We start from the raw sequence: 57,671 nt of genomic DNA, 5'->3' as shown, positions 1-57,671 counted from the left end.
GCCGCGCGCTGATCCCCCATCCCCAGCGATCCCACGAGAGAGGACAGTTCAATGGCTAATATCAAAGCCGTCACCGATGCAAGCTTCGAGGAGGATGTGCTCAAGGCCGATAAGCCAGTTCTTGTCGACTTTTGGGCCGAGTGGTGCGGACCCTGCCGGGCTTTGGGCCCTGAGCTGGAAAAACTGGCTGACGAGCACTCCGGACAGATCGAGGTCGTCAAGCTCAATGTGGATGAGAATCCCGGTACGGCCGCGAAGTACGGCATCACGTCCATCCCAGCCGTCTTCGCCTTCAGCGGCGGGGAGAAGGTGCACGCCTCAATCGGCGCTAAGCCAAAGCCCGCGCTGGAGCAGGAATTCGCTCAATGGCTGAAATAGTCACCGGCGCCGTCTGAGCCCGTGCGCATGAATTGGCCCCCTGTCCTTCTGGAGAGGGGGCCAATTCATTTCGTGTGTCCATTACTCTGTATGTCGATTACTCAGCGACCTATCGCTGGACGTAGGCACCCATGTGTTCCAGGATTCGCTCGAGGTCCTCCACAGAAGCAAAATCGATAGCGATGCGTCCTTTGCGCGCCCCCATGCTGATCTTCACCTGAGTGTCCAATTTGTCGGTCAGGGCTTCTGCATATTCGTCGAGTTCCTGCACGCGGGTCGTGCTGGGCAGTCGACGCGTTTCACGTGAAACGTTGTCCTCGGCTTTGTCGGTTTTGACCACCAGGGCCTGCTCCTCTGCACTGCGCACTGAGAGACCCTCCGAGACAATACGCCGCGCCAGCTCGTCCATCTGGTCAGGGTCCTCAAGACTGAGCAGCGCCCGAGCATGTCCCGAGGACAACACCCCTGCAGCCACACGGCGCTGAACGGCCGCCGGAAGTTTCATCAGACGCAGCGTATTGGAGATCTGAGGACGGGAGCGGCCGATTCGCCGGGAAAGCTCCTCCTGACTGATGCCAAAATCGTCCAATAGCTGTCGGTAGGCAGCTGCTTCCTCCAGCGGATTCAACTGAGAGCGGTGAATATTCTCCAGGAGCGCATCCCGCAGCAGATCCTCGTCCGCCGTCTTCCGGATGAGTGCGGGTACGGTTGTCCTACCCGCTTGAATAGAGGCACGCCAGCGTCGCTCTCCCATGATGAGCTCATATCGGCCGTCCTCAACGGGGCGGACTACCACCGGCTGCAGCACGCCAATCTCCCGGACAGAGTGCACCAATTCAGCCATATCCGTCTCATCGAAGACCTCTCGGGGCTGACGGGGATTGGGCTGCACCAGATTCACATCGATGTCACGAAATACTGCGTCGTCGTCCTGGCTGGGCGTCGTTTCACGTGAAACGCCAGCGTGATCTCCACCTGGCGAAAATCCTCCGGTATCCTGCTCGGTTTTCCGTGCCCCAAGGACGTCAGGCATTTCGACGCGCCCCACGCCGTTCTTTCTGCGCGGTGACGTCTCGCGAGACCCGTAAGCGCGGGAAGAACCAGCTTCTTGGTGCGTTTCACGTGAAACACGTTGCGTCTGCAGGTGAGACTTAGCGGAAAAGAAGACATCAATCGGCCGTTCGGCGCCACCGGCTGCCACGTCGTCCGACGGAGCCGGGTCCAATGGCTCTGGGGCAAGTTTAGGCTCCATAGTCGGAACCGCGTTCACGGCCCCTGACGGGCCCGTCCCATTGCCGCCGTCACTGTTGATCAGCGCGCCGAGCCCTCGGCCAAGGCCTCGTTTCTTTCGTTCCGCCACGTCGTCCTCCCGGTCTGAGTGTCAATCCCCTCAATTCTAGAGGTGAAGAACGTGTTCGGGAGACGACAGGCCGTTTCACGTGAAACACAGATCGCTACGCCAGTTACTGACCCCGTTCGACTATTTCCGCCGCGGCCTCCAAATAAGCCAGTGCACCGGTAGAGGCCCGATCATAGGTAATGACGGACTGTTGGTAACTGGGAGCCTCCGCAATGCGCACACTGCGGGGAATCTTTGCCGAAAGCACTTCGTCAGCAAAGTGTTCCTTGACTTCACTGACAACTTGGGACGCCAAGTTTGTTCGCCCGTCATACATGGTCAGCAGAATCGTAGAGACCGCCAGCACCGGATTGAGATGCTTCTGGATCATCTGGATGTTGTTCAGCAGCTGACTCAGTCCTTCCAGCGCATAGTACTCACACTGGATCGGGATCAGCACTTCTTGAGCAGCCACGCAGGCGTTTACCGTCAGGAGACCCAGGCTTGGCGGGCAGTCAATAAACACGTAGTCCAGCCGCTCTTGCCCGTCGTTCTCCCGACTCTGAAAGTACTCCTGCAAAGCGCGCTGCAGGCGCTGCTCACGGGCGACCAACGAGACCAACTCAATTTCAGCCCCGGCAAGGTGAATGGTCGCAGGGACAACCCACAGTCTGTCCATATCCGGGCATTCGGTCACGACATCCGCCAGTGCAAGATCGTCAATCAGCACATCGTAGACAGAATCCGTATCCGCCGAGTGGGGGATTCCCAGCGCAGTCGACGCATTGCCCTGGGGGTCAATATCAATGACCAGTACGTTGAAGCCGTGGTCAGCCAGGGCTGCCGCCAGATTAACAGTCGTGGTCGTCTTTCCGACTCCGCCCTTCTGGTTGGAGACGGTCAGAATCCGGGTGTTTTCCGGCCGTTGAAGCGTTCGTCCCAACAGCCTCTTGCGGCGGTCCTGTTCATCTTTCAACTGTGCAGCCAGCGGGGAGTGGGACAACGATTCTGTCATAAGGTCAAGACTATCGTCTGGGGCAGGCCGCTGAGCGCACGGAAAACACCGATCTCGCTCAGCGACGCCGAGTCCGTACTACGGTTGTCGGTTCTTCCAGCACATCCGTCCCAACCAGGTGAATCTCCGGTGCCTGAAGTCGATACCGGCTGAGGACCTTCCGCGCCGAATCGATTTCTGCCTGCACCGTCCGTCCCTTCAGGAACAGCAGCTCCCCATGATCATCCAGAAGCGGCACAGTCAGGGGTATCAGATTCTTCAAAGCTGACACAGCACGCGCCGTGACCACATCCGCCATCACTTCATCTGAGACGTCTTCGGCACGAGCACGAATGATCTGGACGTTCGTCAGCTCGAGATCACCGGTGACCATATCCAACCAGTCCACCCGGCGTTCCATAGGTTCGATAAGTATGAAGTCCAGGTCCGGCCGCGCCAACGCCAAGGCGATCCCCGGCAGGCCCGCCCCCGACCCCACATCCGCCACCGTGCCTGATTCCGGAAGTTCGCTTCCCACCACCGCGCAGTTCAGTACATGCCTGCCCCACATCCTGGGAACTTCCCTGGGTCCCAGAAGACCGTGGGTGATACCAGTGGTGCAGAGGTGCTCCACGTACTTCTCAGCACCAGGGAGCTGCTGTCCGAAAATCTGGCGCGCGGCGTCGAGCTCAGATCCTTCAAGAACCGGCAGAGGCTGCTGCTCCGGGTCCTCCGCAAGAGGGTCGCTCATCGGAATACGCGTATCCTACTCAGCGGTAACGACGACGTGCCGGCGTTTGCCCTCGCCTTCGGACTCAGAAACCAGCCCTGCCTCAGCAATGAAGTCGTGCACGATCTTCCGCTCATAGGCACTCATGGGCGGCAGATGCGCTGGTGCGGAACCTGCATTGACTTCGTCCACGGCATCCTGCGCGAGCTGTCTGAGTTCCTCACCGCGAGCTGCACGGTGGCCATTGATGTCGAGGATCAAGCGCGACCGATTCCCCGTGGCAGTTAGCACAGCCAAGCGGGTGAGCTCCTGGAGCGCATCGAGCGTCTCGCCCTGATGACCCACCAGGTCCTGGAGCTGCTCTGCGCCCTCATCGGCCTGGATCGAAATGAACGTGCGCTCTCCCCGGATTTCGATCTCGATGTCGCCGTCGAGGTCCACAATGTCCAACAGCTCTTCAAGATAGTCAGCAGCGACGTCACCCTCATCGGCTCCGGAATCCGCCGCGGCGGAATCTGGCTGGTCGTCGGACTCGTCCAGGAGCGTGTCTTGGGTATTCTGTTCGGTCATCGCTGTCCCTTTTTCTTCTTCTTTTTCTTCTTCTTGGGCTGGGCGGTGGCGCCCTTGTGCTGGCCTTTGGGCTTCTCGGCATCCTCACGTGCCTTCCGGGCCTCTTCTCCGACGGGCGGCAGACCCCGGGCTGCTCGGCGCAGGTTGAGCTCCTTCTCCGCCAAGGATCCCGGGGTGGGGTTGTTGCGGATGACCCACCACTGTTGGCCCATGGTCCAGAAGTTGGTGGCCGTCCAGTAAATCAGCACGCCCACCGGGAAGTACACGCCGCCGAAGATGAACACCAGAGGCAGCGCATACAGCATGATCTTCTGGGTCTGGGCGAACTGGCCCTGAAGTGCAGCTTCGGACATGTTCTTCGACATCAGCTGCTTCTGCGTGAAGAACTGCGTGCTGACCATCATGATGATCATCACCGTGGTCAGCGCGATAACTGCCACGGTGCCGCCCATCAGCGACGGATCCCCCTGCACTGCTCCCAGAAAAGTATCGGGCATGCCGACGTCGAAAATTCTCGAATTGGCAAAGCTGGTGACCTCGCTGCTGGAGAGGGCATAGTAGCCCTCCTCCTGATAATCGACATCCCCGGTGCCCATGCGCCCGGAACCGCCGATGCGGTTCAGCGTCCAGAACAGCGCCAGGAAGATCGGCATCTGAGCCAGAATCGGCAGGCAGGTCATAAAGGGGTTGACCTTGTGGCGCTTGAACAGCGCCTGCTGTTCAGCAACCTGAGCCTGCCGGGAGACGGGATCCTTCTTGCCCTTGTACTTTGCCTGGAGTTTCTGAAGCTCCGGCTGGATGATCTGCATCCCGCGCTGGGACTTGATTTGCCGCACAAACAGCGGAATCAGGATGATGCGAATCACCAGCACCAGCAGCAGGATGGACAGTGCCCAGTTCCAACCTGAACCTTCTGGCATGCCAAGCATGGTCAGAAGACTGTGCCAGGCACTGAGGATGAAGGACACTGCCCAGCTGAAGGGCCACATAATCGTGTCTAGGAAAGCCATTACTCTCTCAGGGTGTCAGGTCCGGCGGAAGCACTGTTGTGAGCCGGACACGCGGAGTGCGAGAAAATCAACCTTCAGGGTACTTGATCAGTCTGGATCTCGGGGAATTGGCGGATGGTTTAACCGAACGATTTCAGGAACCTGCTCCTCAGGCCAGACACGCTGCGAGACAGGCACATGGTCTACTCCTCCACCCGTGAAGGGGTTGCACCGCAGCACCCGCCACGCGGTCAGTACCGAGCCTTTGAGCAGTCCGTGTACCGTGACGGCCTCAAGCCCATAGGCAGAACAGCTGGGATAGAAACTGCACACTTGGCCGTAGAGGGGCGAGACCACTTTTCGCCAGAGGTAGATGAACGCTAGGAGCGGAGCTGCAGCGGCTCGGCGCCACCACGGCCACCACAAGCGCAGAATCTCTTCCTCGGTGACACCAGTCCCCGGCCCATGCGGCGTCTCCGAGTCGACTCGACCTTCAAAGTTTTCTGCTGGGGTCGAATGCTCCTCGTCATAGAAGTCAGCATGGCGGACCCAGGTCACGGCATTCTTGCCTTGTTCAGTGCTCTGCGCAGGCACGAATCCAAGTCTGCACGGAGCTGCCTGTGCTCCGCGCCAGCGGCTTCCGCCAAAGCTCGTACAGCAATATCAACAGCCATACCTTCCGGCAGGGAAAGTCCCTGCTGCGGCATCAGCTCCGCCATCAGGTGCCGCAGACGGCGGGTGGTGCGATGCCTGACCACGGCGTTGCCGACAGCTTTTGAGACGATAAACCCACACCGCCAACTAGGTGACGCTGGGCGATCATGCAATCGCGCGGTGACCACCACAGTTCTGCTGCCCGCACGGCGTCCATGGCGCATCACTGCGGCAAAATCACCGGAGGAGGTCAGCCGGTGCGGGGCGGGAAGCATGGATCTACGGTACCTGCACCGGCATGACAAAGGCCCACCCGCAGATGCGTAGTGGGCCTTGGCCTTGTAGTGCTGCTGGGCTTATGCCGAGAGCTTCTGGCGTCCGCTCCGGCGGCGGGCCGAAATGATCGAACGGCCGGCGCGGGTCCGCATACGGGACCGGAAGCCGTGCTTACGGCTGCGACGGCGGTTGCTCGGCTGGAATGTCCGCTTGCTCACTGTGTACTCCCATGGTGATGGACGTGAAGTCTTGGTGTCCTGAAACACCCGTGCCAGGGCACGCAAGTATTCCAGGGTGATCTGTCAACAATAGGTGAGCACGTTTCTTTCCGTCAAATACTGGTCTCCGACACGCTCGCTCACTCGACGTCGATGCTGCCTGTCCCCAGATTTCCCGACTTTTTCCACAGTAGTTGTGGAATACTGACAGCAATAAGATTGCCCGGCCCCACGTCAGTTATGAGGGAGCAGCTTGCCCGCCGACTCCAATTCCTCCGTCTCTTCCCAATGGCAGCAGGTTCTGACTGAGCTGCGTGAGAATCACGGCATCACTGGCTTGAAGCTCGCCGACGTCGCCCGCGCCGTACCCCAATCCGATCACCTCATCGGGGACACGCTGCTTCTCGCCGTCCCGCACGAGCGGGTCCGCCAACTACTGCACACCACCCTGCAGACTGAGCTCTCACACGCCCTGCACACCGTGTTTGGACGCGACATCCTCTGCGCCTATGTCATAGATCCGGAGTTAGCCCGGGCCCAGAGCGAGCGGGATGAGACCACCGCGGCTCCGGCCACACCCCAGGCGCCGGCACCCTCCTCGGCAGCGGGCCAGGATGGGGCCGCTGCTCCCTTTGAGCCTGCTTCGCCGGTCCGGCCCCCGTCACCGACTGCCGCAGCACCGACCAACGTCGGTTCCGAGACTTCACGGCTGAATCCTCGCTACATCTTCGACACCTTTGTCATCGGCTCATCGAATCGGTTCGCCCATGCTGCTGCCAATGCCGTGGCTGAAGCACCAGCGAAGGCCTACAATCCCCTATTCATCTATGGAGACTCAGGGTTGGGCAAGACCCACCTGCTCCATGCAATCGGGCACTACGCCCAACGTCTCTACTCCGGCATCCGAGTGCGGTACGTGAACTCAGAGGAGTTCACCAATGACTTCATCAACTCAATCCGCGATGATGAGGGTGCCAGTTTCAAGCACCTGTACAGGAACGTGGACATCCTGCTCTTGGACGACATCCAATTCCTGGCAGACAAAGAACGCACGGTGGAAGAGTTCTTCCACACGTTCAACACCCTGTACAACAACAATAAGCAGGTGGTCATCACCTCTGATGAGCCGCCCAAGAAGCTCTCCGGGTTCGAGGAACGGCTGCGCTCCCGGTTCGAATGGGGCCTGATCACCGACATTCAGCCCCCAGACTTGGAGACCCGGATCGCGATTCTGCGCAAGAAGGCCAACGCAGAGAACTTTTCCTGTCCGGATGACGTGCTCGAATACATCGGGTCCAAGATCTCCACCAATATTCGTGAACTTGAGGGAGCGCTGATTCGCGTCACCGCCTACTCGGCTCTCAATAAGCAGGAGGTGGATCTCTCCTTGGCGGAACAGGTGATGCGGGACTTGATCTCCGATGATCACGCCAAAGAGATCACCGCCCAGCAGATCATCAACGCCACTGCGGAGTACTACGCGTTCACCGTTGAGGACCTGATGTCCAAGTCTCGCAGCCGGAATCTGGTCACCGCGCGGCAGATCGCCATGTATCTGCTGCGCGAACTGACGGAGATGTCACTGCCGAAGATAGGACAGGAACTCGGCGGCCGGGACCACACCACCGTGATCTACGCAGAGCGAAAGATTCGAGAGTTGATGGCCGAACGCCGGGCTGTGTTCAATCAGGTGACCGAGCTGACCAACAAGATCAAGCATGGCCGCTGACCTGCAACTTTGGTGACTTTTCCGGAAGAATCACACTGTGAACTGCCAACTCATACACATCTCACACGGATGTAGTTCCGCGGAATGAGCGCGTGGCGCACTAGTTGACAGATGGGTATTCCACAGTTTTCCTCACATATCCACAGGTCGAGGTGAAGTTTGAGGGACGTCCCTGCTCTGGATTGTGGAAAAACCCTGAACTATTCGTGCGATAGTCACCAAATCTGTGGATAACTGCCCCTGCCCTGGGGATTTCCTGTTTTCCCTGTGAAAATCCTCCCCGTGTAGTTCACATCTCGACCCGAGGATCACCACGGAAAATTACACAGAGGGATCCCGTCACTGGCGCCCGACCCGGCACTTATCCACAGAATCCACAACAGTTACTACCACCTCTGATCTTTTAAATTCCATCTCTATGCATAAGCAACTGTTCTGCTCAAGGCCCAGATGTTGTGCTGGAATCCCAGACTTTCGGCATATCTGGGGAAGACTGTAAGCTCATGCCTCAGACACACCTGGCCGAATGCTTGACTATGAGGGAGCCCTCCGTGCAGTTCACCGTAGACCGAGACGTCCTGTCCGAGGCTGTGTCGTGGGCTGCACGCTCTCTGTCACCCCGACCGCCGGCTCCGGTGCTTTCCGGTCTCCTCATCACAGCGGAGAACCAGCAAGTGGTCATCTCCAGCTTTGACTATGAGGTCTCGGCCCAGCTCAGCATCGATGCCGAGATCGCTCACGAAGGAACCGTGCTGGTCTCAGGACGGCTGCTCAATGACATTGTGAAGTCCTTGCCGCATGCCCCGGTCACTGTCTCCTTGGAGGAGACCAAAGTGATTCTGACGTGTAAGTCCTCCACGTTCACCTTGACGACAATGCCGGTGGATGAGTATCCCGATCTGCCGGCTCAGCCCGACGTGGCAGGTGTGGTTGACGGCACGGCATTCGCTCGCGCGGTCTCCCAAGTCATCACTGCCGCAGCCCGGGACGACACCCTGCCGCTGCTGACCGCAGTGAAACTCGAGATCGAAGGCGACACGATTACGTTCTTCGCCACTGACCGGTACCGGCTGGCAATGCGGGAGATCACGTGGCGGCCGACAGACCCGTCGATCTCTACCTCGCTGCAGATCAAGGCAAAAACGCTCAGCGAAGTGGCGAAGTCCCTCGCCGGTGCTGGCGATTTGGCACTAGCAATTTCCGACGACGACGCGCTGGTGGGCTTTTCCTCCGGAGGCCGGCGAACCACCAGCACACTCGTCGACGGTGATTATCCGAAGATTCGTCAGCTTTTTCCCGAAGAGACGCCCATTCACGCAGTGGTCAACACTGCTGAGCTGATTGAAGCCGCCCGCCGCGTCTCCCTCGTCTCAGAACGCAACGGCTACATCCGGCTGCAGTTCACCGACGATGACCGGGTGACTCTGGACGCTGGCGTGGATGACAATGCCTCCGCCTCGGAAGCAGTCGGAGCGCAGCTGAGTGGAGAACCGATCACGGTGGGATTCAACCCGAGCTACCTCAATGAAGGACTCAGCGTCTTCGACACCGAATATCTGCGATTCAGCTTCGTCTCCGCGCCCAAACCTGCCATGATTACAGGCCAGCAGGAAGGCGAGGGAGAGAATTCCACAGATTTCCGGTACTTGCTGATGCCGGTGCGGCTGCAGGATCGCTGAGAGTTGAGTCGCTGATACGCGGTGCGGCTTTCTCGGCTGATTCTGCAGGATTTTCGCAGTTACGCGGAAACTGATCTCTCCCTGCGTCCGGGACCGAATGTGTTCCTGGGATACAACGGTGTGGGGAAGACCAACATCGCTGAGGCGGTGGCCTACCTGGCGACTCTCTCTTCACATCGGGTTACCCACGACGCCCCGCTGATCCGCCACGGAGAATCCCAGGCGATTATCCGCGCCCAGGCACATCGCGGCGCGCGCGAGGCATATCTCGAAGTGGAGATCAATCCGGGGAAGACCAATCGGGCCCGAATCAACCGGGGATCCGCGGTCCGCGCCACTGAGGCACTGGGTATCCTGCGCACTGTGCTCTTCGCCCCCGAAGACCTTGAACTGGTCAAAGGAGCGCCCACGGTGCGTCGGCGCCTGTTCGACTCCCTGGCCGTGCAGCTTCAGCCAACATTGGGCCAGCTCTCTCAGGACTACGGCAAAGTGCTGCGCCAACGCAACGCCCTGCTGAAGTCAATCCGCCACCAGGGGTTCACTCCCACTCATGAATCCACCCTTGAGGTATGGGACGCTCAATTGGCGCAGGTGGGAGGCAGAGTATTGCGCGCCAGGCTGGACGTTCTTGCAGCGCTGCGCCCGCACTTGAGTGAGGCCTACCAGGATCTCTCCCACTCCGTCCGTACCGCACGGATGCGCTATTTGTCTTCGCTGACCGGCCATGATGAGGACGGTGAAGACCTCAGCGGGCCGACCGTTGAGGATCCAGCCGGAGACGTTTCCCCGTTGGAGGGGGCCTCAGCTGCGGAACTGGTCTCCGAGTTGCAGGCCGCGCTGCGTTCTGTGCGCCGCCGCGAGCGCGAGCGCGGTGTGACGCTGGTCGGTCCGCACCGCGACGATATTCACTTCAGCCTGGACTCCACCCCCGTGAAGGGCTACGCCTCCCACGGCGAGACGTGGTCCTTCGCTTTGGGACTGCGGCTGGCGAGCTACCGGGTGATGCTCGATGACGACCCGGAGCCGGGAGCGGAGCCCATCTTGATCTTGGACGATGTCTTCGCTGAGCTCGATGCACGGCGCCGAAGCCGATTGGCAGACCTCTCCACCGGGGCTGAACAGCTGATTGTCACCGCTGCGGTGGATGATGATGTGCCGGAAGCGTTGTTGAGCAACGCCTACCGCGTGGAGTCGGCCAACCAGCTGAGCACTGCGACCGCGGCCGGTCCCCTCCGGGGGCACGATGAATGAGGAGGTGGAGCTGCCAGATGCTGCCACAGTCCTGTTCAATCGCTTCCGCAAAGCCGCCGAGGACAGGGGACAGCAGCGCCTGCGCCGACCGCCCAAGAACGTTTCCCTGAACTCTGACCCCAGGAATGTCTCACAGAGCGCCCCCCGCGAGGGAGCGGGTGCTGCCGCAGGGCAGCAAGGGGACCTGCGTGACCCCAAGCTCCTCGGCGAGGCGCTGCAGACGTTGGTACGCACCAGAGGGTGGAAGGCACCAGTAGCGGTCGGATCTGTCATCAGCAGATGGGACCAGCTGGTGGGTGAGGCCATCGCACAACACTGCCGGCCCGAAACCTTCGAAGACGGCACGGTGGTGGTGGGTTGTGACTCCACCGCTTGGGCGACCAACCTCAAACTGATGAAGCCCAAGATCCTTGACGTCTTCGAAAAAGAACTGGGCCAAGGGATCGTGACCGAGATTGAGATTCGTGGACCTCAGGCGCCGAGCTGGAAGAAAGGCCGGTATTCCGTGCGCGGACGCGGGCCTCGTGACACCTACGGATAAACCTCCCCGACTGCGCTCGAGCTGGGGGGACCACAGTGGTCAATTCAGCATTGACATGGATCGCCGTGATTGACGATATGCCGCATTTGAGCCCTGGAGACGACCACAGACCCGTGCGAGCATCTGGCCATCGGTTCCAGCGGCCCTCGAGAGTCTCCTGCGGGCATAACAGGGCCGCGAAACCCGTCCAGAAATGCGGGAATCGGTCTTTATCGCGGTAGAATGTCGCAAGTGAGTGAACAGGACATCCCCGACGGGAATTACGGCGCATCTGACATCACTGTCCTGGAAGGGCTCGAGGCTGTTCGCAAACGGCCGGGGATGTACATCGGCTCCACGGGAGAGCGCGGTCTCCACCACCTGGTCTACGAGGTGGTGGACAACTCCGTCGATGAGGCGTTGGCCGGCTACTGTTCCCATATTCAGGTGACCCTGCAGCAGGACGGCGGGGTGCGTGTGGAAGATGATGGCCGCGGTATTCCGGTGGACATGCATCCCACCGAGGGGAAGCCGACCGTGGAAGTGGTCATGACCGTACTGCACGCCGGAGGGAAATTCGGCGGCAGCGGCTATGCGGTTTCCGGAGGGCTGCACGGGGTCGGAATCTCTGTGGTCAACGCACTGTCATCACGCGTGGAGACTACTGTCCGGCGCCAAGGATACGAATGGTCCATTGCCTTCGCCGATGGTGGGGAGACCATCCGTCCGCTGACCCAGCATGGCGAGGCTTCCTCCACCGGCACCACCCAGGTCTTCTACCCGGATGCCAGCATCTTCGAAAGCGTGGAGTTCAGCTTCGAGACTCTTCGGGCGCGATTCCAGCAGATGGCTTTCCTCAATAAGGGCCTGCGCATCACCCTGCGCGATGAGCGCGACATCGAAGACAACGTGATCGTGGTCGATGAAATCGTCGAATCGCACCATGAGGCAGAGGAGCCGCTGCCTGAGGGGGAGGAGCCCTCCGCGGCCGAACCGGGAGAGCACGAGGAAGCTTTCGCCGAGTCCTCCAAGGGCCGGGTGGTGGTGTATCAGTACGACGACGGCCTCCTCGACTACGTCAAACACCTCAACTCAGCGAAGAAGACCGAACCCGTCCACGACGACGTCATCGCTTTCGACTCTGAGGACACCGAACGTGGGATCGCCGCCGAAATCGCGATGCAGTGGACGCTGACCTACTCCGAATCAGTGCACACCTACGCGAACACCATCAACACTCATGAGGGCGGCACCCATGAAGAGGGTTTCCGCTCCGCGATGACTGCGCTGGTGAATCGGTACGCCCGGGAGAAGAACTATCTCAAGGACAAGGAAGACAACCTCACCGGTGAGGACATCCGTGAAGGGCTCACTGCGGTGATCTCGGTGAAACTCTCTGAACCGCAGTTCGAGGGCCAGACGAAGACCAAACTCGGCAACTCGGAGGCTCGCGGATTCGTCCAGGGTATGGTGCATACCCAGCTGGGGGACTGGCTGGAGCGCAACCCCGGTCCCGCCCGGGAGATCATCCGCAAGGCCCAATCCGCCGCCCAGGCCCGCATGGCGGCACGCAAGGCCCGCGAACAGGCCCGGCGGAAATCTCCGCTGGAAACCTTCGGCATGCCCGGAAAGCTGGCCGACTGCTCCTCGAAGGACCCCAGCGAGTCCGAGGTCTACCTGGTGGAGGGTGACTCCGCCGGCGGCTCTGCCAAGCGCGGCCGCAACCCGCGCACCCAGGCGATCCTTCCACTGCGCGGCAAGATCCTCAACGTGGAGCGCGCCCGGCTGGACAAAGCACTCTCCAACCAAGAGGTGCAGTCCATGATCACAGCCTTCGGAACCAATATCGGTGAAGAGTTCGACATCACCAAGCTGCGGTACCACAAGATCGTGCTGATGGCCGATGCCGACGTGGACGGACAGCACATCACCACCCTGATGCTGACCCTGCTCTTCCGCTATATGCGGCCCCTGATCGAACACGGCTATGTGTTCCTGGCTCAGCCGCCGCTGTATAAGATCAAATGGACCGGCGGCGACCCGGACTACGTGTTCACCGACCATGAGCGGGACCAGGCCCTGGCGGCCGGCCGGGCGGCAGGGCGCAAGCTGCCCAAAGAGCTGGGCATCCAGCGCTACAAGGGGCTCGGTGAGATGGACTACTCCGAGCTGTGGGAAACCACCATGGACCCCGAGAACCGCACTCTGCTCCAGGTGTCGATGGAAGACGCCGCAGCGGCCGATGAGATCTTCTCCATCCTGATGGGTGAGGATGTCGAGTCTCGGCGCAGCTTCATCCAGCAGAACGCCAAAGACGTCCGTTTCCTCGATATCTGATGGCCCGCCCTGCGGCTTGCCCAGGCGTCGTCGTCAGCTGTTGAGACCTCGAAGGAAGAGAATACGTGAGCGATAACATTCCAGAGAACCCGGATGTGCCGGCGCCGCTGAGCGGTGTAGAAGTGGGCCGGGTCCGGCAGGTGGACCTGCAGACAGAGATGAAGCGGTCCTATCTGGACTACGCGATGGCAGTGATCGTCGGCCGCGCCCTTCCGGATGTCCGGGACGGCCTGAAGCCGGTGCATCGACGGGTGCTGTATGCCATGTACGACGGCGGCTACCGACCTGACCGGTCCTTCAACAAGTGCGCCCGCGTGGTGGGCGACGTCATGGGCTCCTACCACCCCCACGGCGACTCTGCGATCTACGATGCTCTGGTCAGGCTCATCCAGGACTGGGTGATGCGTTACCCGCTGGCGACGGGCCAGGGGAACTTCGGCAACCCCGGTGACGACGGCGCGGCCGCTCCGCGTTACACCGAGACCAAGATGGCGCCGCTGGCGATGGAGATGGTCCGGGACATCAACGAGGACACCGTTGACTTCCAGGACAATTACGACGGTAAGCAGCAGGAACCTGTGGTGCTTCCCGCCCGCTTCCCCAACCTGCTGGTCAACGGTTCCTCCGGCATCGCGGTGGGCATGGCCACCAATATTCCACCGCACAACCTCCGTGAGGTCGCATCCGGGGTCCAGTGGTACCTGCAGAACCCCGGGGCCACCCGGGAGGAGCTCTTGGAGGCTCTGCTGCAGCGGGTGCAGGGACCGGATTTCCCCACCGGCGCGCAAATTCTGGGCACCCAGGGCATTGAGGATGCCTACCGGACCGGACGCGGATCCATCACCATGCGGGCTGTGGTCAGCGTGGAGGAGCTGCAGGGCCGTTCCTGCCTGGTGGTGACCGAGCTTCCCTACCACGCCAACCCTGACGCTCTGGCACGGAAGATCGCAGCCCTGGTCAAAGACGGCAAGATCGGCGGCATCGCTGAGATCCGGGACGAATCCTCCGGCCGGACGGGTCAGCGTCTGGTGATCGTTCTCAAGCGCGACGCCGTGGCCAAGGTGGTGCTGAACAACCTCTACAAGCACACTCAGCTGCAGGAGAACTTTTCGGCGAACATGCTCGCCCTGGTCGATGGAGTTCCCCGCACGCTGAGCCTTGATGCGTTCGTCCACCACTGGGTGACTCACCAGATCGAGGTCATCGTCCGGCGGACCCGGTTCCGGCTGGCCAAGGCGGAGGCTGAGGCGCATATCAAGCTGGGTCTGCTGAAGGCTCTGGATGAGATCGACCGAGTGATTGAGACCATCCGTGGCTCAGCCAACGTGGAGGAAGCCCGGGAGGGTCTGAAGCGGCTGCTCGACATTGACGACAGCCAGGCCACAGCGATTGTGGACATGCAGCTGCGCCGCCTGGTCGGCCTGGAGCGGCAGAAGCTGCAGAACGAGTACGACGAGTTGATGCGCATGATCGCCGACTACCAAGCCATCCTCGCCAGTGAGGACCGGCAGCGCCAGATCGTCAGTGACGAGCTGAACACGATAGTGGAGAAGTTCGGCGATGACCGGAGAACCCACATTTTGCGCGGCTACGGCGGTGACATGTCCATGGAGGACCTCATCCCCGAGGAAGACGTGGTCGTCTCCATCACCCGTGACGGATACGTGAAGCGGACCCGGATCGACAACTACCGTGCCCAGATCCGCGGTGGCAAGGGCGTCCGCGGTGCCCAGCTGCGCGCCGACGACGTCGTCGAGCATTTCTTCGTGACCACCACCCACCACTGGATCCTGTTCTTCACCAACCTGGGCCGGGTCTACCGGACAAAGTGCTATGACCTGATGGAATCGGGCCGGGACTCGAAGGGCCAGCACGTGGCCAACGTGGTGGCCTTCCAACCCGATGAGACCATCGCCGGGGTGCTGGCGCTGAAGAACTACGACGACGCCAGCTACCTGGTGCTGGCGACTAAGTCGGGACTGGTGAAGAAGACCAAGCTCACCGACTACGATTCGCCGCGCCAGGCCGGGGTGATCGCGATCAATCTCCGCGAAGAGGATGAGCTGGTCTCCGCCAAACTGGTCTCCGCTCAGGATGATCTGATGCTGGTCTCCCGGCACGGGCAGTCGCTGCGGTTCACTGCCACTGACCAGGCATTGCGGCCCATGGGCCGGGCGACCTCCGGGGTGACGGGGATGAAGTTCCGCGGCGAGGATGAACTCCTCACCGCCGATGTGGTCACCCCCGATTCCTACGTCTTCATCGTCACCGAAGGCGGCTACGCAAAACGCACCCATGTAGACGAATACCGGGTGCAGGGCCGGGGAGGTCTCGGCATCAAAGTCGGCAAGTTCGTCGAGGACCGGGGAGACCTCGTCGGCGCGATGGTGGTGGAAGAGGACGACGAGGTGCTGGTGGTCATGAACTCCGGCAATGTGGTCCGCTCCGCTGTTTCGGGCGTCCCGCCCCGGGGACGCGACACTATGGGTGTGATCTTTGCCAAGCCGCGGAAGAATGATCGGATCCTCAAAGTGGCCAAATCTTCCGGTGCGGCCCTCGCCGCTGCCGGCGAGGAGGCGGAGGAGGCACCGGAGATCGAGGATGCCCCCACTGATAACGAAGCCGCAACATCTGAAGCTGAGGTTCAGGATGCTGAGAGCTCAGAATAGCCATATGCAGTACCGTGGTCTCTCGATGAGTACGACTACACCTTCCCTTGGAGGTCATTTGTGAGCGAGAGCAAGGACGGCCGGAGCGGCCAGACTGGCGCGGCTGAGGCCAAACGGCGCTTCCCCGCGCCGCGGCCGCGTGGTGCCACGATGACCAACATGCCTGCCATCAAGGAAGAGATCGCGACGGCGCCGCAGAGTGCTGGGCACTCAACACCTAAACCTGCAGCTCCGCGACCGCGGCCTCAGGGCAAGCCGACAGCACGTCCCCAGCCCGGGCCCCGTCCGGGGAGTGGACGTCAGGCCCAGCCACTGGTGAGGCCGACTCCCAAGGCGAAGGTCCGCAAAGCCCGGCTTCTGGTTTCCAAGGTGGATCCGTGGTCAGTGCTGAAGATGAGCTTCCTGCTCTCGGTGGCACTGGGCATCATGCTGGTCGTCTGCGCGGTCACCCTGTGGTCGATGATGGATCTCACCGGGGTCTTCGACCGGGTGAACGATCTGGCCGGCCAGATACTGGGCGGCAACGCTGAGGCAGGCGGCTTCCAGCTCCAGGAGCTGGTCACCGTGGGGCAGGTGGCGTCCTTCGCCACCATCATCGCGGTGGTGAATGTGGTGCTGCTGACGGTGCTGTCGATGCTGGCGGCCGTGCTGTACAACCTGTCTGCCTCCCTGGTGGGCGGCGTCGGTGTCACCCTCACCGACGACTGAGGTCTGCAGCCGAAGGCGGCCGGGCACTGCTGATTTGTTCAGCGCGGGAGCGCTGATGTAATGTGTAGTGGTCGCTCTCCGCAGCGATGAGAAGGAACAGGTTTCGGGCGTATAGCTCAGGCGGTTAGAGCGTCACACTGATAATGTGAAGGTCCGTGGTTCAAGTCCACGTACGCCCACTATGAAACGAATCCTGATTGTGGCAGCAGCGGTGGCAGGAATCGCTGTGTACCGAGAGTGGAAGAAGAACGAAGGCACTCGTCAGGTCTGGAACCAGGCCACCGACGAGGTCAAGAACTGAATATCCGTCACGGGGCCTTAGCTCAGATGGTAGAGCGCCTGCTTTGCAAGCAGGATGTCAGGAGTTCGAGTCTCCTAGGCTCCACACAGTCCCGCATCGGGGACCGCCAATGAAACACCATGTCAGCTCCGGTCGAGACCCGGCACATGAGTGGGCGGTCGAGGCGGAGGGCGTCCGGGCCCGCTGGCAGCAGCTCAACCTGCCTGGCCTCATCGATATACATACCCATTTCATGCCGCACAATGTGCTGCGAAAAGTCTGGGCCTACTTTGACGGCGTTGCACCCCTTCTGGGTCAGGAATGGCCGATTACCTATCGCACCTCTGAGGACCAACGCCTCAGTATCCTCCGGTCCTTCGGTGTGCGGACCTTCACCTCACTCAACTACGCCCACCGGCCCGGGATGGCATCCTGGCTCAACGACTACTCTCGGCGCTTTGCTGATCAGGTGCCTGAAGCCGCACTGAGCGGGACCTTCTTCCCCGAACCCTCCGCGCCGGACTATGTGGCCGAGGCCCTTGAGGCCGGCACCCGAGTGTTCAAGGTTCACGTGCAGGTCGGAGGGTTCGACCCCGGGGACCCCGCCCTTGACCCAGTGTGGGAGATGCTTTCCTCGTCAGCGACGCCGGTGGTCATTCATTGCGGGTCGGGACCCAATCCGGGGGAGTTCACCGGACCGGAGCGAATGGAGCGGCTTCTGCAGCGGTTCCCGACGCTGCAGCTGGTCATCGCCCACATGGGGATGCCCGAATATGCGCAGTTCCTGGCCCTGGCTCGGCGTTTCTACGGGGTACACCTGGACACCACCATGGTGTTCACCGACTTCATCGAAAGGCTGCACCCGTTCCCGCGTGAGCACGTGTCTCAGCTGAGGGATATGCAGGAGCGCATCATCCTCGGTTCGGACTTCCCCAATATTCCGTACACCTACACTCATGCCCTCGATGCGCTGATCAATCTTGATCTCGGCGACTCGTGGCTCCGGGCGGTGCTGCACGACAACGGCGCGCGCCTGCTTCACATCTGAGCCCCAGCAGCCACCTGACAGCTGCCCAACCGCCACATCCGAGGGGACACCAGGGCCCAGACGCGCAAATGTCCTACTCAGGCTCCCGCGGCGGGGCCGTGTCCATGGGTTTTCGGGCACAGACGATGGGACTCTCCGCGGTGGAACCTGGAATTGCCCACCAGATTGCCCACAGGCGCGTCTTTCCCGGCCGATCAGGGGTAGAGAAGAATCCGCGAGATGTGACTTGCAGCACAGCCGTTGATGCTATAGGTTTTTGGCAGAAGCTATAGGAAAGGTGTCAACTAATGTCAGTTGAAGCGAAAGTCACCAAGGCCCACGAGGCGTTCCTCGCCATGGGAACCCGCACCCTCCAGGAGCGCGCTGAGTGGATGGAGGCTGTTGCAGAGGCGCTCGAGGGTCACCGCGAGCAGTTGGTCGAAGTGGGCCAAGCCGAGACCCACTTGCCCGCCGCCCGCCTCAACACAGAGCTGACCAGAACCGTCTTCCAACTTCAGCTGCTTGCTCAAGAGGTTCGACAGGGTCAGTTCTTGGACGCGACCATCGACCATCAGGACCCCGACTGGGGCATGGGGCCCCGGCCGGACATTCGGCGTGTCAACGTTCCTCTGGGCGTCGTCGGCGTTTTCGGCGCATCCAATTTTCCCTTTGCCTTCTCCGTGGCTGGTGGAGACACTGCCTCCGCCTGGGCGGCAGGCTGCCCCGTGGTGCACAAGATTCATGGTGGCCACGTGAAGCTGGGAGAGCTGACTGCGCGGGTCATAGAGGACAGCCTGCAGCAGGCCGGCGCCCCCGAGGGGATGTTTTCAGCGATCACCGGTCGCGAAGCAGGCATCGAGCTGGTGGAACACCCCCAGGTGAAGGCGATCGGATTTACCGGTTCGGTCCCCGGGGGTCGCGCGCTGTTCGACCGGGCCGCGGCCCGTCCTGAGCCGATCCCGTTCTATGGCGAACTCGGCTCGATCAACCCCGTGGTCGTCACCGAGAACGCATGGCAGCAGCGCGGAGAAAAGATCGCTGAGGGTTTCGTCACTTCGATGACTATGGGAATTGGTCAGTTCTGTACGAAGCCGGGACTGGTTCTTGTCCCCAGCGCTGTCGCCGAGCAGGCGAAGAAAGCCATCACCGATGCGCTGCAGAGCGTGGAGCTTCCGGGGAAAATGCTCAATGATCGCATTGCTGAAGGCTTTGCTGAGGCGCGGCAACACGTGGCGAACCTCGACGGTGTGGCCAGGATGGCGGACGGCGGCGGCGAGAACCAGGACCCCCCGGCCCCCAGCGTATTCTCCGTGGAAGCCGGAGAACTGGGGCCCGAGGCAGAAGTTCTGCACACTGAAATGTTCGGACCTGCGGCGGTGGTCATCACGTATGAGAATTCAGCAGAACTGCTGCGCGTCCTCGGTTACCTGCCCGGACAGCTGACCGGCACCATCCACGCTGAGCAGGACGAAGACATTGAAGATCTCATGAGTGCGCTGGCCCAGCGGTGCGGCCGTCTGCTGAAGAATGGGTGGCCCACCGGAGTCACGGTGACCTATGCGCAGCACCACGGTGGGCCCTACCCGGCGACCACGGCACTGGGCACCTCAGTGGGCACTGCCGCGGTGTCCCGGTTCCTCCGTGCTGTGGCGTATCAGGACTTTGCCGACGTCGATCTTCCTCCGGCGCTCCAGGAGAGCAACCCACTGGGTCTGCGCCGTCGAGTCGACGGTGAATGGAAGAACTGAGGTCTTAGCTGATGACAACGGAACACACCATCGCCGATATTCTTCCGCAAGACGATTCAGGCGTTTACATCGGGCGGATCTGGGACCTCACCCGGAATCTTCCGGTACCGGTGCTCTACTCCGGGGAAGACGTCTGGGATGCCTCGCACATCGCTGCCACGACAGCCGACTTGCTTGAGCTGGAGGACCTTCAGCACCAGCTTGCGCAGCTCAGGCAGCGCCAGCCCACCTGGAAGATCCACGAGATCCGACTCGAAAGTCAAGGGCACGCTGATTCACCGCTGCTCCTAGCCCCGCTCGATGCACAAGTGATCAAGGCCTGCGGGGTGACCTTTGTCGGCTCCATGATTGAACGTGTTATTGAGGAGCGCAGTGGGGGAGACCCATCCGTCGCGGCCACCGTCCGGGAGCAGATGCAGCGCGAAATCGGAGTGGACTTGGCCAGCGTAGTACCGGGCGGAGAAGAGGCTCAGGCGGTCAAGAAAGCCCTACTGGACCGGGGTTGGTGGTCTCAGTACTTGGAAGTGGGCCTGGGGCCAGACCCCGAGGTCTTCACCAAAGCACCAGTTCTCGCGGCCGTGGGCAGCGGGAGCCCGATCGGCATCCCGGACTTCTCCTCGTGGAATAACCCGGAACCGGAGCTGGTGCTCGTCGTGGATTCCCGCGGGAGCATTGTGGGTGTCACCCTGGGCAACGACGTCAATCTCCGTGACGTGGAGGGCCGCAGCGCCCTGCTTCTTGGGAAGGCCAAGGACAATAATCGCTCCACAGCGATTGGCCCCTTTATCCGGCTCACTACCAGCACATTCACTCTTGAGGACGCCCAACAGCTGGAGATCTCCCTCACCGTTGAGGGTCCAGAAGGGTACACCCTGCGCGGGATCAACGCCGTCTCCGCACTGAGCCGCCCCTTTGAAGATCTGGTCACCGCCACCCGCGGCGACCACCATCAGTACCCTGACGGATTCGCCCTTTTCACGGGCACGCTGTTTGCTCCCACACAAGACCGGGACGTCCCGGGTGAGGGCTTCACTCACAAGATAGGCGACGTCGTGAGCATCGCCAACGACAGCTTAGGCGCGTTGGTCAATCACGTGGGACGAACCGAAGAACTGCCCCCGTGGACCTACGGGATTCGTGCCTTTTCTCGTGATGTCGCCCGTTTGGAAAAGTCAGGCAACGGGTCATGAAACTCGCGTCCCAGACACAGTCGACCGATGGCCATCAGATTCCTGTGGTGGAGCGTCCGTGGGCTGAAGCTGAGGCGCCAAAAGCTTCGGGCGCCGACCTGCCGCCGTACGACCGCATCAAGGCCATGATCCTTTCCAAAGCGATCCCACCAGATACCAAGCTCAACATCGACAAGCTGGCTCGCGAACTCGGTGTCTCTCAAACCCCGGTACGGGAGGCGCTGCAACGCCTTGAGGGCGACAAGCTCGTGGTGGGAAAGAAGCCTCGAGGACTGTGGACCACACCCCTGCTGGGTGAACGGGAACTTCGCGATCTCATCGAAGTGCGGTTGCTCATGGAGCCCTGGTCGGCCCGATCCGCGGCGACGGACCGGGCAACGAATCCCGGCCGGGAGATGCTCGCAGAGATTGAGCGTTTCGTCGAGCTAGGAGAGCTCAAACACCAGGGATACGCTCTGGCATCCCATGACGTCGCCTTCCACGACATGATCTTTCATGCCGTGGGCAACACCTTTCTCCACGACGCTTTTCGACAGCTGCACGCTCACCTTCACCTCTTCCGGCTCTACCCGGCCGATTTGGACGGCACTCACACCATCGAAGAGCACAAGGCGATCGCCGAAGCGATCAGCCGAGCGGACCCGCAGGCCGCTGAGGAAGCCATGCGGGCGCACCTTTTCGCCGCTATGGACCGGTTCTCCCTGGGACTACGGCACGACGACACCCTATCCAGCCTCGGGACTGTGCGTTCGCAGGTTCTGGGCCCACCGCCTTCGGCAACGGGTGCGGTCAGTTCACACAAGGAGACTTCATGAAGCAGACGACAGCGCCGCAAACTCAGCGGCTTTCGGTGGCAGAGGCCGAGAATTTTGCACGCAGGCTCCTCGTGGCGGTCGGCGCCCGGGAGCACGACGCTCGCATTACGGCTGAGAACCTTATCTTCGCCGACCGGAGTGGTATCGCTTCACACGGCCTGCTGCGCCTGCCGCTCTACGCTGAGGCCGCAGTAGAAGGCGGCATCAATACCGCAGCCACCATGAAGTGGATACGCACCGCGCCGGGAGGAGGCTTGCTCGATGCCGACGGCGCCTTCGGGCAGGTCGCCATGGAGGAGGCAGTGCAATTCAGCATCGATGAGCTTTCTCGCAGCGCATCCAGCGTTGTCGCAGTCCAAAACAGTGTTCACTTTGGCGCCGGCGCCTTCTGGGTGGAGAAGCTCACTGACCACGGGTTCATCGCAGTAGCTACCTCCACCACCGGACCCGCCGTCGCTCCCTTCGGCGGAGCAGGGAAGGTACTGGGCACCAACCCGTTGTCGATCGGCATGCCCACTGCCGAAGGTCCCAGTATGACCATGGATATGGCCACCAGCACCGGGGCTTACGGCAAAGTTGTCTCGGCACGGAACACGCATCAAGCGCTGCCGGAAGGGTGGGCAGTCAACGCCCAGGGTGTGGCGACCACCGATCCGCAGGAGGCACTCGACGGGGCCTTGACTGCCTTCGGCGGCCATAAGGGGTCTGGACTCGCTATCGCTCTGGAAGGACTCTCAGCTGCGCTGAGCCAGGCGTCCTATGCCCACGAAACCGTCGATATCTGGGTGGATCCGCGTTCGAAGATGAATGTGGGTCACACCCTGTGGGCCATCAATCCTGAATTCTTCGGTGGCGCCGTGCACACGCGGAATCGCGTGACCCAACTTCGTGATCGGGTTCGTGGCTCCGGGGAGCAGGTCCGCGCCCCCGGCGATATTGAAGCGATCAACCGGGTACGCCACAGTCAGGAGATCGAGCTCAGCCTCAGCACTGTCGAGCTTCTGCGCAACTCAGCAGAACGGTGGAACGTCGCGGCGCCGGAGCTGGACTGAACGGCACGCGGCGGAGCCCCAGCCAGACACACTCAACAACGCACTAACTATTTTAAGGAGAACATCATGAGATATTCCGGATCCGCACCCTTTCTGGCTGCCAGTGCCGTCATTGCACTGGGCCTGACCTCATGCGTCGGCGATGATGCCGAGGTGGACACCGGTGACACCGAGGCAGCCGAAGAGACCGAGTTGCGCTTCGCCCACGTCTACGATCCTGAACACCCGGTGGAGACCTGCGGGGTCCCTGCCATCAACGATGCCCTCGAGGACTCGGGCCTGCAGATCAGCTCCTATGCTGCCGGGCAACTCGGCAACGAGGAGGAGCTCCTTGAGCAGGTTCAATCCGGAGCTCTGGATCTCGCCGTGGCGGGCCCTTCCTTCCTGGGCGTGTGGGAGCAGAACGCCGAACTCTTCGACGCCACCTACCTCTTCACCGATGTGGACCACTTTGAGGAAACCGTCAATGGGGATATCGCCGAAGATATCTGGAACGACCTGCGGGAATCCTCCGGCCTCGACGTGCTCTCCTCCTGGTACTACGGCACTCGGCATCTGACCTCAGATGTGGAAGTCACCACCTCTGAGGACCTGTCCGGTAAGACTCTCCGCGTTCCGGAGGCGCCGCTGTACCAGACCCTGGCCGAGGTGCTCGGCGGCTCCCCGACCTCCATGGCCCTGGGCGAGGTTTACCTCGGGCTGCAGCAGGGCACCATCGATGGTCAGGAAAACCCCGTTCCCACTATCGCCAGCAACAGTTTCCAAGAGGTTCAGGACTACATCAATCTCACCGGTCATGTGATCCAGGGAGTTATGGTCGTCGGGAATCAGGATGCCCTCTCCGGGCTGCCCGAGGACCAGCAGGAGGCGCTGCGTGAGGCCACGGCTGACGCTGCCGATGAGGTCCGTACCTGCATTGAGGAAGAGGAGGAGTCCTACCTCGAAGAGTGGGCCGACAGCGGAGAGATTGAGATCAACGATGATGTCGACGTCGATCACTTCCGCGAACGTGCAGCAGAGCGCATCCCAGACGAGTTCGAATGGGGCGACATCTACCTGGAAATCCAGGAAGACTGATGTCAGTCCGGGCGCCCGGGGATGAGGATTTCCTGGAATCACGGTCTGCTGTGTACCGAGGCCTGGTGAGAGTCGAACATGGGCTGGCGATGCTGCTGCTGGTCGGGCTGTTTCTTCTCATCATTGTTCAGGTAGCGGCAAGACACGGTTTCAGCGCACCGATCAGCGGTACTGAGGAACTGGCGCGGTTTACCTTCATCTGGTTCACGTTTACCGCCGCGTCCTTCGTAGCCGCACGGCGCAAGCACATCATCGTGCAGCTCTATGGCGGAGGCAAGACTGGCAAGTTCGTTGCCGCGATCGAAGTCTTCGCCTACGCCGTCGTCATCGCAGTCAGTATTGCGATGGTGGTGGGCGGGTACCTGATGGTGCAAAGCACCTGGAACATCTCCTCCCCGGGCACCGGTCTTCCCTTTCGGTACGTCTACTCAGCACTGCCGATCGGCTTCGCGCTGATCGCACTTCACGCCGCATTGAACCTAGTGCTGGCGCTGCGTTACCCCGAGCAGTTCATCGGCGGAAAAGAAATCGAAACGGCAGGTCTGTGACATGGAACTCTTCATGATGGTCATAGCACTGCTGGTGCTGCTGGTGCTGCGCGTGCCAGCAGCCATCGCGCTGCTGGTCCCTTCACTGGTGTACATCTTCCTTGACGCCACCGTGGGCTTCGGCACCGCGGCGCAGCAGACCATGTCCGGAGTGAACACGTTTCCTCTACTGGCGGTACCGCTGTTCATTCTGATGGGAAACATCGCCAACGTGTCTGGAATATCAGACAGGCTCTTTGACGCTGCTACGGCGATATTCGGACGACTGCGCGGCAGCCTGGGTTACGTCAACGTGGCGACGAGCTTCGGTTTCGCCTGGATGTCCGGGGCAGCGATATCGGATGCGGCCGCCATGGGCCGGGTGCAGGTGCCTGCAATGGTCAAGCGTGGATATCCCGAGGGCTTCACCTTGGGCCTCACGGCGTCGTCCTCCCTGATCGCCCCTATTCTGCCGCCGTCTATCCCCGCCATCATCTACGCCGTGACCGCTGGCATTTCAGTGGGCGCCCTCTTCGTCGCAGGCATCATCCCGGCGCTGCTGCTGATGTTCGCACTCGGGATCGTGGTGTTCTTCAAGCTGCGGAAGAGGGATGAGCTCCGGCTCGAACGGGTCAGCGGCAAGCAGCGCTGGATGCCGGTGCTCACCGCGCTGCCCAGCTTCGGAACGGCGGTGATTGTCCTAGGCGGCATCCTGGGCGGCATCTTCACTCCGACGGAGGCCGCAGGTGTCGCCGTGCTGTACATGCTGGTGCTGGCCCTGTGCTACCGCTCGCTGAAGTGGCACCAGCTCAAACGTGCACTGACCAATTCGGTCGAGACGGGCGGCTCCGTGCTGCTCATCGTCTGTGCCGCCGCGCTCTTCGGCTGGGTGCTGTCACGGGAACGGGCTCCCCAGGTGGTCGCCGATCTGGCCTTCGAGGTGACCACCAACCCGATCGTATTCCTGATCCTGCTCAACATCGTGCTGCTGATCGTGGGTGCGGTTCTGGAGCCCACAGCGGCAATCCTGATCCTGGTGCCGGTCCTGTCTCCTGTTGCCACCATGTTTGGTCTGGAACCACTGCACGTGGCGGTGATCGTGATCTTCAACCTCATGTTGGGCCTGCTCACTCCACCAGTGGGTCTGGTGCTATTCGTCCTCTCATCGGTGACCAACTACTCGGTGACCAAAGTGATCCGCGGAGTGGCCCCCTTCTACGGAATCCTGCTGCTGGTGCTGGTTCTCATCACCTTCTTCCCCTTCTTCAGTACGTGGCTGCCTGGCATCGTCAGCTAGCCCGAGACACATGGCTCGAAAAATCATTTGAAAGGAACGCACTATGCCCACTATCAGTGACATCAAGGTCCAAGACGTCCGGTTTCCCACTTCGCTGGAGCTCGATGGCTCCGACGCAGTCAACGTAGATCCGGACTACTCTGCCGCCTATGTGGTGGTGGAGGCGGATAACGGGGAAGCCGGTCACGGACTGGTCTTCTCCTGCGGACGAGGCAACGAGGTGATCGTCCGGGCCATCGAGTCCTACGGCGAACTCCTGGCTGGTCGGGACTTGGACGAGCTGCTGTCGAATATGGGCGCGGCGTCGAAGCTGCTGGTCCACGACTCTCAGATGCGCTGGCTGGGACCCGAGAAGGGCGTGAGTCACATGGCGGCCGGTGCGGTCGTCAACGCACTATGGGACATCGCCGCCCGCCGCGCGGAGAAGCCACTGTGGAGATACCTCGCTGAACTGTCCCCGGAGAAGCTCGTGGAAGCCATCGACTTCACGCACATCTCCGATGCGTTGACTCCCGAGGAAGCCCTGGCCATTCTGCAGGAGGGACAAGCGGGCAAAGAAGAGCGCATCCGTGCTCTGGAAGAAGAGGGATACCCTGCTTACACCACCTCGCCCGGCTGGTTGGGGTACAGCGACGAAAAGGTTGTCCGACTCAGCAAGGAGGCGGTCGGCAACGGTTTCGACCTCATCAAGCTCAAAGTGGGTGGGGATCTCGAGAGCGACCGTCGACGGCTGAGAATTGTACGAGAGGCAGTCGGCGAGGATATCAAGGTCGCAATCGACGCCAATCAGCGGTGGGACGTGCCTGAGGCCATTGACTGGCTGCAGCAACTTTCTGAGTTCAACCCCTGGTGGATCGAAGAAGCGACCAGCACTGACGACGTGCTCGGTCACGCCACGATCCGCAAGGCAGTCGCACCGATGAAGGTGGCCACCGGCGAGGCGGTCCACAACAGAATCATCTTCAAGCAGCTGCTGCAGGCCCAGGCCATCGACGTGCTGCAGATCGATTCGACCCGCGTCGCCGGAGTCAATGAGAACCTCGCCAACCTCCTCCTGGCCAAGAAGTTCGGCGTCCCCGTGTGCCCGCACGCCGGCGGGGTGGGACTGTGCGAACTGGTGCAACACTTCTCGTTCTTCGACTATGCCGCTGTGTCCGGAAGTCTTCACAATCGATACATCGAGTACGTCGATCACCTCCACGAGCACTTCGCTGAGCCGGTGGTCATCAAGAACGCCCGGTACCAGGCGCCCAAGGCCCCCGGCAACGGTGCAGAGATGCACACTGAGTCACGTGCCCGGTGGACATTCCCCGACGGTCAGGGCTGGCAGGAAGTGGCTGGTCGAGCAGCGGTGACCCGCAACTGACAGTTGCGCCCCGGCCTGAGCAGACCAGCACCGCCGGGGCGACCTGAGACACCGGCACCACAAACAATTAAGGAGCAGATATGAAGCTGACCCGCCGCGGTGAAGCTGGTTTTGAGATTCCTCTCGTCGAGATCGACGGCACCCTGTACGACGCCTCCGCCGTGGGGGACTTCACTCCGGAATTCTGGACAGCGAATGGACCCCGGAAGCTGAAGGAACTCGCTGATGAGGGCAAGCTGACGCCCGTCGAGCTCGCAGAGACAGTCAGGTACGGCTCGCCTGTCGCGTCGGCCTCGGCCGTGATCTGCATAGGACAGAACTATGCTGCCCACGCTGCCGAATCCGGGGCCGAACCACCCAAGCAGCCGATCGTCTTCCTGAAGACCCCCAACACCATCGCAGGCCCACATGACGAGGTCACGATCGCACGGGGTTCAGAAAAGACCGACTGGGAAGTGGAGTTGGGCATCGTCATCGGCAGTCGCGCAGCCTACTGCGCGTCAGCCGAGGAGGCCGCTGAGCACATCGGGGGTTATGTATTGGCAAACGACCTCTCGGAGCGCGACTTTCAGCTCGAGGCCTCCGGAGGGCAGTGGAGCAAAGGCAAGTGCAGCCCAGGTTATATGCCCCTGGGTCCATGGATCGTCACAGCTGAGGATCTTGACACCTCGGACTTGAACCTCCGGTCCTGGGTCAACGGCGAGCCCCGCCAGGATTCACGGACCTCGGACATGATCTTCAACTGTGCAGAGATCGTCTATGACCTCTCCCAATACATGCAGCTTGAACCTGGCGACATCATCTCCACCGGCACTCCCGAAGGGGTGGCACTCTCAGGCCGGTTCGCCTACTTGACGCCCGGCGACGTGGTGGAGCTGGAGATTGATGGACTCGGCCGTCAGCGCCAGACCTATCACGCTTGGGGGAAATGACGTGACAGGACGATTCCAAGGGATGGCCGCGCTGGTGACCGGTGGCGCCTCCGGCATCGGTGCCGCTGTGGCCGATCAACTCGCACAGGAGGGGGCCGACGTCTCTGTATTGGACGTGGCCCCCACCCAGTCGGCTCACCATTGGGAGGAGTGTGACTTAGCCGATACTGCCTCGGTGGAGGCCGCAGTTGACGGGGCTCTGAAGCGCTTCGGCCGGCTCGACGTCGTGGTCAATAATGCCGGAATCGGCGCCCAGGGCGATGTCACCGCCAATTCTGACGCGGAGTGGAGCCGGGCGTGGGAGGTCAATGTGGTGGGGATGGCCCGTGTGTCTCGCGCGGCGCTGCCTGCGTTGCGGGAGTCCCCGGCGGCTTCTATCACTAACACGGCCTCAGTGGCCTCCCTGGCTGGCCTTCCTCAGCGAGTGCTTTATTCGGCGACGAAAGGAGCAGTCATGGCTATGACGAAAGCCATGGCCGCCGACCACGTCAGGGAGGGAATCCGGGTCAACTGCGTGGCTCCGGGCACGGCGGACACGCCCTGGATTCAGCGACTCCTGGACCAGGCGGCCGATCCGGACGCTGAACGCGCCGCCCTGGAAGCCCGCCAACCGCACCGCAGACTGGTCAGCGCCGACGAGGTGGCCAGGGCAGTGGCGTATCTGGCAGATCCGGAGAATCGCTCCACCATCGGCGTCTGCCTTTCGGTAGATGGCGGCATGGAAGCCCTGCGATTGCGCCCTGAGTAGGAGACCAGCCGTGTTCGGCATGTCAGGTGAGGCCGGGGGCTGGCACTCGCGACCTGCTGGGGCGACCCTCCCACGCAACAAACGAGGGGACGCACCGCGCTGCAACGTGGAGTTGTCCCATCGTCTTGCCCGCTCATGAGTCTCTGCAGAATTCCGGCGGGCATGGCGATTCTGGGGCTGTGACTTCGCTCCACTAAGAGAGCCGCAGCCGCTGGGCGAAGACCACGGTGTCATCGAGGGTTGCTGGTTGGCCGTCCGGAGCCACGGTCGGACGCTGTCGGATCTCAGCGACCTTGAGCTCCCACTCCGTCAGAGGGTCCAGGGCCTGCAGGTCGCCAACGACCGTGGGCATGTCCGGGTGCTCATGGCCATGCTGGGCCCAGGGAGGCGGCGCGGCGTGGGAGAGGATGAGCAGGTGCCCACCCACTGCCACCTGCCGGGCCGCAGCATGCAGGATGGCTAAGCGGTCCAGTGCCACCGGGGACTGCAGGAAGCAGGCGCTGACCAGGTCGAAGGGACCCGGCGGGAGGTCCTGAGGAAGAACTCCGACCAGGAAGTGTGCTGAGCCGGCCGTGGGGTGAGACTGGGCATCTTCCCGTGCGTGCGCTTCAGCGCGGTGAATGGCGCTTTTGGAGCCGGACGGCCAACGCCTAATTCACCCGCTGAGCAAGAAAGCACTCCTATGCGGGTCCCTCCGCTGACTGTAACCAGCACACAACCCCTTTGTTCAATCGCATGGCTCAGCAGCCCGCGTGCGCTACTTCACGACTCACCACCGTGTTAGCCCTCTATCACCTGACCAAACTATCCACTGCGGACTCTGACTTAGTTGTGGTGTGGTGAAAACAGTCATTTCGTGATCGCTAGCGAAAGCACAACAACCCATGGATCGAAATGCAGACTCTGTCCAGGGCACTATCGGCGACGTTCCTATCTGCAGCGCTTTCCAGACGCAGCCTCATCGGCCAGTAATGGATCACCGAGAACCCATAGGAGGATTCGCCTGGCTGTTGACCTGAGCACCCCTTCGCCGTAGAGTTCACGCATTGAAACTCACGTTCCAATAACCTGTCCTTTGAGTACACCGATTGAAAGAGGTGCACATTGGCTGACGCACAACAAACGGTCGAAGCTGGGAGTTCTGAGGAAATTGTGTCCTCATGGCCCAAGTCCCAACGGGCCTGGCAGCGTACAAAGCGCTCTTTGCCCGGGGGTGTTTCGACAGGCCTCCGAGCATCGATGCCGCCGCATCCCTTGTTTTTCCAAGGTGGTAACGGGTCTCGGCTGACAGACCTTGATGACAATACTTACCTTGACTATGTCCTCGGTTGGGGCCCGGTAATCCTGGGACACGGACACCCTGGACTCACCGAAGCAGTCCAAAACCAGCTACCTCACGGTGCCACCTACGGGGCTGGCCATGTTCTAGAGGCTGAAGTGGCAGAGATGGTGATCGAGCGCATTCCTGGCGCAGAGCGGGTCCTATGGAGCAACACGGGATCGGAGGCCACTCAGGTCGCCCTGCGGCTCGCGCGGGGCGCGACTGGGCGCCGACGTTTCATTAAGTTCGGTGGGCATTATCATGGTTGGTCCGATGCAATGCTCGTGGGATATCGCCCCGGCCCAACTGGCGACCTCGCGAGGGGCAGTGAAGGCCAACCCGAAGCGGTTCTCGATGACGTCACAATCGTTGACTGGGGGGATATTGAGGCGGTGCGGCGACTGCTTCAGGGTGACGAATACGCAGCTGTCTTCTGTGAACCTGTGCTGTGCAACTCGGGAGTTCTTGCCCCGCCGGAAAATTTCTTAACGGAGCTTCGGCGGGTTTGTGACGCGACTGGAACCGTACTCGTATTTGACGAGGTTATAACGGGGTTCAGGATGAGCAGAGGTGGGGCCGCTGAACGGTACGACGTGGAGCCTGATTTGGTAGTCCTTGCAAAGGCCGTGGCCGGTGGTTACCCGCTTGCGGCGGTTGCGGGCCGTGCCGAGTTTCTCGAGCTGACCACAAGTGGAGTCGTGCATGCGGGCACCTACAACGGAAATCCTGTGGTCCTTGCCGCTGCGAAAGCTACTTTGGAGGCCCTAGACGAGCCTAGTGTCTACGAGACGTTCGAAAACCACGGACGCAAGCTAGGCGAAGGGTTCGCCCAAGCACTTACAGCACACGGAGTTCCGGGGACCATCAATCAAGTGGGTCCCGTGGTGCAATGCATGATCGGAGTCAAGGAGGCTGCAACCTTCACTGACTTTCTGGCTGCGGACCAGAAGTTTTACGACAGGCTGTTGGTGCACATGCTTCGTCGCGGGGTCTTCACGCTTCCCGGGGGCCGCTGGTATTTGTCCGCCGCGCACAGCGAGCACGACGTCGAGCAGACGGTGGACGTCTTCGAGGCGGCGCTCAAGGCAACTCTCGCTGACGGCGCAACACCTGCAACGGTTAGTTAGGCCAAAAGCAAGTTGACGAAGGCTGTGATGCTTGACACATAGACTACGCAATACATACCGTTAGATGAAACAGGCGTTGCATAAGCCAGAATAACGCCGACAGGTGAAAGATTCACCTGGCTCCAGCTGAACGGCCGCTCCATAGGGTCGAACATTGCATTAGGTTTAGAAATCCTGCGTATGGCATTTGGAGAAATGAAATGAACATTGAGATAAACCGAGCACTGGTGAACCGACGCCGCTTCTTGCAAGGGTCCAGTAGCCTTGCCTTAATCGGTTTTCTAGCGGCGTGCGCCGACCGGGATGGCTCGCAAGGGGATCCAGCGGAACTAACGGGTGCCTTGGGGCTACTTTTGGGCTCACATATGACGCCAGTCGAAACTGCCGCCCAAACGCATGCTGACGAAACCAACGTGGACTTGGAGATTGAGCATGTGTCTACTCCGGACATACGCAATGTCTTGACGAATGCATTCATGGCGCAACGTTCGCAATGGGATTCGGTCTTCCTCACTGCCGAAGTCGTACAGGAAATGTCTGAGCGGCAATGGCTCACAGATGTCAGCGATTTGCTCAGTGCTCATACCCAGAGGGACGCGTTCATAGCTGGCACAATGACGGCTGCAGATGCAGGGGGGCAGTACCTGGCGGTGCCTTGGAACGTGGGTGCCCCCATCATGCACTGGAACAAGAACCTACTCAGCGAAGTAGGTCTCGACCCCGAAGCGCCTTCAAACTGGCACTCCCAACAAAATTCGTGGGACACCTTTGTTGAGTACGCCAAGGAGCTAACTGGCTCCATCAATGGTCGGAACGTCTACGGATTCACCGATGCATGGGCAGACACGGCAGTGCTCCATACCTGGGGCTCCTTGTTGCAGATGCACGGGGGCCGTTGGTTCGACGATGACGGACGACCCATTTTCAATTCTGAAGCGGGGCAGGAGGCGACTCAAAAGCTTTATGATCTTCTGCACACTCACGAGGTGGTAGATCCGGCGGTAACAACTTATACATGGGTTTTCGACGCCTCTCCGGCCTTCCTGAACGGTACGCGCGCTTTCTTCTTCACTTGGCCATTCATGGCTGGAGTAGCAGCCGATCCAGAGGAATCAGAAATTGCTGGAGACAATGGATTCGCCCCCCAGCCGGCAGTTGAAACAAGTGCATCGGTCGATGGTTCAGAGTTCCTAGCCATTCCGGCTTTCGCAGAGAATACGGGTGAGGCGGAGCGATTCCTGGAGTACATCCTGTCGCCGGAAGTTCAGAAGGAGATCGCAATGGAGGGATGGGCCACTGCCTTCTCCGACGTCAACCTTGATCCGGAGGTCCTCGAGAAGTTTCCTGTAAACGAAGCTGTCGTGCAGTCCTACGAGTATCCGGTGGACTTCGGGTTCAGTCCGGATGCAGCGATGTGGAAAAGCATCCTGGCCGATCAAATCCATTCGGTATTAACAGGCGATGCCGACATTAGCTCCGCACTGGATGAGGCAGTTTCGCAAATCGAGAGCGAGCGCTCCTCTTGAGTCAGGCAACGGAGAAACGAGCCTCAGGGCAACGAGGGAAGGAGACCGCACGATCCGCCAGGCGGCGCGATCAATGGACTGGTCTAGCACTCGTGGCGCCCGCGCTGCTCCTGGTAGGGGGCGTATACCTCTACCCGATTGCGGCCACTCTCGTCTATTCAGTAGCCACGATTGACATCGGTACATATACGATTGAGTCGTTTGTAGGGTTGGACAACTTCACTCGAGTCATCAGCTCCTCAGCTTTCATCCCCACCTTATTGAGAACTCTGTACTTCGGATTGCTGGTGGTATTAATTACCCTAGTTCCGGCGATGTTTATTGCATTATTGCTTAATGAACAGTTTCGCGGCCGCACGTTCGTGCGACTGGTCGTACTCCTCCCCTGGGCAGTGCCACCTGTCGTCGGTGGGGTTCTCTGGGGCCAAATGTTCCAGTCCGAGTTCGGATTCATCAATAGAATTCTAGGAGAACTGGGTCTACCGGACGACACCATCTGGTTGGCAGACCCCGCCCTGGCCCTCCACTCGCTAGCGATAGCCGAGGCCTGGCGTTGGATTCCGTTTGCTACCCTCTTTCTTCTTGCTGGTCTACAGACAATACCCACTAACACCTATGAAGCTGCCCAGGTAGATGGTGCGCATGCACGACAGCGGTTATGGCACATCACAATCCCCCAGCTGATGCCCACGATAATACCGGTTATTATTTTCGTTTTCGTTTGGGCTATGAAGACATTTGACATCATTTTCGTGTTGACTCGAGGCGGCCCAGGCGGCTCAACTACTACGATGAACTATTGGGTTTATGAGCAAGGTTTTGAAACATTCCAGTTTGGCACGGCAGCAGCCATAGCGTGGCTACTTACGCTTGTAACAATTTTAGTAATAGGTATATTGGTCTTAATAAATAGACTTATCTTCGCCAATAAAGAGGTGCGATGAGAGCGACTAAACAGAAGCAGGTGGCCATCTACCTGGCGGCAATTGTGACCGTCGTCCTAATGGGTTTCCCACTATACGGCGTCGTCCTGACAAGTCTTCAACCAGAGTCAGTCATTAGGTCTCCAGAGTTATCGCTCATTCCAACCACTTTGGACTTTTCCCATTATGCGTCACTCTTTAGCGATGGCCACCCCGTTCCGCTGGTCTCGGCCATTGGCAACAGTGTGGTGGTTGCTATGTTCTCCGCTTTCTTGGGAGTGGCGTTGGCCGTGCCAGCTTCGTATGCTCTCTATCGCACGAGCGCCCCGGGACGCCGACTGATGATGGGGGCACTAGCAGCTATTTACGTGTTTCCGACGCTACTATTCATTATACCGTTATATATAATGTGGGTTAATTTGGGTGTTTTCGACACCAGGACCGGCCTCATTATTCCTTATACTGCTTTTGTCCTGCCTGTCATGATTTTTATTCTCGGCACTTTCGTGCGCTCAGTACCTATGGAGGTCGAGGAAGCTGCCCGTATTGATGGGGCTACGACGAGAATGATTCTTACCCGTATTTACCTGCCGCTCATGAAACCGGGAATTTTCGCTGTGCTTATCCTGGGTTTTATTCTCTCTTGGGTGGAATTCACCACTCCATTGTTGTTCACGTCGCAGTTAGACATCATGACCGTTAGTCTGGCGCTATTTCGATCGTCTTTTGACATTCAAATCGGCCAACTGGCCGCAGCGGCAGTGGTCACTGCCATACCGGTCGTTGTGGTGACTGTCGTTTTCCAGCGTCGAATTGTGGGTGTACTGACTGGTGCCGACCGCTGAGGTTATTTTCTTAAGGAGGAAACAAGATGAGTGTTGATTATCATCGAATGACTACGGTGGATGCGCAGGATTTCTGCGCCTCCGACGGGATCGTTATTGTTCCCATTGGCGCCACCGAGCAGCACGGCCCCCATTTGCCGTTAGGGACTGATTTCACTATGGCCGAGACAGTGGCTCAGCGTGCGGCCCAGGACGTCGAAAACGTCGTTGTCACGCCAGCCATTTGGACTGGGTATTCTCCTCATCACATGGAGTACACCGGAACGGTCAGCCTGCGTTCCGAGACGCTGATGGCCATGATTCGGGATGTTGCGGAGTCCTTGTGGCACCATGGTTTCAGGCGAATCCTTTTTCTGAACGGGCATGGCGGGAACATGAACCTGCTCGGTGCGGCTGCTCAGACTCTAAGATTTGAATTGGACGTCAGGATTACAGTAGCTAGTTATTGGTCTTTTGCCAGCGATGCGATTGCTAACTGGCGGAAGTCCCCCCTTGGCGGGATTAATCACGCCTGTGAAATGGAGACCTCCCTGATGCTCACTTCTCATGGTGACCAGGTGAAGCCCGAGCAAGCGACTAATACACCAATCACATTCGCCAATCCATACCTCAGCAACGACCTGCTGGGTTCAGGCGCGGTCGCGACACCCTGGGATTTCGCCGAGGTAACTGCCGACGGGACCCTTGGTCATCCAGAATTAGCCACAGCCGAACGCGGCCGCGAGCTGCTCGAAGCGGTCGTTCGAGGACTGGTTGGCTTCCTGGAGGACTTCAAGAGATGGGACTGGCAGAATCCGCAGACAATCGTAGGGAGGAACGATGCACGTTAAAGATGCATCGATGTGGGCATATCCGTGGGATCTTCAGGATGAGGGCGTTGCAGGAGCTATCCAGAAGATGCACACCGCGGGAATCGGTGACGTCAAAGTCGCCTCCATATACCACTCGGGACGATTTCTTCTCCCTCATAACCCGCGTCGAAAGATTTATTTTCCACAACCGGGCGCACTTTATTTTAATCCGGAACGGTCTTGGTACGACACTGCCCCGATTCAACCACCCATCTGGTCCGAGCTGACTGAACAATTCTGGCCGGAAGTACGGACGGAACTCGACGTCCGTGGGCAGACACTGACAACTTGGTGCTTGGGGTTGCATAACTCACAAGTTGGTTCGACCCATCCAGAGGTCGCAGTGCGCAATGCGTTCGGCGATGTCTTGATGACCGACTTGTGTGCCGCTAATCCTGCGGTTATCGACCTCCTCAAGTGCGCAGTCGGTGACGCAGCTCAGGTTACGGGTGCCGACCGCGTGCTCCTGGAATCCTTTGAGTACATGCCGTTCCAACATGGGTATCATCACGAAGTGATCGGTGTCCCGGTGGCGCCTAGTACAAGCCTGTTGCTGACACTTTGCTTCTGCTCTTGGTGCTCCTCCTCGGCGAAGAAAAAAGACATTGACGTTGACGGCCTTCGAGAGTGGGTCCGTGGGCGGGTGAACCACGACCTTGCCAATCCATTTGCTGGAGCGAAATCGTTGGACTGGGATCGTTTTCGTTCCGGCTACGGTGGTGAATTGGGTCGTTATTGGGACCTGCGAAATCAGGCGGTCGACTACCTACTTACAACCGTCGTAAACGCGATCCGCGCTGTGAGTTCAGCGCGGATCGGTGTGCTAGATTTCGGCCCGATTTACGGTACACCCGTTGACGGTACGAGGTGGCAAAGTGGGCTCGATCTAACCCACCTCGCCGATATTGCCGATGAAGTGCACCCTACTTTCTACTTGGCTGATCCCCAGGCCAATAAAGAATCAATCGACTCGTATCTTGCGGTGTTGCCCCAAGGCTTACCAGTGCATCCCGCAGTCAGAGCGATCTTGCCTCAGGTACACAACGCCACTGCGCTGCAGGAGACCATCGCTCCACTGCAAGGGAAAGTGGACGGACTCTCGTTCTACAACTATGGCTTTGTGGGTGAGCCGGCTTTCGAATGGATCGGACAGGTCGTGACAGATTTCCAGACCAGACAAGGAGTTTGAGAATGGTACACGTGGACGTAGCAATACAACCGATCGTGCTGCGCTTCAGCCTTATCGGCAATGAGATTTCGTACCACTTCGCGGCGGGAGCGGACTCCCAATTGGACGAGATGGAAAAGCGATTCGGGATCGATCCCAAGCGCGACACCGTCTTTGACTCTAATCTCGGGTTCTTGCCGGTGGCTACCACTTTGTTGATCCGAGGAGAGAAGACCATTGTGGTTGACCCAGGAAATCATCACACGTCGAGTTACGGGATATTGCCCAGCGCTTTACACAAGCTGGGGGTGGACACGAACGAGGTTGATCTCGTCGTCGCTACCCATTGCCATCACGACCACATGGCTGGGGTATCAGTCTTCGAAGGTGCCGAACTCGTCGTTGGCGAGGGCGAGCTGGAGTTCGCCCGGGAAATCTATGGGAACTCCAAGACTGAGGCCATGATCAGCGGGGCCGGCTCCACCACGGAAGTTCCGTTGGGGGGAAGCCTGCAGCTTTGCACGGGAGTCCGTGCAATTTCCACACCGGGGCACACGCCAGGATCAATTAGCGTTCTTATTGAGACTGACGTCGAGCGCTACATAGCCACTGGTGATGCAGCCATGACCCGCCGAGAGTTCGAGACCCAGGAACTGGGACATTGGTACGCCGGTGCACAACGTGAGCAGATGGCTCGAAGTCTGCAGGCTATTCACGACCTCAAACCTACAGTTGTTTTCCCCGGCCACGACCGTGCATTTCGTCCAGGTGCACCCATATGAGACTGCGTGCAGGCGTAATCGGAACGGGGCGCATTGGGGCGCTCCATGCGGCGGTCTACGCCCGCGATGCTCGTACTGAACTGGTCGGTGTGGTTGATGCCGATTCGAAGCGGGCAGAGCAAGTAGCCGCGGAGCTGGGGGTAGCCGTATTTCGCAATGCCGAGGAACTCGTCGAGCAGGCCCGCCCGGATGTTGTCACTATCGCTGTGCCGGAACATGCGCGGTTGGAGCCCAGCCTTGTGGTCGGGCGCGCCGGATGTCACATTCTATTAGAGAAACCTTTGACCCCGAGTTTGGCGCAAACCGATGATTTCGTCGACAAGATGGCCGGCTGCGCTGGCACAATTATGGTGAACTTCATATTGCGCAGCGATCCGCGTTTCCTCAAGGTGCAAGAGGCCGTCCAACAAGGGCGGTTGGGCACGGTGCGGACCATTTCCGCACACCGCCGGGGTACGGCCGCTGGAGTCCAACAGTTGGGGCCTTGGACCAATCTGCTGATTTCGACTGCCATTCATGACATTGACGCAATGGCCTGGGTTATAGGTGCGCCAATTACCCGCGTATATGCCGAAGGAATTGGTGGACAATCAGCTCAATGGGGACACGAAGACGCTGTAGTGGCGACGCTGCAATTTGCAAATGGAGTGATCGGTTCGTTGGATACAAGCTGGGTGCTGCCCTCATCTGTGCCGGCGCCACTTGATGCAGGGTTCAAGGTAATTGGCACCGGTGGTTCGGCAACGATCGAAGGGGCCGACCAAGGACTTTCGTTCGTAGGAGAGTGTGGCCTCCAACGTCCGGACCTCGTACATTGGCCCTCTGGTCGGGATGGGGTAGGGGGAGATCTGCGTTCTAGCATTAGCCACTTCCTAGATTGCGTAGAGTCAGGCGGGATTCCGACGATGACGCTAGCCGACGCACGTCAAACTGAGCAGGTTGTTCACGCAATACGTGAGTCAATTCAGACTCGCGCTCCTATCACGATTGACTAGCGTTCGAGCCATGCGCACCGTGGGCTTCCATGAAGCTATTGTCGTGGACTCGGCACGGTTCATGGGCGCGGCCTGGGGAACTAATTGTCAGGCCAAACCTAGCCTCTTGGAGTTGTAGGGCAAAGTTGTCTTGAATGAATTAATAGCGACAGTATGAGGTGATGATCGCAAAAACCACCGAGTATTAGGGAATCCTGTAGGGGCACTGGTCGANAACACAAGGAAGCACAGGCCCTCGACCTCGAAAATCAGAGACCATGAGCCAAGTCAGGTGAAGCCATGATGCCGACCTCGATGCCGACAACCCCCGCGAAAGAGCGTGTGGTCTAGGTACTTATTGGGCGCTGCTGGTGACTGCAGTGAGGCGAAGAGCCGCTGGCAACGCGGAAGCGGTGGACCACTCGTGAATAATGGACACCCAACTACCGGGTGGTTTCTAGTCATGATCGCGACAAATCTCGGAGAATGAAGTACATTTTGTCATCGTGTCGAGTGAAGAAGGGCCCGAGGCGTCGCGCGTTGTCGGCTCAGCGTGCCCGGTTCAAGCAGTTCCGCGAACGTGGCTGGTCGATCATCGCTGCAGCCCCTGAGGTCGGAGTCCCCCGCAGCGCGGGTAATGACTGGCGCCATGGCTAGAATACGTATCGTCACGGTCAAGCAGTCGGAGTCGTGGCTCCGTTGCAGCGACTTAAGATTCGCCGAATCAGCGCCCGAGTCTTGTCCCCGGAGGAGAGGATCCAACTCGCGGATCTGCATCAGCTAGGCGCAAGTATCCGCACGATCGCCACCGAGGTGTCTCGCAGCCCCTCGACAATCTCTCGGGAGTCTTGCCGCACCCTTCGAATGGATGGTACTCACAGGTCCTTTGAGGCCCACCGGTAAGCGGTTGCGAAAGGAGCGCGCCATCACTAGCGTCGGCTGCATACAACTGCGATGCTGGCTGCCGCCGTCGATGAGCTCTTAGCCCAGAGGTGGAGTCCGGACAGGATCTCGCGACACTTGCGCCTCCCTGAGGACCGTTTATGCCGTTGCGCCCCGACAGCATCCACCAGGCGATCTACGAGCCGAGACCGGCTTTCTTGCGGCCGTCTCCGCTGGCGCCGCATTGTCGTGCCCCGCTACGGACCGGCCGAGAGCGCCGTCGGGCCTACCGGGTGCGTCAGCGGCGACGCCCTCTTTTGAGCAGCGGATGCCTGCTGGGGGTTGAACCCCAGTTCAATACCCGAACGCGTCAGGTGCTGAATGACCAGACACCGGCTCGAGGTTTCACCGCACTGGTAGTCCCGTGAAATCCACCCGTGTTGCGCCGTTGGTTAGAACTCGCCCCATCTTTGACAGAAGCAACGAGCAGCTCAATGACCTGCTGCGGCAGTACTGGCGAGCAGAGCGCCGACGTCACCGGGGCCACGCGGATGAAATCGCCCGCATAGCTGTTGTTCAGAAGTGATACTGCGATTTTCTCGGATGGCGCCGCTCTTAGAAACATGAGCAGTGCGATGAACCTCAAAACGTCATGGGCGTAGTTTGTCTTGGTAGTGCATTCACATCTACCGGGGTGATTCCTGGGCCGGCGACCTCAATAACCTCGCCCGCTAGGCGGCCGAAAGCAGCCCTCCAGGCCAGGGCGCCTTTGACCACGATGATACTCGCCCGTGTGGGGTCTATGCCCTGGCTGGTGAACTGTTCGGAGTGGAATGCTGGCGTTCGTTCCGACATAACCAGGAGCGTGACACCGCCGACCTCGATGACTGCCGTGGTGCCCATAGAGAATTCTCGACCGGTCATCCAAGGACCCGCTGTGCGGTAGCGACCATCAGTTATCCGCACGACATGACCCTGGATCGGTACCGGCGTCCCGTGCCGCCTGTCGGTCTTCCCCCCCACCGACGTTTCGATCACCGCGCCTTCTCCCAGCTCTTGGGCAAGCTCCGCGACATCGCGATCGATGATTGGAACTACGGCACCGGACGCCCCACCTCGTAAGAGTTCTGAAAGTAAGGCCGTGCCATCCCCCGGGGAGCCTCCTCCCACGTTGTCGGCCACATCTACCAATACCACTGGGTGGGCCTCGGCTTCCAATGCGCGATCGACCGCGACAGAAGGGCTGTCCCTGACCACTTCGAAATCGTGGGCATGATTTTCGATGTCGGCGACTGTCGCGTCCAACACCTCGGAAGCGGCTTGAGCATGTGCTTCGTCGTGAACGGCCATGACGCTCATCCCTGCCCGAGTGACGTCAGAATAGGCAAAACCCCCGATTACGCACACGCGGTGCAACCCTGCGTCCTTTGCGCGTCTATTCGCGCGTGCTTGCAGAAGACGCATGGGGTCGAGGTCTGTACCTTGAGCGATAGGGGCGACTAGTAAAGGAACCTTACGGATTTGAGAGCGTAGTGGGGTGCCGCCGAGCACGGTGGTGAGCAATTGCGCGGCTTCCACCCCTCGTTCACGCATATCAATGTGTGGATACGTGTCGTAACTGACGAGCGTGTCTATGCCCGCGATGAGTTCTGGTGCTGGATTCGCGTGCAAGTCCAAGACTCCCGAGACTGGGATCTCCCCGAGAATTTCCCGTACCAGTCCCAACGCACTGAGCTCCGCGTCTTTGAACTGTTTTGCGACCATTGCGCCGTGCAGATTTAGCAGAATCCCATCGAGGCCCCCTGCACGAATCAATTCTTGCCGTGCCCGGTCGAGAAGTTCCCCCATAGTATCTTCTTCGATGGGTCCCGACGGCCAAGCGCCCGCGGAGAAGATGGGGACAAGATCGAAGTGTGTAGCGTCGAGGAAACCGCCAATTACAGAACCCACATGGGCGTTCTTCTCCGCCAGGGCCGAGCCGGCAGACAACTCAAACTCGCGAAACTGCTCAATAGTGGTTGGCGAGGTGGAGAAAGTATTGGTCTCATGCCAAAAACCCAGGATGCCCACACGCCGACGGCGGATGCTACTCACTTCTCGATACCTCCCAGTCAGGAAAGACGCATAGTGTTCAAAGTGGTTACTGGACTTGCATTCCGAGGTCTAGTCAGTCAACTTCTCCCTGGTGGGCGGTCATCCCCGCAATTTGCGGGCGATAGCTTTGGCCGTGCGCTTTAGGTCAGTTGCCACTTCGTCGATACGTTCCACTGGCATACGATCAAGTGGCGCGCTGACGCTAATGCCCGCCGGGAATGGAATATCGGGTATAACGACGGCGATACATCGCCCCGCCATCTGGTTTTCCTCATCGTCCATGGCCCAGCCTCGTGCTCGTACATTCTCGAGTTCAGTTAGGTACAAGCCCATGTCGGTGATTGTTGCGGAGGTGAATGCGGGCATGCCCCCCACCTTGAGGATCGAACGCACTTGCTCATCAGGCAGTTGAGCGCACATTGCCTTCCCCAGCGCCGTGGCGTGGACGTGTCCCCTTTCCCCTACTCTGGCAGCCAAGCGCATCATATGGGGGGACTCAACGACAACTGTATGAACCACGTTGCTGCCATCCAGGACCCCCAGATTTACAGTTTCTTTGAGCCGATCCCGTAGAGCAGTAAGACCCGGCCGGGAAGCTTCGCTCAGCTGATCTATCGCGCGAGTGTCCTGCGGGCGGAAGGCTAAGCCCAATCGATACGCCCCACCATCTGAGGTTCGCTCGACGTAATGTCGAGCTTCGAGTGCGGCGAGGTAACGGAATGCTGAACTCTTAGGCAAATGAGTGGCCGCGGCCACATCCGGGAGGGCTACCGGCTCCGAGGCGTTGGTTAGGGTGTCCAGGATGTCACAAACTCGATCCACCGCGCGGATCGGATAAACGCCCTGAACCGGATCTGTACTTTCTTCTGTGTTGGTCACACTTCCCCTTGACTTGGCCGGGTGCGATCAGATGCAGCGATGCTTCGCGTCGCTACTTGTATGACAGTACACGCGAAACCTTAGCGACTAGAGACTTTCAGTGTTCCACTCACTGGATAGTGTAGTCTATACAGTGGATTGCTGCCCAGCATGCGAAGAGACATCCGTAGTGCCAGGTCCAATGTGGCCTGTCAATTGAGGCGAAATACTAGAGGAGAATCTATGCCACGCACTCCAGTGACCGGCAACATTCCCGTGAGCCACTTGCCCTTCTCTCCGGCTGTCCGGGCAGGCGATTTCATTTTTGTGTCCGGCCAAGCTTCCGTGGACGATGCGGGAGCATACGTTGCAGATGATTTCGCAGGCGAAATGGCACGTTCAATGGCCAATGTCGAGCGTATCCTCGGTGCTGCAGGGGCTACCCTCGACGACGTCGTTCAGGTCCGCTCATATCTGGGAGATATGGCCTTTCGAGATGAATACAATGAGCTCTATCCCGATTACTTCAAAGAGCCGTTGCCGGCCCGTACTACTACTTCTGGTGGCATCGGATCACTGAAATATGAGGTCGATGTGGTCGCCTACCGGCCCTCGTCGTCATGAAGATTGCCACACTAGGAATCAGCCACGAGGCCAATACTTTCTCCACTAGTCTCGCGGACCTGGAAGAGTGGCAATGGGCGGGAATCCTTCTTGGTCCGGAGATTGTGGAGCAATATGGCGACGCTGAGGCTACCATCAGCGGCTTTCTTGAGTTGGGTCACAACGAGCTCACTATCGATGTGGTGCCGCTACTCTTTTCTCGTGTAACTCCAATGGGTCCCATTACCGCCGATGCTTTCGAATACCTACTTGGGCAGATGCTGGATCTGTTGAGGGATCATGGTCCGTGGGATGGCGTTCTCCTCGCATTGCACGGTGCCGCCGTTTCCACCGAACACCCCGACGCTGATGGTGAGATCATTCGCCGGGTGCGCGAGCTTGTTGGCCCGCAATGTCTCATCGGAGTCACGTTAGACATGCACGCTAACGTCTCTGATCCCATGCATCAGGGCGTCGATGTCATGACCGTCTATCAAACGAATCCTCACATTGACGCTCGTGAACAAGCGAAACGTGCAGGGATCCTCATGGTTCAAACACATCGCAACGAGGTTCGCCCGACTTCGGCCTTTGAAATGATACCCATTGCGATAAATATTCTGCGACAGGGCACATCAGATTTCCCAATGAGCAAGATCTTGGCCGCAGCTAGAGCTGAAGAGCAGAGGCCTGGGGTGCTCTCAGTGAGCGTGGTCGAGGGCTACCCCTACGCCGACGTGCATGAGATGGGTATGAGTGTTGTTGCGATCACAGATAATGACGATCTCCTAGCAAGACAGATCACGAGTAAACTCACGAATCTTATATGGGATCTCAGGGAGCACTGCGAAGGATTCGGAGTCCCTATCGAAGAGGCGGTGCAACACGCAGCCGACGCCAAGAGAGGCCCAGTGGTGTTACTAGACACTGGGGATAACGTGGGAGCTGGGAGTCCCGGTGACTCCACACATATACTTTCCGCCGCCCAACGGATTGGTGTGCGAGACATGTTCTGTTCCATCAGCGATCCCGGTGCGGTCCAAACGTGCATGAGTGCTGGAGTCGGTAGTATCGTCGAGGTCCATGTTGGCGGCAAGACCGACGATCTCCATGGGACGCCGGTCCGTGTTCGTGGCCAGGTCCGGCTCCTGAGTGACGGGCAGTGGGAAGATACGGAGTCCACCCATGGAGGCTTTCGGTTCTTCGACACCGGCCCGACGGCATTGTTGCGCACCGATGATGATCACAATTTATTGCTGGCATCCAGGCCCCATGGGAATGTCAGCCTTCAGCAATTACGCGCCGTCGGGCTCGACCCTATGCGTCAACGTGCAATCGTGGCCAAGGGGGCTAATTCTCCGCGTGCGGCATTCGAGCCTATTGCTGCTGAAATGATCTATGTCGCCAGCCCCGGGGTCACCAGCGCTGACTTGTCGACGTTCACCTACCGCCACCGCCGCCAACCGATGTTTCCCTTCGAAACTTAGTTTGAAACGCTTTCCACGCCCAGATTGAAAGTAGATCATTGGTTGGTGCTGGGCTTGAGCGGGACTTGACCCTCCCACATTAGTTGTCCCCAAACGTTCGAAAGAGGAACTTTATGCGTCTGGCAAACGTCGCGAACCGCGCCACCCTCGTCACCGACGACAGCACCCTGCAAGCAACTGCGGGAACCGATGTTGCAACTGCATCCAATGGTCAATTTGGACCTAGCCTGGCAGGTATCTACGAGGTTTGGAACGAGTTTCAAACTTGGGCCGAGACGGTAGAGGTGGCGACGTCGGAAGCGTCCCCCGTGGACCCCCTGCACCTGGGTCCTCCTACGCCCGAGCCTCGGCAAATCGTCGCCGCGGGTCTTAATTATGGTAAGCACATCGACGAGTCGGGATTCGACCGCCCGGATGAGCTGCCGCCGATTTTCACGAAGTTCGTCTCATCGCTGAGCGGCCCGCTTACTGAGGTGAATCTTCCGGCTGGAGGACACACAGACTGGGAGATAGAACTCGGGGTAATTATCGGCTCTAGGCTCTCTCAGGTGGATGAGGCCTCGGCCATCCGTGGAATTGCCGGATACACTGTGACTCAAGACATCTCTGAAAGGGTTTTGCAGTTGCGCGGTCCTGCCCCACAGTTCTCTTTGGGTAAGTCTTTTCCGGGTTTCTTACCAAGTGGACCGTGGCTTACAACGCTGGACGTCCTGCCCGACAAAGATGACCTCACTCTTGACTGCGAGATTAACGGCGAGTCTGTGCAACACTCCACTACGAAGTCCATGCTGTTCCCAGTGGGCGCTCTGCTTGCAGAACTATCCGCGGTCATGACTCTTTTCCCAGGGGACCTTGTGCTGACTGGCACTCCAGAGGGGGTCGGGCTAGGCCGCACTCCGGAGCGTTGGCTGCAGCCGGGTGACGTTCTCACCTCGCGCATCACGGGTCTCGGGGAGCTCCGCCAAACCTTCATCGCTAATTAGACGCGCAATCGAATCCCCATGCGGATTGAAAGGGGGAAGGGTAGTGGTCGACTACGGCACTCTGCCCGATTCCGAATGCTCCCGTTGGAAGATATAGACCCCGCCCTGTCCACCGCCCTGCAGGATGCGGTTGACGACGTCGGCCTCCGGGCCAGCGACCGGCTGGCCGCCGCTCATGATGCCTCACATTATCTGCTGACCCCGCAGGCGGTGGTCCAGCCTGCTTCGATTATGGAGATGAGGGCACTGTTCGACGTCGCTCGACACAACGGCGTGCCTCTCACGTTCCGCTCCGGAGGCACAAGTCTGTCGGGTCAAGCTGTCACTGATGCGCTACTGGTTGACACGCGCCGTCGCTTCCGGGACATCGCGGTGTCTAATGACGGTGCTACGGTTCGCTGCGGCCCGGGTGCAGTGCTACAAGCAGTTAATGCGCGGCTGGCCCGCCATGGTCGCAAGTTGGGTCCTGACCCGGCCAGTGAAATCGCATGCACTATCGGGGGAGTGGTGGCCAATAACTCTTCGGGCATGGCCTGCGGCATTGAAGCCAACACTTACCGCACCCTGGACTCCCTAGTTCTTGTGCTGCCTAGTGGGACTGTGGTGGACACCGGCATACCCGACGCTGACGCGGTCCTGCGCCGTGACGAGCCTAGGATCCATTCTAGTCTCAAGGAGCTGCGGGACGAGCTGCGCAGCGACCAGAATATGGTCGCACGCATCGAAGAATTGCACTCCATCAAGAACACCATGGGGTACGGTCTCAACTCTTTCCTGGATTTTGACGAACCGGTCAAGATTCTGGAGCGTCTCTGTGTCGGCAGCGAAGGGACTCTTGGGTTCTTGGCGGAGGCAACCTTCCGCACCCTCCCTGTTAAACCACACACGGCCACCGGCTTGCTGATCTTCGAAGACCTGGACGCCGCCACCGCCGCACTGCCACGTTTGGCGGCTACAGGAGCGGTTACGATCGAGCTGATGGACGCTACCAGTCTGCTGGTGGCCCAGCGTGACCCTGCCTCCCCGGAAGAAATTTTGGCTCTCAAGGTCCACAACCATTGTGCGCTGTTGATGGAGTTTCAAGAACAAGAGAAGGAGGAGCTGATTGAGCGTCTCGAGGTCGGCGCACCGGTGTGGGCAGGCCTTCCGCTCACCACTGCGGTCGAGTTCACCACCGATCGCGCACGGCGAGCCGCTTTTTGGCGCACCCGTAAGGGGTTGTTTGCCGCGGTGGCGGGCAGTCGGAAATCAGGCACCACCGCGCTGCTGGAGGACATTGCAGTGCCACTGAACCGGCTGGGCGAGACTTGCCGGGCGCTCACTACACTGTTCAACAAGTACGGCTACGCCGACGCGGTAATCTTCGGCCACGCGAAAGACGGCAATATCCATTTCATGATCACCGAGGAGTTTGCCGACCACGGTCAGGGTGTGGCGCGCTACAAGGCCTTCACCGAGGACATGGTCGATGCGGTACTCTCCCGCGGTGGAACGCTGAAGGCCGAGCATGGCACCGGCCGCGTCATGGCTCCCTTCGTCCCGCGCCAGGTAGGTAAAGACCTCTACCAGGTCATGTGGCGCATCAAAAACCTCCTTGACCCCGACAACCTCCTTAACCCCGGGGTGCTGCTCACTGCGGACCCGGAGACCCATTTGCGCCATCTGAAGACGACACCAGAGGTGGAGGAGGAGGTCAATCGCTGTGTCGAGTGCGGCTACTGTGAACCAGTCTGTCCTAGTAAAGACCTCACCACCACCCCCCGGGAGAGGATCGTGCTCCGCCGTGAAATAGCCCGGGCGGAGGCCGCCGGTGAGACTGGCCTGGCTGCCACGCTCCGGGAGGAGTATCAGTACGACAGTATCGACACCTGCGCGGTGGACGGCATGTGTGAAACGGCGTGTCCGGTGTTCATCAACACAGGCGACTTGGTCCGCCGATTGCGGGAGGAAAACAGTACACGCCTCCAGCAGCATGCGTGGAATACCGCGGCGCAGAGCTGGGGAACGGCCAGCCGCGCGGGTGCGCTCGCTTTGACCGTCTCCAATATGGTCCCTTCACCGTTACCCACCGGAACCTCAGCGGTTGCTCGCTCCGTGTTGGGGGCGGAGACCGTGCCCCTGTACACCAAGGATCTTCCGCCGGGGGGACGACGCCGATCCGTCATCCGACATCCGCAGGCTGAGTTTGTGTGGTTCTCCAGTTGTACCAACACCATGTTCGGCGCTAACCCCGAGTCGGACATTCAACCTGAGGCCCCAGGGGTCGCTGGAGCGTTCCGTCGGCTGTGCGCTCAGGCTGGAATCGCCTTGCGGACTCCACGCGATATCCCCGCGCTGTGTTGCGGGACGCCGTGGAAATCTAAGGGCCAGAGTTCCGGCTACCAGCAGATGCGCACGAAGGTGCTCAAGTCTCTGAATGACGCCACCGTAGGCGGCAGTATCCCAGTTGTCAGTGATGCCTCCTCCTGTACTGAAGGCCTGGAGAGTCTGCTTGCCGACAGCGAGCTCGAGGTCATAGATGCTGTGGCTTTCACTGCCGATACGTTATTGCCCGCGCTAACGGAGAAGGGACTCTTACCGATCGTTGACGCCAGTCGTATCCCCTCATTGGCTCTGCATCCGACCTGTTCCTCCACGCGGGGCGGGAGCAATGCCGCCTTGACCCAGATCGCTGAGGCCGTCAGCGGGACCGTGTACATTCCGGATTCCTGGAGCTGTTGCGGCTTCGCCGGTGACCGTGGCATGCTCCGGCCCGAGCTGACCGCCTCGGCGACCGCCGTCCAGGCTGTTGAAGTACGGGAGTTTGGAGCCCACGCTCACGCCTCGACCAACCGCACCTGTGAAATCGGAATGTCTCGTGCCACCGGTGAGCCCTACCGTCATATCATCGAAATCCTCGAGGACGTCACGACCTAACTCGACATTCCTCGCATGGCAACGAGCCCGCGCCAGCGGGATCAGGATCAAGTCGGCCACCGGTGAGACCATCAACGAACTGGTCCGTAGGATGAAGATGTTCTTTCGACCGACTCGCGGCATCAGCGCTTCACCAATCCTGGTGCCTCCGGGCACCGAGGCGTGGGAGGTTTGCCGTGGATCATCCGTCACGAGGCGGCGCACATCAGGCCAGGATGGGCAAAGAGCAGATCACGCCCAGCTCCCATCCGAAGAAGGTCCTGGTGATCGGAGCCACCGGGTACATCGGCGGGCGCCTGGTTCCGCGTCTGCTCCAAGCCGGGCACCAGGTTAGGGCGGCAGCCCGGTCCGTGAACAAGATGCAGCATGCTCCCTGGGCTGATCAGGTAGAGATTCGCCACGTGGACCTCGAGGACAACATGGGGCTCGACGACGCCATGCGCGGCATGGAGGTGGTCTACCTCCTGGTGCACGCCATGGGTGGCGGGGGTGACTTCGAAGAGCGCGAAGCCGAGTCCGCACGTCAGATAGCTGCCGCTGCGCACCGAGAGGGTGTCCGGCGCATCATCTACCTGGGCGGTCTGCACCCGGACGGCGTGAAGCTCTCCCCGCACATGCGCTCGAGGGCCGAGGTGGCCAGAATCTTGCTCGAGTCCCCCGTCAGCACCGTGGCGTTTCAGGCGGGAATCATCATCGGTTCCGGCTCTGCGTCTTTCGAGATGATCCGCCACCTGGCATTGGCCCTGCGAGTCATGCCCGCCCCCGACTGGGTCGGCAACCAAGTGGAGCCGATCGCCATCCGCGATGTCCTGCACTACCTCCTCGCCGCCGCCGACACCCCCGAGGACATTAATCAGATACTCGACATCGGCTCAGGGGAGGCGATGAAGTACTCCGACGTCATGAAGGAATTCGCCGACATCGCGGGCCTTCATCCGCGGAGAGTGCTCGCCCTGCCACTTCCAGCGGCCACACTTTCAGGCATATGGGTAGGACTGGTCACACCCCTGCCCATGGCACTCACCATTCCACTGGTACGTTCCCTGCAGAACGACGCCGTGACCAATAACAGAGATGTGGACCAGTTCATCCCACCCCCACCGGCAGGTCTGCTGAACTACCGGGAGGCGGTGACACTCGCGCTTCGCCGCGAGAATGAGGGCGAGGTGGACACCACGTGGGACGCTGATGTGGGCCCCCTTGATCAGTCCGCCGGCTCGCTGCCTTCGGATCCGGAATGGGCGGGGCTTCCCCGGTTTGAAGATGTCCGCAGCGTCGAAACCGATCAGGTCAGTCGAGAGGCAGTCTGGGACGTTGTGGAAAGCATCGGGGGTGCCAACGGGTGGCACTCTTGGCCTTGGGCGTGGAAAATTCGCGGCGTGTGGGACAAGCTGGTCGGCGGCGTCGGTCTCAACCGTGGACGCCGACTGCCGGATTCGCTGCGGGTGGGAGATCCCGTGGACTGGTGGCGGGTGGAGAAACTGGAGCCGGGACACCGCCTCCTGCTGCGGGCAGAGATGAAAGTCGCAGGCCATGCTTGGTTGGAGTTCACTGTGGAGGACGCCGATAATGGCAGGCCCCGCGGCACCATCCGGCTGACCCAGCGGGCAGTGTTCTACGCACAGAACATGCGCGGCCGCCTGTATTGGGCTTCCATGGCACCGTTCCACCGGGCGATCTTCCCCACCATGCTGCAGAACATCATCGAGGCCGCCCGGCAGGCCGAGTCAGCCACAACGCCAGGTCCGACGGAAGAAGTTCGATGACTCGGACGCTTCACTGGTTCCGCGATGACCTCCGCGCAGCGGACAACCCCTCATTGCTGGCCGCGCGGAAGCACGCGGAAGCGCCCGGAGACATTTTGGGGGTCTACATCCTGGATGAGCACACCCCCGGCATCCGCCCCCTCGGCGGTGCCGCGAAATGGTGGTTGCATCAGGCGCTGTGCTCACTTCGGGAGAATCTGGCTGCCTGCGGAATTCCGCTCCTCATTCGCCAAGGAGGCCCCCACGCACTGCTGCCGGCGCTGGCGGCGGATACCGGCGCGGACCGGGTGCACTGGTCGCGCCGGTACGGAGGAGCCGAGCGCGAGCTCGACGCCGGTGTGAAGCGAGAGCTGAGAGATCGGGGTCTCACCGCCGAGAGTTTTTCAGCAACCCTGCTGCATGAGCCTTGGACCATCCAGACCACCACCGGCGGCCCGTACAAGGTCTTCACCCCTTTCTGGAAAGCACTCAGTCAGCGGGACATTCCGCCGCCGCAGGACGCCCCGCAGCCGTTGGGGGAGTTGAACCAATCCACTTCTGCCCTCACCGAATCAGGGGTGTCTCTGGGCGAGATCGAGAGCCTCAGCCTGCAGCCCACCGCCCCAAACTGGGCGCACACTTGGCCCACGATCTGGGACCCCACGGAGGCGGGCGGCCATCATCGGCTCGAGACGTTCATTGAAGAGCAGGCCGCCAGCTACCACGATCAGGCACAGTACCCGGGGGCTGGCGCGACGTCGCGGCTGTCTGCCTATCTGCGCTTTGGGCAGTTAAGTCCCCAGCAGGTCTGGCACTCCGCCGGTGCCGTCCCCCACGCCGAGAGCAAGACCCGGTTCCGCACCGAATTGGGGTGGCGGGACTTCAGCTGGCACCTGCTCTATCACTTCCCCGAGCTGCCTCGTTCAAACATGCGCGCTGAATTCGACAACTATCCCTGGAAGGTGCCGGAGGAGGACCCGCAGACCTTTCGCGCCTGGACTGCCGGCCAGACCGGGTTTCCGCTGGCGGACGCCGGACTCCGCGAACTGTGGGCGACCGGCCATATGCACAATCGCGTGCGCATGGTGACAGCCAGCCTATTGGTGAAAAACCTCGGCATCCATTGGCGTGCCGGGGAAGCGTGGTTTTGGGACACCCTGGTCGACGCCGATGCCGCATCCAATCCCGTCAACTGGCAGTGGGTGGCGGGAAGCGGGGCCGACGCCGCGCCCTACTTCCGGATCTTCAACCCAGAACGGCAGCAGAAGCGGTTCGATCCCGACTTCCGGTATATCCGCACCTGGGTCCCCGAACACGACAGCGCAGAATATCCCGAACCGTTGGTGGATCTTCAGCTCTCGCGGCAGAACGCCCTGGCTGACTACGCTGCCCTCAGGGGAGACGGCCGCTGAGCAGTCCACCCGCAGGTCTCATCCCCGCATGCTCTGCACCACATCGGAGTACCCCTCGCGGTAGGTCGGAAACTGAAGCCGGTCACCATTGAGAAACCGCTGCAGCGCCGCGCCGTCAATCGTCTTACCCTGCGGCCTGTCAGAGCCCACATCCTCCGGCACGTGAACCTCCAGAAGCCCGGCCAAGAACTCGGCCACCTCGCCCAGCGGGGCCGGCTGCGTGTCCACTGCGTGCAGCAGGGCAGGTGGAGCTGCGGCATCAAGAAGACGGACAATAATGGCGGCGAGATCATCCCGGTGGATCCGATTCGTCATGCGCCGGTGGTCCAGCGGAGTGCCATTGAGCACCTGCTTGATGATGCGGGTTCGCCCCGGCCCATAGATGCCAGCAGCCCGCAGTATGGTGACTGAATTGAAGAGTTCCTGCACATCATGTTCCGCTGCCAGCAGCACCTGGCCGGTCGCCCGCTCGGGCTGCGGTTCTGTCTCTTCAGTGACCACCTGGCCGGTGTGTTCGCCCAGGACGCCAGTGGAGGAGACCAGCACCACCCGCTGTGGGAGTTCGGGCAGTGCCTTCGCCAGGCCGCGCAGAGTCCGCCGGTAGGCCCGCTCATAGCCAGCGGCGTCGTGGGTGTCGGACGTCAGCGCGATCACCACCGCATCGGCGGCGGGAAGCTGCTGCGCCCCTGGGTCCGCCAGGTCCATCCCAATCACCGGAAATGGTAGTTGCCCGGCCTGCGGGGTACGCCGGACTCCGGTGACCTCACGGCCGGCCTTGTGCAGCAGCTGGCCCACAGCTGCGCCCAGGTCGCCGCAACCAGCCAACAGCACATGCTGACTCGGTGGGGTGGGAGGTTCCTCAGCAGGGCGGAAGTGCATGGAGCCAGCCTAAACGCCCGGGCAGCGAAAGTTATCCACAACAGTTATCCACAGTGTGGAAAATGACACTGGTGTAACTTCCCCGGAAATTCACCACATCGTTGATGTCAGGGCTGTTAGGACGGTCTCATGGCAGGCGAGGGGCGCTATCCACAGGACTGTGTGGAATCGTGGGGAATGACGGGACGCTCTGCGGGGCAGTGACCCCTCAGGCGGGCAGGGGCACCAGCTGGATGCCGAGGACTGTCAGCAGAAAGAGCGTCACCGCAAGCCCGGCGAGTCCCCCCACCGTCCAGCGGGTGCGGTGCTTCCGCGGTGCCCTGGAAATGACTAACGCCACCAGGATGCCGGTCAACAGGCCGCCGAGGTGGCCCTGCCAGGAAATATTGGGCACCAAAAAGCTGACCGCCATATTGATACCCACCAGCGCCACAATTCCTCCGGTTTCGGAACCTGAGGACCGCATCAGGATGAACAGCGCTCCGAACAGACCGAACACCGCCCCGGAGGCACCGACTGTGGGACCAAAGGGGTGCGAGAGCCCGAGGGCTGCGCTGATCAGGATCGCCAAGGATCCGCCCCAGGCAGAGAGAACAAGCAGCGTGATGAAACGGGTCCGGCCGATCTCAGGCTCCATGGCTCGGCCGACGAACCACAGTGCGAGCATGTTGAACGCGATGTGCATGGCGTTCCCCGGATGATGCAGCAGCGCCGAGGTCAGCATCCGCCACGGCTCGAACACTGGATACCAGGCGGAAGTGTAGGCCGGGGCGTAAGCCCACATCTCCGTCAGGTCGGGACGTCCGCCGAGCAGTTGACCGCCTGGCAGGATCTGCAGCAGGTAGACCGCCACGCAGATGCCGATCACTGAGTAGGTGACCTTCGGGCGCCCGGAGCCGGTACGCGCACCGAAGCTCGTCCGCGGGGTGGGCCGGCGCCGTCGGGCCTGATCCAGGCACACGGGGCACTGGAATCCCACCGGGGCTTCGATCATGCAGGCAGAGCAAAGAGGCCTATCGCAGCGCTGACACTGCACATAGGCCTCTTTGCTGTGATGCTGAAAACAGGTTCTCAGGCTGCGGCTACTTCAATGGATTCGATGACCACGTCCTGCTTGGGGCGGTCACGCATATCAGTGGGCACGGCGTTGAGCTCATCGACGACCTTGCGGCTCTCGGCATCGCGGACTTCGCCGAAGATGCTGTGCTTGCCCTGCAGCCAGGTGGTGGCTACAGAGGTGATGAAGAACTGAGAACCGTTGGTTCCCTGGCCGTTGCGGGTGCCGGCATTGGCCATGGCGAGCTTATAGGGCTCGGTGAAGTCCAGCTCAGGGTGAATCTCGTCGTCGAACTGGTAGCCCGGTCCGCCCACGCCCTGGCCCAGCGGATCCCCGCCCTGAATCATGAAGTCCTTGATGATCCGGTGGAAGACCGTACCGTCGTAAAGTGGGGTGCCGGTCTTGTCCTCCCCGGTCTCCGGGTGGGTCCACGGCTTGTCCCCGGTGGCCAGTCCCACGAAGTTCTCCACCGTCACCGGGGCGTGGTGACCGAAGAGTTCGACAACAATGTTGCCGGCGTTGGTCTTGATGGTCGCTTTATGGGTAGCAATAGCAGTCATAGGGGCTATTGTTCCATGTAGGCTAAGGAGAGCAACCCATCCTGATTCGGAGGACATGCATGTTCGGTAAGAAGAAGAAACCGAGCCACAGCTGGGGGCACACCGTGCTCGCCGGCCTCGAGAGTGCTCAGGAATGGGCCGCGCCGAAGGTTGGTACGGCCGCTGACTGGGCGGAGGACGCCTACCGCAAGAGTGCTCCGAAGGTACAGGATGCCTCGGCAAAAGCTCTTCACGCGGTGAATGATGGTGCGTCTGTGGCTGGTGCCAAGATCAAAGAATTTTCATCCCAGGCTGGTGAAGGTATCGCAGCGCAGTATGAGAAGCTGCCGCCGAATGCCAAGAAGGAAGTCCAGCGGATCGTCGCAAAGTACGACGACGCCAAGGCAGATTTCACCAAGAACACTCTGCCTGCCGCCTCAGCAAAATTGGGAGGCTACGCGGATCAGACTGCCAAACTGATCCACAAGGCGCAGGTGGATCCGCGGGTGGAGGCCGCACTGGTCAAGGCCACCGGGGATAAGAACATCGTCAAGAAGCTGCGGAAGAACTCTGAAAAGGCCGCTAAGGCGGCGGCCAAAGAGCTCAAGAAGCAGCAGAAGGCGAAGTCCCGCAAGAAGGGTCTGCTGGTCTTCGGTGTCGTCGCCGCCGGCGTGACTGCCGGTGTGGCGGCCTGGAGGGCCTCGAAGCCGGTGGAGGACCCGTGGAAGAAGCCGGAGCCTGTGTCCTCGGCCAGCGTTCCTGCCGATTCGCCCAAGCCCTCGGCTCAGGCGGAGACCAATACCGACGCGAAGCCCGCAAGCGCAGAGGTCCCGTCCCCTAAGCCTGCTGCCTGAGGCTGAACCGGCTCCCATCCGTCAGAGGGCCCCGCACCTGGTGGTGTGGGGCCCTCTTTCATGCGCGCTCATCGCACCCGTGGAGCGGATCCTGCTGAGGTCCACTATCGGGAGAAGCTGCGTCGGGAGGCGTTGGAGGGCCAGGGGTGGCGAGTGGTCCGGTGGGGCAAGCATGAGCTGAGGAGTCCCCCTGAACTCAGCCGTGGGGCAGGTGTTGTGGGTCACTCTGTGCTGTGTAGGCTGTCCAGATGAGTTCCGGAGTATATCTGCGATACCCGCACCTGCAGGGTGACTACATTGCTTTCACCGCCGCCAATGACGTGTGGCTGGCCCGCGCTGAGGGGGGCCGAGCCTGGCGCCTGACCCGCGATGCCGCCCCGGTCCGGCAGCCGCGCATCTCTCCAGACGGTACGGAAGTGGCGTTCATCTCCACCCGTGACGGTCACCATGAGGTCTACGCGGTGGGCGTGGACACAGGCGAGGTCCGGCGTCTCACCTGGTGGGGCAATGGGCGGACCACCCTCTTAGGGTGGGCTGCGGACGGTCGGCTCCTGGTGGCCACCAACGCCGGCGAAGTCCACCGCGATCAGGTGGTCCGGGCCCTCTCGCTCACCGGTGAGTGGGAACGTCTGCACTATGGTTCGGCGACCGGGCTGGCGGTGGCCAGCTCCGGGGCTGTGGCGCTGACCACCACGGAGTACCGCACGCCGGCGCACTGGAAGCGCTACCGGGGCGGGACGGCGCCCAAGCTCTGGCTGGATCCCAAGGGTAAGGGCCAGTGGACGCAGCTCCTTCCGGAAGAGACCGCAGGGATCGTCGACCCCCTGTGGGTCGGCGACGCTCTGGTGTTCGTCTCCGACCGGTCCGCCAGTTTCCCCAAGCGCGCCCAGGAGCAGGCAAATCTCTGGATGTGGAACAAGCCCGCCGGCAATAAGCGCAAAGCCCTCAAACAGCTGACGTTCCAGGATGAGACCACCGGCTATGTCCGGGACGCCACCAGCGACGGTGCGCGCATCGCCTGGCACAGCCGCGGTGAGATATGGATCAAAGACAGCCTCGATGCTGCACCGCGTCGGCTCGACGTCACCCTCCCCGGCACCACACCGGCGCCCCTGTCCCTGCAGCCCACGGCCAACCTCGACCGGCTGCAACCGGATCACGGTGGCGACGCAAGCCTGGTGTCCTGGCGAGGCAAGACGTTCTGGCTGACCCACCGCGAAGGTCCAGCGCGGGCTCTGGCGGCCGAGTCAGGGGTCCGCACCCGCGAACCGGTGCTGCTGGGCACCACCGGACGAGCAGCCGTAGTCACGGATGCTGACGGTGAGGACAGTCTGGAGATCCATACACTGGACGGGTCGGCAGCACCAGAACGGATCCTCACCGGGGAACTCGGCCGCGTACTGCACCTGGCCTCCGACCCGGCCGGAGAAAGGCTCGCCGCAGTTTCCCACGACGGGTGGGTCCGTCTGATCAACCTCGCCTCCAAGAGGGCGCGGCGCGCGGCTGGACCAGCGGTGCGCGACCTTCTGCAGTCCACCTGCGGAGAGCCTCAAGCGCCGTCGTTCTCCCCGGACGGAAGGTACCTGCTCTGGTCCCACCCCACGGCCGGGGAAGGCCAGATCCACCAGCTGATGGTCGTGGACACCGCCGGTGACCATGAGCCTGTGGCACTGACGGACGACCGTTTCCACGACTTCTCACCGGTGTTCACCCGTGACGGCAAGTACATCGCCTTCCTGTCCAACCGGACGTTTGACCCGCATTACGACACCCATGAGTTCTCGCTGTCGTTCTCCGGTGCCACCCGCCCCTGGCTGCTGCCCCTCTCCGCCTCAGAACCACCACCGTTCGGGCCCAGCTCTCAGGGCTGGCCGCTGTCGGCCCAGACCGAAAAGCCGGACGAGGACCAGGCAGAGGCTCCATCGAAGGACAAGGCCCCCGCGAGCCCAGATGTTGACGCTGAGCGTGCCGAGGAGCGGGTGATCCCTTTCCCTGTCCCGTCCGCGGAGTACCGGCAGCTGCGCACCGCTGACCACGCGCTGCTGTGGATCGTGGTCCCGCAGGAGACCGGAGAGCTGGGCTCCCGGCGGGCCGGGGTGCCGGGTGACCAGCCTGCCGAGCAGCTTATCCGTTGGGACTTCAATCAGCGCAAGACCGAGGTCATCGTGGACAAGATCACTGACTACGCGGTCTCCGGCGACGGCGAGCGGATCGTGGTCCGGCATCAGGACACGGTCACCGTTCGGCCCTCCACCAAGAAAGTGGAGGACGACGACGCCGAGAAAGTCACCGTGGACCTCTCTCGCCTGCGTTTCCAGTTGGACCAGTCTGCAGAATGGCGGCAGATGTTCGAAGAAACCTGCCGCCTCATGACGCAGCAGTTCTGGCGGGCCGACATGGACGGGGTGAGATGGGACTCGGTGGTCGCCCGCTACCGGCCGCTGGTGGACAAGGCCCGCAGCAAGGACGACGTCGTCGACATCCTGTGGGAAACCGTGGGAGAGCTCAACACCTCCCACGCCTACGTCATCGATCAGGGCCCATCCTTTGGAAAGGACCGAAGACTCGGGCTGCTGGGGGCCGATCTCTCACCGGCCGAGCAGGGGTGGCGCATCGACCGGATTCTGCCCAGCGAGTCCTCCGAGCCGCAGGCGCGCTCGCCCCTGCACGCAGCAGGGGTGGACGCCCGCCCCGGCGATGTCATCACTGAGGTGGACGGGCAGCCGGTGGATCCGATTGCCGGGC

Annotated in this window: 52 protein-coding genes and 2 tRNA genes (2 of these 54 cut by a window edge); 40 read left to right on the top strand and 14 right to left on the bottom strand. The window is 60.6% G+C overall.

The annotated features are described in order from the left end of the window. Both trxB and trxA read left to right on the top strand, forming a co-directional pair. Positions 1–12, top strand: the end of a protein-coding gene (gene trxB / locus FEF27_RS00555; RefSeq protein ID WP_138168875.1) for a thioredoxin-disulfide reductase. 990 nt of this gene lie to the left of the window's left edge; the window shows 12 of its 1,002 coding nt (coding positions 991–1,002); its start codon lies off the left edge, out of view; the stop codon is at positions 10–12. A gap of 39 nt (positions 13–51) precedes the next feature. Next, positions 52–378: a thioredoxin gene (gene trxA, locus FEF27_RS00550; protein ID WP_138168874.1), complete on the top strand. Its 327-nt coding sequence runs from the start codon at positions 52–54 to the stop codon at positions 376–378. Between the two features lie 109 nt (positions 379–487). Here trxA and FEF27_RS00545 read toward each other — a convergent pair whose 3' ends face one another. From FEF27_RS00545 to rpmH, 8 genes are all read right to left on the bottom strand, one after another. Beyond that, positions 488–1,411, bottom strand: coding sequence for a ParB/RepB/Spo0J family partition protein (locus FEF27_RS00545; protein ID WP_138168873.1), 924 nt, complete (start codon positions 1,409–1,411; stop codon positions 488–490). Positions 1,412–1,841: 430 nt separating this feature from the next. Beyond that, a complete protein-coding gene (locus FEF27_RS00540; protein ID WP_138168872.1) occupies positions 1,842–2,732 on the bottom strand; it encodes a ParA family protein in 891 nt (296 codons plus the stop codon). Positions 2,733–2,790: 58 nt separating this feature from the next. After that, positions 2,791–3,462: a 16S rRNA (guanine(527)-N(7))-methyltransferase RsmG gene (gene rsmG, locus FEF27_RS00535; RefSeq protein ID WP_138168871.1), complete on the bottom strand. Its 672-nt coding sequence runs from the start codon at positions 3,460–3,462 to the stop codon at positions 2,791–2,793. Between the two features lie 15 nt (positions 3,463–3,477). Further along, positions 3,478–4,011 carry a Jag family protein gene (locus tag FEF27_RS00530; RefSeq protein ID WP_138168870.1) on the bottom strand — a complete coding sequence of 178 codons (534 nt, stop codon included), beginning with the start codon at positions 4,009–4,011 and terminating at the stop codon, positions 3,478–3,480. Continuing rightward, the gene (yidC, locus tag FEF27_RS00525; protein ID WP_138168869.1) at positions 4,008–5,021 is read right to left on the bottom strand and encodes a membrane protein insertase YidC; all 1,014 of its coding nucleotides are present in this window, start codon (positions 5,019–5,021) and stop codon (positions 4,008–4,010) included. The genes FEF27_RS00530 and yidC overlap by 4 nt, the downstream gene beginning before the upstream one ends. Positions 5,022–5,108: 87 nt before the next feature. Then, on the bottom strand, positions 5,109–5,426 hold the full coding sequence (gene yidD / locus FEF27_RS00520; protein WP_243728930.1) for a membrane protein insertion efficiency factor YidD: 318 nt from the start codon (positions 5,424–5,426) through the stop codon (positions 5,109–5,111). 128 nt (positions 5,427–5,554) lie between these two features. Then, positions 5,555–5,929 carry a ribonuclease P protein component gene (rnpA, locus tag FEF27_RS00515; RefSeq protein WP_138168868.1) on the bottom strand — a complete coding sequence of 125 codons (375 nt, stop codon included), beginning with the start codon at positions 5,927–5,929 and terminating at the stop codon, positions 5,555–5,557. An 81-nt stretch (positions 5,930–6,010) separates the two neighbouring features. After that, a complete protein-coding gene (rpmH, locus tag FEF27_RS00510) occupies positions 6,011–6,148 on the bottom strand; it encodes a 50S ribosomal protein L34 (protein WP_119902207.1) in 138 nt (45 codons plus the stop codon). A 253-nt stretch (positions 6,149–6,401) separates the two neighbouring features. Here rpmH and dnaA point away from each other — a divergent pair, with 253 nt between their 5' ends. From dnaA to FEF27_RS00410, 21 genes are all read left to right on the top strand, one after another. Continuing rightward, complete coding sequence (gene dnaA / locus FEF27_RS00505) at positions 6,402–7,877, top strand: chromosomal replication initiator protein DnaA (RefSeq protein WP_138168867.1); 1,476 nt, start codon at positions 6,402–6,404, stop codon at positions 7,875–7,877. Between the two features lie 551 nt (positions 7,878–8,428). Continuing rightward, on the top strand, positions 8,429–9,556 hold the full coding sequence (dnaN, locus tag FEF27_RS00500) for a DNA polymerase III subunit beta (protein ID WP_138169047.1): 1,128 nt from the start codon (positions 8,429–8,431) through the stop codon (positions 9,554–9,556). Between the two features lie 21 nt (positions 9,557–9,577). Then, positions 9,578–10,807, top strand: a complete 1,230-nt coding sequence (gene recF, locus FEF27_RS00495; RefSeq protein ID WP_138168866.1) for a DNA replication/repair protein RecF — start codon at positions 9,578–9,580, stop codon at positions 10,805–10,807. Continuing rightward, on the top strand, positions 10,800–11,348 hold the full coding sequence (locus FEF27_RS00490; RefSeq protein ID WP_138168865.1) for a DciA family protein: 549 nt from the start codon (positions 10,800–10,802) through the stop codon (positions 11,346–11,348). The genes recF and FEF27_RS00490 overlap by 8 nt, the downstream gene beginning before the upstream one ends. A 222-nt stretch (positions 11,349–11,570) precedes the next feature. Next, positions 11,571–13,664, top strand: a complete 2,094-nt coding sequence (gene gyrB / locus FEF27_RS00485) for a DNA topoisomerase (ATP-hydrolyzing) subunit B (RefSeq protein WP_138168864.1) — start codon at positions 11,571–11,573, stop codon at positions 13,662–13,664. A 65-nt stretch (positions 13,665–13,729) separates the two neighbouring features. Next, positions 13,730–16,333, top strand: coding sequence for a DNA gyrase subunit A (gyrA, locus tag FEF27_RS00480; RefSeq protein WP_138168863.1), 2,604 nt, complete (start codon positions 13,730–13,732; stop codon positions 16,331–16,333). A 150-nt stretch (positions 16,334–16,483) separates the two neighbouring features. Further along, entirely contained in the window at positions 16,484–17,041 is a 558-nt protein-coding gene (locus FEF27_RS00475; protein ID WP_138169046.1) for a DUF3566 domain-containing protein, read from the top strand. A 105-nt stretch (positions 17,042–17,146) separates the two neighbouring features. Further along, positions 17,147–17,220, top strand: a tRNA-Ile gene (locus FEF27_RS00470). A gap of 2 nt (positions 17,221–17,222) precedes the next feature. Then, positions 17,223–17,342, top strand: a complete 120-nt coding sequence (locus FEF27_RS13570; protein ID WP_243728880.1) for a DLW-39 family protein — start codon at positions 17,223–17,225, stop codon at positions 17,340–17,342. An 11-nt stretch (positions 17,343–17,353) separates the two neighbouring features. Next, positions 17,354–17,426: transfer RNA gene (locus FEF27_RS00465), tRNA-Ala, on the top strand. Positions 17,427–17,451: 25 nt separating this feature from the next. After that, positions 17,452–18,369: an amidohydrolase family protein gene (locus tag FEF27_RS00460; RefSeq protein WP_138168862.1), complete on the top strand. Its 918-nt coding sequence runs from the start codon at positions 17,452–17,454 to the stop codon at positions 18,367–18,369. Between the two features lie 287 nt (positions 18,370–18,656). Further along, on the top strand, positions 18,657–20,096 hold the full coding sequence (locus FEF27_RS00455) for an aldehyde dehydrogenase (NADP(+)) (RefSeq protein ID WP_138168861.1): 1,440 nt from the start codon (positions 18,657–18,659) through the stop codon (positions 20,094–20,096). Positions 20,097–20,107: 11 nt separating this feature from the next. After that, positions 20,108–21,286: a fumarylacetoacetate hydrolase family protein gene (locus FEF27_RS00450; RefSeq protein ID WP_138168860.1), complete on the top strand. Its 1,179-nt coding sequence runs from the start codon at positions 20,108–20,110 to the stop codon at positions 21,284–21,286. Next, positions 21,283–22,101: a GntR family transcriptional regulator gene (locus FEF27_RS00445; RefSeq protein ID WP_138168859.1), complete on the top strand. Its 819-nt coding sequence runs from the start codon at positions 21,283–21,285 to the stop codon at positions 22,099–22,101. The genes FEF27_RS00450 and FEF27_RS00445 overlap by 4 nt, the downstream gene beginning before the upstream one ends. Beyond that, on the top strand, positions 22,098–23,153 hold the full coding sequence (locus FEF27_RS00440) for an Ldh family oxidoreductase (protein WP_138168858.1): 1,056 nt from the start codon (positions 22,098–22,100) through the stop codon (positions 23,151–23,153). Before FEF27_RS00445 ends, FEF27_RS00440 begins: the two co-directional genes overlap by 4 nt. 66 nt (positions 23,154–23,219) lie before the next feature. Next, positions 23,220–24,230 carry a DctP family TRAP transporter solute-binding subunit gene (locus FEF27_RS00435; RefSeq protein WP_138168857.1) on the top strand — a complete coding sequence of 337 codons (1,011 nt, stop codon included), beginning with the start codon at positions 23,220–23,222 and terminating at the stop codon, positions 24,228–24,230. After that, positions 24,230–24,778: a TRAP transporter small permease gene (locus FEF27_RS00430; protein WP_166429864.1), complete on the top strand. Its 549-nt coding sequence runs from the start codon at positions 24,230–24,232 to the stop codon at positions 24,776–24,778. The genes FEF27_RS00435 and FEF27_RS00430 overlap by 1 nt, the downstream gene beginning before the upstream one ends. Positions 24,779–24,791: 13 nt before the next feature. Beyond that, positions 24,792–26,054: a TRAP transporter large permease gene (locus tag FEF27_RS00425; RefSeq protein WP_243728879.1), complete on the top strand. Its 1,263-nt coding sequence runs from the start codon at positions 24,792–24,794 to the stop codon at positions 26,052–26,054. A gap of 43 nt (positions 26,055–26,097) precedes the next feature. After that, positions 26,098–27,420, top strand: a complete 1,323-nt coding sequence (locus FEF27_RS00420) for an enolase C-terminal domain-like protein (RefSeq protein ID WP_138168854.1) — start codon at positions 26,098–26,100, stop codon at positions 27,418–27,420. Between the two features lie 80 nt (positions 27,421–27,500). Further along, a complete protein-coding gene (locus FEF27_RS00415; protein ID WP_138168853.1) occupies positions 27,501–28,352 on the top strand; it encodes a fumarylacetoacetate hydrolase family protein in 852 nt (283 codons plus the stop codon). A 22-nt stretch (positions 28,353–28,374) separates the two neighbouring features. After that, a complete protein-coding gene (locus FEF27_RS00410; protein WP_243728923.1) occupies positions 28,375–29,100 on the top strand; it encodes an SDR family NAD(P)-dependent oxidoreductase in 726 nt (241 codons plus the stop codon). A 193-nt stretch (positions 29,101–29,293) separates the two neighbouring features. Here FEF27_RS00410 and FEF27_RS00405 read toward each other — a convergent pair whose 3' ends face one another. After that, the gene (locus FEF27_RS00405; RefSeq protein WP_138168851.1) at positions 29,294–29,578 is read right to left on the bottom strand and encodes a hypothetical protein; all 285 of its coding nucleotides are present in this window, start codon (positions 29,576–29,578) and stop codon (positions 29,294–29,296) included. Between the two features lie 761 nt (positions 29,579–30,339). Here FEF27_RS00405 and FEF27_RS00400 point away from each other — a divergent pair. From FEF27_RS00400 to FEF27_RS13820, 9 genes are all read left to right on the top strand, one after another. Continuing rightward, entirely contained in the window at positions 30,340–31,548 is a 1,209-nt protein-coding gene (locus FEF27_RS00400; RefSeq protein WP_138168850.1) for an aspartate aminotransferase family protein, read from the top strand. A gap of 200 nt (positions 31,549–31,748) precedes the next feature. Then, positions 31,749–33,074, top strand: coding sequence for an extracellular solute-binding protein (locus FEF27_RS00395; protein ID WP_138168849.1), 1,326 nt, complete (start codon positions 31,749–31,751; stop codon positions 33,072–33,074). Positions 33,075–33,166: 92 nt separating this feature from the next. Next, complete coding sequence (locus FEF27_RS00390; protein WP_138168848.1) at positions 33,167–34,018, top strand: carbohydrate ABC transporter permease; 852 nt, start codon at positions 33,167–33,169, stop codon at positions 34,016–34,018. Positions 34,019–34,038: 20 nt separating this feature from the next. Next, positions 34,039–34,842, top strand: coding sequence for a carbohydrate ABC transporter permease (locus FEF27_RS00385; protein ID WP_166429862.1), 804 nt, complete (start codon positions 34,039–34,041; stop codon positions 34,840–34,842). Between the two features lie 26 nt (positions 34,843–34,868). Further along, a complete protein-coding gene (locus FEF27_RS00380; RefSeq protein ID WP_138168846.1) occupies positions 34,869–35,672 on the top strand; it encodes a creatininase family protein in 804 nt (267 codons plus the stop codon). Continuing rightward, entirely contained in the window at positions 35,662–36,882 is a 1,221-nt protein-coding gene (locus FEF27_RS00375) for a hypothetical protein (protein ID WP_138168845.1), read from the top strand. Before FEF27_RS00380 ends, FEF27_RS00375 begins: the two co-directional genes overlap by 11 nt. Positions 36,883–36,893: 11 nt before the next feature. Then, a complete protein-coding gene (locus FEF27_RS00370) occupies positions 36,894–37,643 on the top strand; it encodes an MBL fold metallo-hydrolase (RefSeq protein WP_208009540.1) in 750 nt (249 codons plus the stop codon). Continuing rightward, positions 37,640–38,638, top strand: coding sequence for a Gfo/Idh/MocA family protein (locus tag FEF27_RS00365; RefSeq protein WP_138168843.1), 999 nt, complete (start codon positions 37,640–37,642; stop codon positions 38,636–38,638). The genes FEF27_RS00370 and FEF27_RS00365 overlap by 4 nt, the downstream gene beginning before the upstream one ends. 669 nt (positions 38,639–39,307) lie before the next feature. Continuing rightward, positions 39,308–39,520 (top strand): helix-turn-helix domain-containing protein, encoded by a 213-nt coding sequence (locus tag FEF27_RS13820; protein WP_138168842.1) that lies wholly within the window; start codon positions 39,308–39,310, stop codon positions 39,518–39,520. 621 nt (positions 39,521–40,141) lie between these two features. On the opposite strand, the gene FEF27_RS00355 is transcribed toward FEF27_RS13820, so the two are convergent. Both FEF27_RS00355 and FEF27_RS00350 read right to left on the bottom strand, forming a co-directional pair. Then, positions 40,142–41,593 (bottom strand): M81 family metallopeptidase, encoded by a 1,452-nt coding sequence (locus FEF27_RS00355; RefSeq protein ID WP_138168841.1) that lies wholly within the window; start codon positions 41,591–41,593, stop codon positions 40,142–40,144. Between the two features lie 99 nt (positions 41,594–41,692). Beyond that, complete coding sequence (locus FEF27_RS00350) at positions 41,693–42,472, bottom strand: IclR family transcriptional regulator (RefSeq protein WP_138168840.1); 780 nt, start codon at positions 42,470–42,472, stop codon at positions 41,693–41,695. A gap of 222 nt (positions 42,473–42,694) precedes the next feature. Here FEF27_RS00350 and FEF27_RS00345 point away from each other — a divergent pair, with 222 nt between their 5' ends. The 6 genes from FEF27_RS00345 (at position 42,695) to FEF27_RS00320 (ending at position 51,597) form a co-directional block, all read left to right on the top strand. Continuing rightward, on the top strand, positions 42,695–43,075 hold the full coding sequence (locus FEF27_RS00345) for a RidA family protein (protein WP_138168839.1): 381 nt from the start codon (positions 42,695–42,697) through the stop codon (positions 43,073–43,075). Then, positions 43,072–44,541 carry a M81 family metallopeptidase gene (locus tag FEF27_RS00340; RefSeq protein WP_138168838.1) on the top strand — a complete coding sequence of 490 codons (1,470 nt, stop codon included), beginning with the start codon at positions 43,072–43,074 and terminating at the stop codon, positions 44,539–44,541. Before FEF27_RS00345 ends, FEF27_RS00340 begins: the two co-directional genes overlap by 4 nt. Positions 44,542–44,654: 113 nt before the next feature. After that, positions 44,655–45,524 carry a fumarylacetoacetate hydrolase family protein gene (locus FEF27_RS00335; RefSeq protein ID WP_138168837.1) on the top strand — a complete coding sequence of 290 codons (870 nt, stop codon included), beginning with the start codon at positions 44,655–44,657 and terminating at the stop codon, positions 45,522–45,524. Positions 45,525–45,599: 75 nt separating this feature from the next. Continuing rightward, positions 45,600–48,440 (top strand): FAD-binding and (Fe-S)-binding domain-containing protein, encoded by a 2,841-nt coding sequence (locus FEF27_RS00330; RefSeq protein ID WP_138168836.1) that lies wholly within the window; start codon positions 45,600–45,602, stop codon positions 48,438–48,440. 176 nt (positions 48,441–48,616) lie between these two features. After that, entirely contained in the window at positions 48,617–50,206 is a 1,590-nt protein-coding gene (locus FEF27_RS00325; RefSeq protein WP_341805532.1) for an SDR family oxidoreductase, read from the top strand. Further along, a complete protein-coding gene (locus FEF27_RS00320) occupies positions 50,203–51,597 on the top strand; it encodes a cryptochrome/photolyase family protein (protein WP_138168835.1) in 1,395 nt (464 codons plus the stop codon). Before FEF27_RS00325 ends, FEF27_RS00320 begins: the two co-directional genes overlap by 4 nt. Positions 51,598–51,615: 18 nt before the next feature. On the opposite strand, the gene FEF27_RS00315 is transcribed toward FEF27_RS00320, so the two are convergent. From FEF27_RS00315 to FEF27_RS00305, 3 genes are all read right to left on the bottom strand, one after another. Further along, positions 51,616–52,476 carry an NAD(P)H-binding protein gene (locus FEF27_RS00315; RefSeq protein ID WP_138168834.1) on the bottom strand — a complete coding sequence of 287 codons (861 nt, stop codon included), beginning with the start codon at positions 52,474–52,476 and terminating at the stop codon, positions 51,616–51,618. Between the two features lie 208 nt (positions 52,477–52,684). Continuing rightward, positions 52,685–53,470 (bottom strand): rhomboid family intramembrane serine protease, encoded by a 786-nt coding sequence (locus tag FEF27_RS00310; protein WP_138168833.1) that lies wholly within the window; start codon positions 53,468–53,470, stop codon positions 52,685–52,687. Positions 53,471–53,547: 77 nt separating this feature from the next. After that, on the bottom strand, positions 53,548–54,093 hold the full coding sequence (locus FEF27_RS00305) for a peptidylprolyl isomerase (RefSeq protein WP_138168832.1): 546 nt from the start codon (positions 54,091–54,093) through the stop codon (positions 53,548–53,550). 59 nt (positions 54,094–54,152) lie between these two features. Between FEF27_RS00305 and FEF27_RS00300 the strand changes: the two genes are divergently transcribed. Both FEF27_RS00300 and FEF27_RS00295 read left to right on the top strand, forming a co-directional pair. After that, positions 54,153–54,926, top strand: coding sequence for a hypothetical protein (locus FEF27_RS00300; protein ID WP_138168831.1), 774 nt, complete (start codon positions 54,153–54,155; stop codon positions 54,924–54,926). 248 nt (positions 54,927–55,174) lie between these two features. Next, on the top strand, positions 55,175–57,671 hold the 5' portion of the coding sequence (locus FEF27_RS00295; protein WP_138168830.1) for a S41 family peptidase. The gene runs 773 nt beyond the window's last position; the window shows 2,497 of its 3,270 coding nt (coding positions 1–2,497); it begins with the start codon at positions 55,175–55,177; the stop codon falls past the right edge of the window.

Origin of the sequence: Nesterenkonia sphaerica (genome assembly GCF_005771565.1) — a bacterium.
In the GTDB taxonomy this organism is placed as follows: domain Bacteria; phylum Actinomycetota; class Actinomycetes; order Actinomycetales; family Micrococcaceae; genus Nesterenkonia; species Nesterenkonia sphaerica.
This window is presented reverse-complemented; position numbering and strand designations above follow the sequence as displayed.

Bases quoted from the DNA above. Each gene is read 5' to 3' on its own strand.
- gyrB (WP_138168864.1), top strand. From the start codon at position 11,571: ATGTCGCAAGTGAGTGAACAGGACATCCCCGACGGGAATTACGGCGCA.
- FEF27_RS00440 (WP_138168858.1), top strand. From the start codon at position 22,098: ATGAAGCAGACGACAGCGCCGCAAACTCAGCGGCTTTCGGTGGCAGAG.
- FEF27_RS00475 (WP_138169046.1), top strand. From the start codon at position 16,484: ATGACCAACATGCCTGCCATCAAGGAAGAGATCGCGACGGCGCCGCAG.
- rsmG (WP_138168871.1), bottom strand. From the start codon at position 3,462: ATGAGCGACCCTCTTGCGGAGGACCCGGAGCAGCAGCCTCTGCCGGTT.
- FEF27_RS00365 (WP_138168843.1), top strand. From the start codon at position 37,640: ATGAGACTGCGTGCAGGCGTAATCGGAACGGGGCGCATTGGGGCGCTC.
- FEF27_RS00450 (WP_138168860.1), top strand. From the start codon at position 20,108: ATGACAACGGAACACACCATCGCCGATATTCTTCCGCAAGACGATTCA.
- FEF27_RS00410 (WP_243728923.1), top strand. From the start codon at position 28,375: ATGGCCGCGCTGGTGACCGGTGGCGCCTCCGGCATCGGTGCCGCTGTG.
- FEF27_RS00300 (WP_138168831.1), top strand. From the start codon at position 54,153: ATGTTCGGTAAGAAGAAGAAACCGAGCCACAGCTGGGGGCACACCGTG.
- FEF27_RS00455 (WP_138168861.1), top strand. From the start codon at position 18,657: ATGTCAGTTGAAGCGAAAGTCACCAAGGCCCACGAGGCGTTCCTCGCC.
- FEF27_RS00340 (WP_138168838.1), top strand. From the start codon at position 43,072: ATGAAGATTGCCACACTAGGAATCAGCCACGAGGCCAATACTTTCTCC.
- FEF27_RS00315 (WP_138168834.1), bottom strand. From the start codon at position 52,476: ATGCACTTCCGCCCTGCTGAGGAACCTCCCACCCCACCGAGTCAGCAT.
- FEF27_RS00335 (WP_138168837.1), top strand. From the start codon at position 44,655: ATGCGTCTGGCAAACGTCGCGAACCGCGCCACCCTCGTCACCGACGAC.
- FEF27_RS00345 (WP_138168839.1), top strand. From the start codon at position 42,695: ATGCCACGCACTCCAGTGACCGGCAACATTCCCGTGAGCCACTTGCCC.
- FEF27_RS00530 (WP_138168870.1), bottom strand. From the start codon at position 4,011: ATGACCGAACAGAATACCCAAGACACGCTCCTGGACGAGTCCGACGAC.
- FEF27_RS00310 (WP_138168833.1), bottom strand. From the start codon at position 53,470: ATGATCGAAGCCCCGGTGGGATTCCAGTGCCCCGTGTGCCTGGATCAG.
- FEF27_RS13570 (WP_243728880.1), top strand. From the start codon at position 17,223: ATGAAACGAATCCTGATTGTGGCAGCAGCGGTGGCAGGAATCGCTGTG.
- FEF27_RS00400 (WP_138168850.1), top strand. From the start codon at position 30,340: ATGCCGCCGCATCCCTTGTTTTTCCAAGGTGGTAACGGGTCTCGGCTG.
- yidC (WP_138168869.1), bottom strand. From the start codon at position 5,021: ATGGCTTTCCTAGACACGATTATGTGGCCCTTCAGCTGGGCAGTGTCC.
- FEF27_RS00490 (WP_138168865.1), top strand. From the start codon at position 10,800: ATGAATGAGGAGGTGGAGCTGCCAGATGCTGCCACAGTCCTGTTCAAT.
- FEF27_RS00415 (WP_138168853.1), top strand. From the start codon at position 27,501: ATGAAGCTGACCCGCCGCGGTGAAGCTGGTTTTGAGATTCCTCTCGTC.
- FEF27_RS00445 (WP_138168859.1), top strand. From the start codon at position 21,283: ATGAAACTCGCGTCCCAGACACAGTCGACCGATGGCCATCAGATTCCT.
- FEF27_RS00425 (WP_243728879.1), top strand. From the start codon at position 24,792: ATGATGGTCATAGCACTGCTGGTGCTGCTGGTGCTGCGCGTGCCAGCA.
- FEF27_RS00540 (WP_138168872.1), bottom strand. From the start codon at position 2,732: ATGACAGAATCGTTGTCCCACTCCCCGCTGGCTGCACAGTTGAAAGAT.
- FEF27_RS00460 (WP_138168862.1), top strand. From the start codon at position 17,452: ATGAAACACCATGTCAGCTCCGGTCGAGACCCGGCACATGAGTGGGCG.
- trxA (WP_138168874.1), top strand. From the start codon at position 52: ATGGCTAATATCAAAGCCGTCACCGATGCAAGCTTCGAGGAGGATGTG.
- FEF27_RS00375 (WP_138168845.1), top strand. From the start codon at position 35,662: ATGCACGTTAAAGATGCATCGATGTGGGCATATCCGTGGGATCTTCAG.
- FEF27_RS00430 (WP_166429864.1), top strand. From the start codon at position 24,230: ATGTCAGTCCGGGCGCCCGGGGATGAGGATTTCCTGGAATCACGGTCT.
- FEF27_RS00380 (WP_138168846.1), top strand. From the start codon at position 34,869: ATGAGTGTTGATTATCATCGAATGACTACGGTGGATGCGCAGGATTTC.
- FEF27_RS00320 (WP_138168835.1), top strand. From the start codon at position 50,203: ATGACTCGGACGCTTCACTGGTTCCGCGATGACCTCCGCGCAGCGGAC.
- FEF27_RS00420 (WP_138168854.1), top strand. From the start codon at position 26,098: ATGCCCACTATCAGTGACATCAAGGTCCAAGACGTCCGGTTTCCCACT.
- rnpA (WP_138168868.1), bottom strand. From the start codon at position 5,929: ATGCTTCCCGCCCCGCACCGGCTGACCTCCTCCGGTGATTTTGCCGCA.
- FEF27_RS00545 (WP_138168873.1), bottom strand. From the start codon at position 1,411: ATGCCTGACGTCCTTGGGGCACGGAAAACCGAGCAGGATACCGGAGGA.
- FEF27_RS00305 (WP_138168832.1), bottom strand. From the start codon at position 54,093: ATGACTGCTATTGCTACCCATAAAGCGACCATCAAGACCAACGCCGGC.
- FEF27_RS00395 (WP_138168849.1), top strand. From the start codon at position 31,749: ATGAACATTGAGATAAACCGAGCACTGGTGAACCGACGCCGCTTCTTG.
- FEF27_RS00330 (WP_138168836.1), top strand. From the start codon at position 45,600: ATGCTCCCGTTGGAAGATATAGACCCCGCCCTGTCCACCGCCCTGCAG.
- FEF27_RS00435 (WP_138168857.1), top strand. From the start codon at position 23,220: ATGAGATATTCCGGATCCGCACCCTTTCTGGCTGCCAGTGCCGTCATT.